Here is a 53955-nt window from a genome sequence, read left to right as displayed (position 1 = left end):
TGTCCTTCATTCCGCTGATCCCCATGCAGCGAGTCTAACGCTGCAAACGCTGCATATCGATCTAAACGATGCAAGTCAGTGGAATCGCGGCGATTCAGCAGGAACGCTGCGTTCGTGGCACGAGACAAGCTGCTCAGCACGGGGGAGGCCGCCCGCGAACTCGGCGTAGCCCGAACCACGCTGCTGCGGTGGTGGCAGGACGGCAAGGTCGAGCCGGAGTACGTGACGCCCGGCAACCACGCTCGCTGGAACCTTGCGTCACTCAAGCAGCAACTTCGCGACAACCGGCCTGGCAAGTCGAGCTGAGCGAGTCACGAGCGGAGAAGTTCGCTCGTCGTGTCCGGAGTTGCCTCGTGCTGCTGCTGGTGTTCGCGAGCTACGCGGTGATGGTCTCGTCGAAGATCCACTGCAAGTAGTCGGGGTTTCCGGCTACCAACGGAGTGGCTGTCACGTGTGGCACTTCGTAGGGGTGCTGCTGGCGAGTGAGTTGGCTGATGCGTCCAACGAGACTGGCGCGCGTGTAGAGCACTGCGCGAATCTCTGTCTTTTCGTGAACCTCGCCCTGCCAGTGGTAGGCGGTCTCGAACGGGTAGGTGTGGGCCGCGGCGCAAAGATGCTGCTGCATGAGCTGCTGGGTGAACTCGCGCATCCACTGTTTGTCCGGCGCCGTCATGACTACCTCAACGGCTTGGTCATCACTATTCATGGGCCGATGCTTTCAAGTCGTCGATGACGGTGTTGGCGTCGTCCTTCTCGCGGGCCATACTGCCCCAGCCTGTCATGATCTTGCCGTCGTAGCCGAGCCCAACCCAGCGGCCGCGCATCGTCGTTCCATGCGGGTGCAGGACGAAGTACATGGTGCCCTTCGAGCGCACGGAACCGTCGTTGGCGGCATACCAGCCTAAAAGGACCTCGTTGTCCCATAGGCGGAACTCGCCAGTCCAGTGGTAGCCGGTCTCGGCGAGCCCGTGCGTGACGGTCTGTACCTCGATGCTGTCGCCGCGTTGGGCCAGGCGAACCTCCTGCACAGCTATCGCTTCTTCGCCGTCTCGCCAGGTCTGCCAGCCCGCGTACCACTGGCCGGCGAGGTCTAGGCGCCCTGTGCTGGTTCCGGCCAGTTCTCCGACCGAGATCTTGAGCGCCTGCGCGATGGCGACGGCGACGGAGAGGACCGGTTGTTGCTCTCCCGCCTCGTAGCGGCGGATCTGGCGCACACCGATACCAGCGGCATTCGCCAGGTCAGCCTGCGACATGCCGAGGTCGGCTCGTCGCTGGCGCATCACATCAGCCATCTCCATGCCGTCATTGTCGCAGGCCCTATTAGTCCTTGACAACTGACTCACTAGACCGCAAACTAGAGGACGTATCAGTCCTCTATGAGGACTTATGAGTACAACAAGTTCAGGCTGACCAGCAACGACGCGGACAGGCAAAGGACGAGAACCCCGACGGAGGACGGCGATGAAGAACATTCCGGCGAATCTGAGTGGCTACAAGTTGATGGTGTCTGAGGCTCCGGTGATGAAGATGCGGGAGAACGAGCACGGGGAGATGGTGCCCGCGCTGAACTGGCGGGACGAGGTCCAGTTTGTGGTGTCGCTGTTCGCGAAGCGTCGCCCGAGCTCGGATGGTCGTCCAGTGGGTAAGGGGGAGGAGATCCGCGTGACGCTGGCGGCCGATCCGGGCGAGGGGTTCGAAGAGGGCACCTACGTCGAGTTGATCGACGCGACGGTGTCGCCCTGGGCAATGAAGGAGGGCTCGGACGGCGTCCGTTCGGGGCTGTCGTTCAAGGCGGCTGGACTCAAGCCTGCCGGGGAGCGCGGTCTGTCCTCCGCCGCGTAGCCGGTAACCGACCGGTGGGTGCCCGGTCGCGGAGTTCCCCCGCTTCGCAGTTCAACACCTTGGAGCGCTGCCCACGTCTGGGTGGCTGCCCGTTTCGAGTCGGGCCAGCGCACTTTTTGTTGATTGTCAATTACAGAGTGGGCCGATCCATGCCAAAAACGCGCCGTAGTTGTGGTGGCGCGCCTTGATTCCCGGCGTTGTTTTCGCCGGGGGTCTTGGGGTTCTACCACGAACGCAAGGAATTGCTGGAAATCGTGTGGAAGGGAGGGTACGCGATGCGTTGCCGAGACATTCTGTACGTGATCGAGGACGAGAAGGTGCCAGGTGGACTGTCCACGTTCGACCCGCACGGACCGCAGCGGGAGGCGTGATGACCTGCCCGAACGGACATGGTGACTGGTTCCTGGCCACGACGCGGATCGCGACCTGCCGCGTGTGCTCGTGCCAGTGGGAGGTGTAACACCTGATGGTGACCGAGATTCACAACATTATCGCCGCCGCCACGGCCGCGTATGAACGGTTCGCGGCGACGGAACCGGATCAGGAAACCCGGGTGACGGTGAGCAACGCGGTGAAATTCCTCGTCGCGGATTTAACGTCAGTCGCCCATTACGCGACCGGAAAGGACTAGGCAAATGCAGATTCAGGCGGTGAACCGGCGCGCGCGGGAGCGCTACAGCGCGTTTGTGATGTCGATGGACCTGGTACTGGAGTCGTTGGAGGGGTTGACCGGGTTGATTGAGAAGGTCGACGACAAGCACACCGGCGACGGTTGGACGGTGGCCACCCAGGAGGAGTTGAAGGGCTACCGGATGCAGGCCACCGACGCGCTGGAACGCCTGCGCACGGCGGCGAAGAAGTACGAGACCGAGCTGGTCTCACGCGAGTGGAGGGTCTGATGGCACAGCATCAGGTGGACCGGGCGCTGGACACTGTGGACGCGGCGATGCGGCAACTCAGGACCGCGATGCGCGGTATTCCGGCACGCCGGGAGGGTTTCAAGTCGCACCACGACGCCACGGCGAAGGCGGTCGCCAAGCTGACGGTCGCGCTGGAGGATTCCCGCGCCGCAATCAAGAACTAGCCGAACAAGCAAGCACACACGTCAAGCGGGGACCGGCCTCTCCATCCACTTCGGATGGACGGGGTCGGTCCCTTTTTGTTCCTGGAAAGGGATTACACGTCATGGGTACCGAATTTTCCAAGCGCGCCAAGGGTGCGGAAGTCAAGGCCGCCGCGTGGCTGGGCCGTCACCCCGGCGCGGTGTTGTCCCCGGCCGCTGTGGTGGGCTCGGGGCTGGAGCTGGGCTGGACGGCCACCGGCGGGGTGCTCGGTGGTGCGGCGGTGGGGTTGGGGGCGTGGTATCGGGCGCATCCGGACACCTTCGACCGGTTCGCCGCCCCTCGGGTGCGGGCGTTCCGGCGCCGCTGGGTGAGCTATATAGGTCCGCGCTGGCGCAATGCTCTGATCGCCTGCGATCTCTACACCACGCACCGCAAGACCGGTGAGTTGCGGGTGCCACGGTTGATGCGGGTGCAGTCGTTTTCCCCCTCGGTGGACACGCTGTATGTGAAGCTGCATCCGGGGCAGCATCTGCGCCAGTTCGAGGCCCGGTTGCCGGAGCTGACCGAGGCGTTGAAGGTGGAGCGGATCGCGTTGGAGCGGGTCAAGCCGCGGGTGATCGCGCTGATCGTGGAGCGGCGGGAGCCGTTTGATGAGGTGATCGATGCCCCGGACCTGGTGTTCGACACCGACGCGGTGGACCCCAAGGATCTCTATGTCGGGGAGACCGAGTACGGCGGCGATTTCCGGATCTCGATGCGGGGGCAGCACCTGTTCGTCGCGGGGGCGACGGGGTCGGGCAAGAACTCGATCGTGAACGCGATCCTGCGCGGTCTGGCGCCGATGATCAGGGACGGGGCGGTGCGGTTGTGGGTGTGTGACCCCAAACAACTGGAGTTCGCGGCGCTGGCCGACACGATCGCTTACCGCTACGCCGCCAGCAACCACGAGTGCGCCGCGTTGATCGAGGACTTCGTGGCCGAGATGCAGACTACCCAGCGAGGTCTGGCCGAGCAGCGTAAGCGCACGATCACGCCGTCTCCGCAGACCCCGTTGAACCTGCTGATCCTGGACGAGCTCGGGGCGCTGCTGGCGTATGGCGACAGTGGTACGGCGCGGGATATCAAGCGCAACCTGGCGCTGGTCGGGTCGCAGGGGCGGGCGACGGGTAACGCGATGATCGGGTTGGTGCAGGAACCGACCAAGGACACCGTGCCGGTGCGGGATTTGTTCACCACCCGGATTTGTCTGCGGGTGACCTCGGCCGCGCACGTGGACATGGTGCTGGGCGAGAACGCCCGGCTGCGGGGCGCGCTGGCGGATGAGATCCCGAACGATCCGGCGACGGCGGGCATCGGGTTCGTGATCCGGCAACGCTCCCGGGTGCCGATGCGTATCCGCGCCGCCTACGTCGACGACCGCGAGATCGACGAACTCGTCGGCTTCGTCCGGGATGGCTGGCGCGGGGCCGAGTTGCGGGTGGTGGCCTGATGTTGACGCTGCGGTTTCTGTGGTCCTGGACCAAAATCACCGCCCTGACCGTGCTGGCCGTGGTGATTGAGCACGCCATGATCACCGGGTTCTGGGGCTTCGCCCTCGCCGCTGGGATCACCGTGACGGTGTGGCTGGTGATCACGGTGGGTCTGTATCGGGAGTGGCGGGCGCACGGCACCGGCTATCGGCATGAAGTGTCCGAGTGGGTTACTGGTCGGCCGGACCGGAGGCGGATATGAGCCGCCGAGTCCCGCCCGGACAGCTGGGCCTGTTCGCCGACCAGCTCCCGGGTGGTCCTGCCCCGGCCTCGTCGCGGGCCTGTCCACCGGTTCGCACGGGCCGGAAACCCGCGCGTGCGCCGGTCACGCCGTCGGTGGCTCGGGACGTGCTCGCCGAAGTGCAGGACGGGTGCTTCGGGCTGCTGGATGACAGTGACCGGGTGGTGCTGTTCGAGGACACCGACCGCGTCCGGGTCGCCATCGATGAGGACACGGTGCACACGCTGATCACGGGCGGCTACGTCGAACGATCTCCGGCGCGGGAAACCGTGTCCTGCCTGCACGGCGCGATCCGGCGGCCGGTGTCGCCGCTGCGCCTGACCAAGTCCGGGCGGAGCCTGCTCAACCGCTGGTCCTCACTGAAAACCTACTGACGGAAGGAGAGTCCCGTGTCCAAGGTGGACAGCCTGAATCGGACCGGTACCCGGCTGGTTGAGGTGGTGCGGGTGCTGGTCACGGTGGTGCTGGGTGGGATCGGTGGCGCGGCCGGGTTCACCCACACCCACGACTGGGCCGTCCACCACGGACAAACCGGCTGGCTCGCGTGGGCCGACGCCATCGTGATCGAAGGCATCGCGATCGTGGCCGGGTTCGAGGTCCGCCGCGACCACCACCACGGCAAGACCCGCAAGCTCAACTTCCCGCTCGCGGTGCTCGTGACCGGGTTCGGGATTCAGATGGCCGCCCAGGTCGCGCTGGCCGAACCCACCCCGGCCGGATGGCTACTGGCCGCGATGCCCGCGCTGGGGTTCCTCGTCGTGGTCAAGCTCCTTCTGCGCCGCGCCCCCAATGTGCAGGCCGCTCCGGTCCCGGCCGAACCGGTGCCACCACCGGAACCGGCGCGTCCGGTGCCCGTTCCCGCCCCGGCGGCCCCGGAACCGATCCGCCGGCCGAATCCGGAGCCGCCCTCGCGTGCTGAGACCACGGTGGTGCTGCCCAAGCTGAAGCTTCCGGCGCCGATGGCCGACCGCATCCACACGGCCGTCACCGAAGCCCGGAACGCGGGCCGCGAGGTCACCCCGGCCGACATCCAACGCGCCGTCAAGGTTCCCGATGACCTGGCCGCCCGGATCGTGGCCGACCTGACCACGCACAACGGTCACCCGGTCACCACCTGACCGTTCCCAGCTCGCCCGCCGAACCGGGGCGGGAGCCCGGATCACACCGCGTGCTCCCGCCCCTTTCTCGTGTCCTCTCACGGAAGGAACTCGCTCCGTTGCTGACGTTGGAAGACCGCATCCGCCACCGGCTGCGCTCCCGCGACTACGCCGACTGGCGCGCCACGGTGCAGCGGGTGCACGGCTGCGCCAAACCGATCCGCTTGTCCGGCTCCCACCAACTCCACGACCGCGCTACCGGCGCCGTGCTGCACCGCTTCGGCGGCCAGATCCTGGTCCCGTGCGGCAACCGCCGCGAATCCGTTTGCCCCGCCTGCTCCGACCGCTACGCCGCCGACGCGTTCCACCTCATCCGCGCCGGACTCGTCGGCGGCACCAAGGGCATCCCGGAGTCCATCACGAGTAAGCCGCGGGCGTTCGTCACCCTGACCGCCCCCTCCTTCGGGCCCGTCCACACTCGCCAGCTCACCACACGCGGCCGTGTCCGCCCCTGTGGTTGCGGAGAACACCACCGCGAGGCCGACCCGCGCATCGGCACCCCGGTCGACCCGAACGGCTACGACTACGTGGGATCGGTGCTGTGGCAGGCCCACGCCGGGGCACTGTGGCAGCGCTTCGTCATGCGGCTGCGCCGCGAGCTGGCCAAACGGGCCGGTATCCCCGCCCGGGCGTTCGGCGAGGTGGCGCGGGTGTCCTACGGCAAGGTCGCCGAATACCAGCGGCGCGGCCTGGTGCACTTCCACGCCATCATGCGCCTCGACGGGCCGGAAGGCGCCACCGATCCCGCCCCCGCCTGGGCCTCGGCCGAACTACTCGAAGACGCGATCTACGCGGCGGCTGCTGCGGTCACCGTCAGGACACACCGGCCGGACGGGGCGCGCCTGCAACTCACCTGGGGCGCTCAGGTCGACGTCCGCCGCGTGCACCCGTCGACCCGGACGGAGGTCGAGGACGAGGACGGGCAGATCAGCGAACCCCGCCTGGCCGCCTACATCGCCAAATACGCCACCAAAGGCACCGGCAAAACCGAGGCCGCCGACACCCCGGTGCGGTCCGAACTGGACATCGCGCACCTGCGGGTCTCCGAGCATCACCGGCGGATCATCCAAACCTGCTGGGACCTCGGCGGGCACGAGCAGTACGCGGATCTGAACCTGCGGCGCTGGGCACACATGCTCGGCTTCCGGGGCCACTTCCTCACCAAATCCCGCCGCTACTCCACCACCTTCACCGTCATCCGAGGCGACCGCCGCGCCTACCGGCTCACCGAAACCCTCCACGCCCTCGGCCTCGACCCCGACTCGGTGCTCGTCGTCAACGACTGGCACTTCCACGGCGCCGGATACCGCGACGACGCCGAACGCGAACTCGCCTCCGGCATCGCAAGCCGCATCCGCGACGACCGCAAAGCCAAGTACCACAAGGAGAACCAGCCATGAACAGCAAACTGCTCACCATCGACGACCTCGCCGACTACCTCGGCATCCCCAAAGGCACCCTCTACCAATGGCGCACCAAAGGCTACGGCCCCCAGGGCCGCCGCGTCGGCAAGTACGTCCGCTACCGCCCCGAAGACGTCGACGCCTGGATCGAACAGCAAGGGGTGGCCTGATGCCGCGCCAGCCGTTGCCGATCGGGACGCACGGCAAGGTCAAGGTAAATCCCAAGGCCAGTGGCGGTTTCGTGGCGAAGGCCAAGTACCGCGACTACGACGGTGTCACGCGGATCGTGGAGCGTTCGGGGCGGACGGAGACGGCGGCGACGAACAACCTCCTGGAGGCCCTCCGCGACCGCGCCGGGGCGTCCCATGCCGGTCCGGTCACACCAGACACCAAGTTCTCTGCCGTGGCAGATCTGTGGCTGGCTGAGGTCCAGGACGCGGTGGATTCCGGCGATATGGCGCCGAATTCGCTGGACCTTTACGAGCGCCAGCTTCGGAACTACGTGCGGCCCGCGCTGGGCGAGCTGCGAGTCCGGGAGGTCAACACGCCGCGCGTTGACGCGTTGCTGCGAGCCGTGCGCAAACGGCGCGGCGCGTCGACGACGAAGACCGTGCGGAGTGTGGTCTCAGGAATCATGGGGGTGGCTGCTCGCCACGGTGCGGCAACCGTGAACCCCACGCGCGAAACCAAGCGCATCAGTGCTGGAGCCAAGCGGACTGCTCGCGCCCTGACTCCGCAGGAACGGACACAGTGGCTCGCGCAACTGGAGGCCGACGAGACCGCGCTGCGGAAGGACCTGCCAGACCTCACCCGCTTCATGCTCGCGACGGGCGTCCGTATCGGGGAAGCGCTGGCGGTGTCCTGGGACGACGTCGACCTGGACGCGCGGACGGTCGACGTTGAGTGGACCATCGTCCGGGTGCGCGGTCAGGGCCTTCGGCGGATGCCTCCGAAGACCGAAAGCGGGGAACGGACACTACCGCTGCCAGGGTTCGCGGTAGAGATGCTCCGGCGCCGCAAGGCAGCAGCTGAGCTTGATCGGGAGATCACCGTGGGCAGCGCTGTACCGGTCTTTCCCGACTCGATCGGCGGCTGGCGGGACCCGAGCAACACTCGCCGGGATCTGCGCACCGCTCGTGGCACTGAAGGCTTCGCCTGGGTGACTTCGCACGTCTTCCGGAAGACATGCGCGACCATCCTCGACGAAGCTCGCTTCACGCCGCGCCAGATCGCCGACCAGCTGGGACACGCACGGCCGTCGCTGACGCAGGACGTGTACGTCGGCCGCAAGGTTGCCAACCCGGCGGCTGCCGAGGCGTTGGACAAGGGCCTGGGTACGTAGTCAACGGCGATTGGGTTGGGATTCGGTTGGCCGTGATCTTGAAAGCAAAAACCCCAGGCCGTGTGACCTGGGGTGGTGGTGCGCCATCAGGGACTCGAACCCCGAACCCGCTGATTAAGAGTCAGCTGCTCTGCCAGTTGAGCTAATGGCGCAGGTCTTGTTCCAGGGAGTTCTCCCTGGCGACGTGGAAAAGATTAGCACGCGGTCGGAGGGCGTCTTCGCGGAGGGTCTCGAAACGCGGCGTCGCCGAATTGTGCCTGGTCGCGGTCGGTGATCGGGCACAATGAGATCACCCAGTACGGGCACACGGACATGAAACGGGCAACTTGGGGGCGGGATGTCACGGCGCATCGGGCTGTTGCTGATTCTGCTTGCGGTGCTGGCGGGATGCACCTCGGCACCCGCGGACAACCAGCCGGCGGCCCCACGGCAGAGCACGACGGTCGCGGCCAGACCGGCCTCGCTTGCGCTGACTCCGGCGCCGGGCACCAAGGACGTGGCGCCCGGCGAGCCTGTCGCGGTCGCGGTTCACGACGGCAAGGTCACCGAGGTCACGCTCACGGGCGCCGACGGCACGCAGGTTGCCGGGCAGGTGAAGCCTGATGGCTCGGGCTGGGAGTCCGCCGAGCCGCTGGGCTATGGCAAGAGTTACACCGTCACGGCGACGGCCACCGGTTCGGACGGTAAACCGGTGACGTCCTCGTCGACCTTCGCCACCATCGCCAAGCCGAAGCGCACGCTGTCGGTGTCGACGAACCTCCAGGATGGGGAGACCGTCGGCGTCGGGATGCCGCTGATCTTCACGTTCACCGGCAAGGTCACCGACCGTGCCGCGGCCGAGCGCGCCGTCCGGGTGGTGACCGAGCCCGCGACCGAAGGCGCGTTCCGCTGGTTCGACGACAAGCAGTTGGTGTGGCGCCCCAAGGAGTACTGGAAGCCGGGCACGAAGGTGTTCGTCAACGCCGCGATCTACGGCAAGAACCTCGGCGGCGGTGCGTTCGGAGCCCAGGACCGCGCGGCGAACGTCACTATCGGTGACAAGGTCGTGGCGGTCGCCGACGGTGCGAGTCACCAGATGAAGGTGTCGGTCAACGACGTCGAGGTTCGCTCGATGCCGACCTCGATGGGCAAGAGCGGCCACAACACCCCGGCGGGCAACTACACGGTGATGAGCGAACACGTCGGCTACACGATGGACTCCGGTACCTATGGCGTACCGTCCGACAGCCCGGGCGGCTACCGCACGTTCGTGCAGTACGCCGTGCGCCTGTCCTACAGCGGCATCTTCTACCACTCGGCGCCGTGGTCGGTGGGTTCGCAGGGGCACCGGAACGTCAGCCACGGCTGCCTGAACCTCTCGACGGCGGACACGAAGTGGCTGATGGACCTGTCCAAGAAGGGCGACATCGTCACGGTCGTCAACAGCGGTGGCCCGGAACTCGAACCCACCGACGGCTGGAGCGTCTGGCAACTCGACTGGCAAAGCTGGACCAGCAAGACCTGAGCGGCCAGCCGTGCCCGGCCGCGGTCGCCACCGGCACGCTCCCGACATAAAACGAGCCCCGCCTCGGCGGCCGCGACAACGACCGCAAGGCGGGGCTGGAAGGGTGAGTGACGGGACTTGAACCCGCGACATCCTGGACCACAACCAGGTGCTCTACCAGCTGAGCTACACCCACCGCGCGAGGCCATACGACCTCAGCCCCGATATCGTAGCGTGCCGCTCCGGCGGGCCCGACACGGGTTACCCGCCGTGGCGTTCCCGCACCTCAGCAGCCGCGGCGCGCGCCTGGTCGCTGGTGGGACCCGGTTGCGGCACGAACGCGGTCGCGCGGTAGTAGTCGAGTTCGCTGATGGACTCCTTGATGTCCGCCAGCGCACGGTGGGCCAGCCCCTTCTCCGGCTTGGCGTAGTAAATGCGCGGGTACCAGCGGCGGACCAGTTCCTTGACCGACGACACGTCGACCATGCGGTAGTGCAGGTGCCCGTCCAGTGCGGGCATGTCCCGTGCGATGAAGCCCCGGTCGGTGGCGATGGAGTTGCCGGCCAGCGGAGCACTGTTGGCGTCCGGCACGTGCTGGCGCACGTAGGCGAGCACCTGCGCCTCGGCCTCCTCGAGCGTGACCGTCGAGCGGCGGACCTCTTCGGTCAGTCCGGATCGAGCATGCATTTCCCGGACGACATCCGGCATGTTCGCGAGCTGCTCGTCACTGGCGTGGATCACCAGGTCTAGTCCTTCGCCGAGAATGTTGAGGTCGGCGTCGGTCACCAGTGCGGCAATTTCGATCAGTGCGTCCTTGGCGAGGTCGAGCCCCGTCATCTCGCAGTCGATCCAGACAAGACGGTCGGTCACCGGAAAACCCTAACGCGCCCGCCCGGTGCCCGGCACAGCGGAACGGGCCGCCCCGACCACGGCCCGTTCCGTCGCCCCCGGTGGGCTCAGCTGTTCTCGATCTGGCTGACGATGGTTTTCGCGTCGTTGATGGGGATCGCGAAGCCGATTCCGACGGATCCGGCCGACGTGCCCGACGGGCTGTACAGGGCCGAGTTGATGCCGATGACCTCCCCTTGCATGTCGACGAGCGCGCCACCGGAGTTGCCCTGGTTGATGGCCGCGTCGGTCTGGATCGCCGTGTAGCTGGGCGCATTGCTGGTCTGGTTGCTGGTGTGGTCGTACGGAGAGCTCTGCTCCTCGCCGGTACCGATGTCCGACAGTTTCCGGTTGAGCGCGCTGACGATGCCGGAAGTCACCGTGTTCTGCAGCCCGCCGGGGGAGCCGATCGCGACGACCTCTTCGCCGACCTTCAGCTGGCTCGAGTCGCCCAGCGTCGCCGCGGTGAGCCCGCTCGCACCCTGTGCCTGGAGCACCGCGATGTCCGCGGTGCTGTTCGCGCCGAGCACCTTCGCCTGGTACTTGGTCCCGTCCGACAACGTGATCGTCACCGAGCCCTCCGCTCCGTCGATGACGTGCGCGTTGGTGAGGATCTTGCCGTCCGAACTGAGGATCACACCCGAACCGATGGCTTCGCCTTGCCTCGTGGTCACGTTGACCTGGACAACGCTGGGGAGCACCTTGGCCGCGACGGCGCTGACATCGGTGTTCGTCGTGCCCGAGACGGTCTGCGCGGCCGCCGTGCTTGACGCGGCGGCTGACGAGTTGCCGTGCAAGCCCACGATCGCGGCTCCACCGGCACCACCGACCAGCGCCGCGGCCACGGCCGTGGCACTGACGAGCGCGGCGGCGCGGCCGCGCTTCTTAGGCGGCGGCGGTGGGGCGAGGACCGTCCCGGGCTGCTGCGTGTAGTACGGGTAGCTCTGCTGCTGTGGCGGCAGGTACCCGGTCACGCGGCCCCGCCCGAAGTCGTTCTCGCTCATGCCAGTGAGCTTCGCGCCGCATGTTGTGAGGATCCTGTGGAACAACCCAGAAATCTGCTGAGAAGAAAAAGCTGAGAAATCTCAGCGCAGCCTTCGCGGTCGCGGTCAGGTTTCCCGCCCGCTGGCGCGAGTACCGACTTCGCGGGTCGCGACGGTGAGCGGTATACGGTTTCGAGAAGTGTCCACAGTGCTCTTTCCCCCATCGTGTGGTTTCGCCGGACCGTCACGTGCGCCGAGTCGATCCACGCGGCGACACGGGAAACGAGACGAATGCCGAAGCGTGCCGCCCACCGGGCCTGCTCGAGGTCACCTGCCCGGGCGGCGGTCAACCTCTTGGCGAAACCCCATTCTACGATGATCGACGCGGTTCGGAGCCTCGTTCGCTGTGGGCTTAGCGATCGGCGGAACAGCTCCGTCGGCAACGCGTATGGAATGCTCGCGACCACCGTGAATTTCCCTCGTGGCAAAGGGAAATCTCCGATGTCTGCCTCGCTCACGCGAATCCGGTCGCCGAATCTTTGGCGAAGTGCTTTCACGAACTGTGCGTCTCGTTCCATCGCGAGAACCTGCGCGCTCGAGGCGTGATCCGTTGCGAGGCAGGGAAATGCACGCCACCGGAGCGCTCGGCACGATGTGCCGCGGGCATGCGGCGGCATCCCGCCGACGCCGGAGGCGTCAGCGTGCGTTGAGAGCTCTGAAATTGTCGGTGCCCGTCGCTATGGTCGGCACACGATCACCGACAGTGGGAGGAAACCCATGATCAGCGCAGTTCAGCAGACCCGCATCGACGTTCAGGGCGAGTTCGACCTGGCAGCCTCGGCACAGTTCCTGGAGGGCTTCACGCCTGCCGCGCGACCGGATGCCGCCGACGAGTCAGGCACTCTGCGGATGGCCTTTCCGGCAGAAGGCCGCTGGGAGCCCGTCGGCGTCCGGATACGGCAGGAGCGGCCCGGCGAGATCTTCGTCGATACCGAGGATCCCGTTGTTGTCGAGCAAGTGCGAAGAATCCTGTCCCTGGACGTCGACGGCAGGGACTTCGCCGCGGTCGGGCGTGCGGATCCGGTCGTGGGGGCCCTGCAATCCCGGTATCCGGGGCTGCGACCCGTGCTGTTCTATTCGCCGTATGAAGCGGCGTGCTGGACGATCATCGGCCACCGTATTCGCATGACCCAGGCCGCGCGGATCAAGCAGCGGATAGCTGAGGAGTACGGCCAGACGATCGACGTCGCGGGCCGGCAGCTGGCCTCGTTCCCGGCGCCTGCCGTGCTCGCCGGGCTCGAGCGATTACCCGGCCTGTCCGAACTGAAGACGGAACGTCTGCACGCGATCGCGGCCGCGGCCGAAGAGGGAGTGCTCGAGGCGGCCGTGCTGCGCTCGCTCGAAGCGGAGGACGCGATGGAGCAGCTTCGCCGACTGCGCGGAATCGGCCCGTTCTCGGCAGAGCTGATCCTCGTCCGTGGTGCCGGGCATCCGGATGTGTTCCCGCGCAACGAACAACGCCTTCATGCGGAGATGCGCATCGCCTACGACCTCCCGTCGGCCGATGCCGCCGAACTCGCGCAGGTCGCAGAGCGGTGGCGACCATTTCGAAGCTGGGTCGCACTTCTCATGCGCACGAATGCCGAGGTTCGTGCCAATTCCTGATCCGTACGTCCACCGAATCGAGGAGGTGACGCTGTAGACGGCCGGGGACGAGTTGTCGGCGGGTGCGGCGGACCAGTCGATCCGCCGCGGTCTGGGCGCGCCGGCGGTGGCTGACCGTGAAGGCCTGGCCCCGTGATGGCCTGACCCGCGACGTTGATGGCCGCTGACCGTACGCGCCTGGCCGTGGACGGGTGGCGTCGCGCCTCAGGCGAGGCGGCACCGGGGCGGGGCCGGAAACGGCCGGGGGCGTAACACAGGGCAGACGTCCAATGTGGTGAGCTGCCCGCGTGCTTCTCGTGGATACGGGCGACTTGGTGTCACCTTCGGGGCTTCTCGACGCGCAGCCGAATCCGACGTTCTGGGTGCCGGTCATCACCGGTGCCGTGGCGTTGCTGCTCGTGCTGTCCGGGGCTCCGTGGCGAATGGCGCGCAACGTCGTGACGATCGTGCACGAGGCCGGGCACGCGCTGGTGGCGGTGATGGCCGGGCGCCGGTTGCAGGGCATCCGCCTGCATTCGGACACCTCGGGCGTGACCGTGTCGCGCGGTAAGCCGGAGGGGCCGGGGATGGTGCTGACCTCACTTGCCGGGTATCCGGCCCCCGCCTTGCTCGGTCTGGCCTTCGCTGCGCTGGTGGCCGCCGACCGGATCACGGTGCTCCTCGTCCTCGCGGCGTTGCTGCTGCTCGGCGTGCTCATCATGGTGCGCAACGCCTACGGGGTGCTGTCCGTGCTGCTCACGGCGGCCGGCCTCGCCGTCCTCGCGCTCGTCGCGGGGCCGCAGGTGCAGGCGTGGTTCGTGTATCTGATCACGTGGTTCCTGCTCTTCGGCGGGATCCGGCCGGTCATCGAGCTGCAGAGCAAGCGCCGCCGTGGTGCGGCTCGCGATTCCGATGCCGACCAGCTCGCGCGGCTGACCGGCGTGCCGCCATCGCTGTGGCTGCTCATCCTCGGGGTGATCGGCATAACGTGCTTGCTGGTCGGCGCGGCCTGGTTGCTCGAGCCCGCGCTCCGGAGCTGAGCAGCTCATACGGCACACTGGTGGGAACACGATCCAGCGCGAAGGGAACGGCAGTGTCCGACGAGGTGGCCAAGGCAGTCGAGGAATGCGCACGGGCGGCCAAGCAGGCGGCGCCGTCTTTGGCCAGCGCACCGGATGAGGCCATCGACGCGGCGCTGAGCGCGATGGCGCAGCGTCTGCTCGACGCACGCGAGCAGGTGCTGGCGGCCAACCAGGCCGACGTCGCGAAAGCCCGGGAAGAAGGCATGAGCGCGGGCCTGCTCGACCGGCTCACCATCACCGAGCAGCGCCTCACCGGCATGGCCGAACAGCTGCGGCTGCTCGCCGGCGCGCCTCATCAGGAGCGCTCGATCCCGATCTCCACGCTCGACGGCGGGCTGCGGTTGGTCGAGCGGCGCCGGCCCGTGGGTGTGATCGGAGCCAACTACGAGGCGCGCCCGAACGTGACGGTCGACGTCGCTTCGCAGCTCGTCAAGTCCCGCAACGCCGGGGTGCTCCGTACGGGCTCGGCCGCGCTGGGGTCGGCGCAGCGGCTGGTGGATGTCGTGATCGCGCCCGCACTGGCCGACGCCGGGATCGACTCGGACGTGGTGCAACTGGTGCCGCGCGTCGAGCGCGAAGCGGCGAGCGCGCTGGTGCAGCTGCCCGGCCTGGTGCCGTTGGTGATCCTGCGCGGCAGCGGGGAGAGCACGCGTGCCCTGGCCACGGAGGCCGCGACGCACGGCGTCCGTACGCTCGCGCACGCCGACGGGGGCGGAGTGCTGTACGTCGACGCCGCCGCGGACGCGGACAAGGTGCGGTCGCTGGTCGTGAACAGCCTCGACCGGCTCGGCGTGTGCAACCGGCTGAACCTGCTGCTGATCCACACGGCTGCGCACGACCAGCTGTGGCCGGTGATCTCCGAGGCGCTCGCCGAGCGGCAGGTGACGCCCTCGCTGGCCCCGCACGACCACGCGATCGGCTACGAATGGGCCCTCGACTCCGAGCGTGAGGCCACCGTGACCGTGGCCAAGGTCGGCGGGCTCGAGGAAGCCGTACGCATCGCGAACGAGCAGACGTCAGGCCTGGCGGCCGGCATCGCGACCGAGGACCGCGCCGCGGCCGACGCCTTCTTCGACGGCTACACCGGGACGGGCGTGTTCTGGAACGCGCCGACCCGCCTGCTGGACGGCTTCAAGCTCCTCGCCGTGCCGGAGACGGGCATCAACCTCGACAAGGTCCCCGGTCCGCGGGGCCCGGTGACCTACACCGACCTCTACGTCCGGCAGTACGCTGTCCTTCCTGCCTGATCGGCAGGGGCGTCGGCGTCGCTACCTGGCCCCGAAGGGGCGTCGGCGGCGCCGTGCTCGGCGACCGGGGCGGGCGGACCGCTGCTCGGCCACTGTGGCGGCCGGTGTGCCGCTTGACTGCTGTGGCGGATGGGTGTGCTGGTCGGCCACCGCGACGGGTGCTGCGGTGCGCGGCCGCCGCTGCGGTGCCTGCTGAAGCGGCTGCAGCAGCGCCAGCCCGCGGCACGGCGCGATATATGGCACCTCATCTCACCATGCGAGCCACCGTCTGGGTGGCTGGAAGGATGGCGGACGAAGCTCTCGGATGGAGGATCACCGTGCCGCTGCCCTCGCAACCGTTGCGGAGACTGGGTTTTCTCACCATCGGGCTGTTCGACGAGAGCGATCCGCGCGCGGGGCACGAGTCGACGCTGAACATCATCGAGCTGGGGGAGCGGCTCGGCTTCGACAGCGCCTGGGTGCGGCACCGGCACTTCCAGCTCGGCATCTCCTCGCCGGTCGCCGTGCTCGCGGCCGCCACGCAGCGCACCACCCGCATCGAACTCGGCACCGCTGTCATGCCGCTCGGCTGGGAGAACCCGCTGCGTCTCGCCGAGGATCTGGCGACCGTCGACATCCTCTCCGGCGGACGGCTGAACCCCGGCATGAGCGTCGGCCCGCCGACGCACTGGGAACACGTCAAGGACGCCCTCTATCCCGACACCGCCGACGCGGAGGATTTCGGGTACGAGCGCGTCCGCAGGCTGCTCGGCTTCATCCGCGGCGAACCGGCCAGCGGCTTCCGCGGCACTGAAGGGATCGAGGTCTACTCCGACCGGGTGCAACCGCATTCACCAGGGCTGGCGCGGCGGCTCTGGTACGGCGGGGCCGGCCTGCGCTCGGCGCGCTGGGCGGGCGAGAACGCGATGAACTTCCTGACCAGCAGTGTCGTGAAGGCCGAGGAGTCCGAGGACTTCGCCGAGATCCAGCTGTCCCACATCCGGGCGTTTCGCGCCCAGCATCCCGAGGGCGAGCGCGCCCGCGTTTCGCAGGGACTGGTCGTGATCCCGACCGACAGCGCCTCAGCGGAGCAGCGCGCGAAATACGAAGCCTACGTCCGGGCGCGCACACCGCGGACCGCCTCGCCGCAGGGGCCCGCGCGCCTGATGTTCGCCCCGGACCTGGTCGGCCCGTCCGACCGGATCGCCGAGCAGCTCTACGCGCACGTCGCCTTCCGCGAGGTCGACGAGGTCGCGTTCGCGTTGCCGTTCACCTTCGAGCACGACGACTACCTGCAGATCCTGACCGATCTCGCGACCAAGCTCGGCCCGGCGCTGGGCTGGTCAGGCCCGGCGCAGCGCGAAGGGGCGTAGCCGCGAATAGCCGCGCACGGATGCCGAACGCCGCGCCCGCACCACGTAGTCCGGGTCTCCGGACAGTTCGGACGCCAGCTCGCGGTCGATCAGGATCGTGCCGGGGCGCGCGATGGAGGTGAGCCTGCTGGCCAGGTTGACCACCGCGCCGTACACGTCGCCGAACCGGCTCAGGATCCGGCCCGACGCCATCCCGGCCCGCACATCCGGCAGGCTGTCGTCGGCACTCGTCCGTTGCGTCAGCGCCAGCGCGATCTCCGCGCCGTCGTGCGGCGAATCGGCCACGAACAACACCTCGTCACCGATCATCTTGACGATCCGCCCGTGGTGCTCGGCCACGATCTCTGTCGCGAGCGCCTCGAACCGCTCCAGCACACCGCTCAGCTCGGCCTCGCGCAGCCTGCGGGTCAACCGCGTGTAGCCGACCATGTCGACGAATCCGACGATCTCGGTGCGTGCCTCGAGGTCCTCTTCGGGCGTGGCCAGGGCACGCCCGGCGAACGCGGTCAGATGCCGTCGCCACACGAAGTTCTGCACCCGTTCCAGCTCCGGCACCAGCAGCTCCACCAGCCGGATGATCTGCTTGTCGTCGCTGCCGAGGTCGGGGTTGTCGGTGATCAGCGTCCACAGCAGATGCACCTGCCACTCGGCCAGCCGCGACAGGTGCTGGCCCAGCGCCCTGGCGACCGCGCCCTCCAGATCGGCGGCGAGCAGCCCGGACGAGATCAGCTGGTCCGCGGTGCGCACGGCGTCGACGTCGGCGTCGGTGAACACGACGGCGTCGTCGTCGACCGTCGCGAACCCCAGCGCCCGCCACAGCCGGGTGGCCCGTTCGATCGGGACCCCGGCGCGGTCGGCGACCTCCAGGCGTGTGTACCGGCGGTCGCCGCCGAGCAGGATGCGTTCGAGTCGCTCTTGATCCACTGCGTCCTACGTCGTGTGCACGATCAGCACGTCGACCCCGGACTTGCGCGCGGCCTCCGACGGCACGGAGCCCAGAATGCGCCCGGCCAGGGTGTTCAGCCCACGGTTACCGACCACGAGCAGGTCGGCCGAGCGCTCCTGCACGACCTTGCGCAGCGATTCGACGGGCTCGCCGACCACGGCGACGGTCTCGATGTTGGTCGCGCCGACCTTGACCGCGCGGTCGCGTGCGCTCTGCAGGGTGTCCTCGGCCGGGGCCGACCCGACAACCTGGTACGCCTCGTCGCGGAGCACGTCCTGGGCCTTCTCGACGTCACCGCGGCTGGCGGGGTAGTAGGCGCAGACGATCACGAGTTGCGCACCCGAGTCCGCCGTCACCGCCGCGGCGCGGTCGACCGCGCGGAACGACGAGTCAGAACCATCCGTACCTACAACTACCGTGGTGTAAGCCGTCATCAAAGTCCCTCCGGGAGAGAGCGCGTTACGCGTGGACCCGTAGGTTACTCGTCAGTCGGTTTGGCCGCAGCCCCGTTCGGCGTACTGGTCACCGACTCGCGCTCCTCCGGCAGCGGCTCGATCGCCGGCTCGGCCTCGCCGAGTACCGAACTGGCCTCCGTGAGCACCGACTTCGCGGCCTTGACCTGCTCGGCGATGCCGGCACGCAGGCTACGCAGGGCCTCGACGCGGTCGGCGGCGGCGTTGATCCGGCGGTTGGACTCCTCGGTCGCCTCGCGGACCCGGCGGCGCGCCTCGTCGGTCGCCTCGGCGAGCCGGGCGTTGGCCTCGGTGATCGAGTCCTGCTTGCGCCGGTTGGCGTCCTCGATGGACTCGCGGCGGCGGCGGTCGATCTCCGCGTTGGCGGTCTTCTCCTCGTCGGCCACCTTCGCGCGGATCGACGCGGCCTCCTCGGTGGCCTCGCGGACGCGGCGCTCGGCCTCGGCCTTGCTGGCGGCCTCCTGCTCGGCGAGCACGCGCATCGCCTCGGTGCGCCGCGCCGCCATCGCGATCTCGAAGTCCTCCTCGACCTGGGCGCGGCGCTGCTCGGCCTCGCTGTCGAGGCGGTCGCGTTCCTCCTTGGCCTTCGTCGTGATCGACTCGGCCTCGCCACGCGCGGTCTCGAGCACCTTGCGGTGCTCGGCCTCCATCTCCTTACGGCGTGCGTCGAGTTCGGACAGCAGCTGCTCGTAGCGGGCCCGCATGGCGCTGGCGTCGGCCTCGGCCTTGGCACGGATGTGCCCGGCCTCGGCCTCGGCCCGCGCCCGCGTGTCGGCGGCCTCGTCCTGCGCGAGCCGCAGCATGCGCTGCAGCCGTTCGGACAGCCCTTCGACGGTCGTCGGCGGCTGGCCGAGGCGCTCGACCTGACCGCGCAGGTTGTCGATCTCGCCGCGCGCCTGCTCCAGCTGCCGCGCCAGGTCGCCCGCTTGCGAAATGGCGGCGTCACGGTCGGCGGCGAGCATCTTGAGATCGCCGTCCAGCCGTTCCAGGTGCTCGTCGACCTGGTGCCGGTCGTAGCCGCGCTTCGCGAGATCGAAGCCGGCGCCCAGCGGTACAAGCTCCCGTTCGTCGCCTAGGCTCATGAGCCCCAGACTACTTACGCGCCACGGAACGCGTTGATGCGGTCGATGTGCCTCTCGCGTGTCGCGGGGTCGCGGACACCCAGACCTTCCTCCGGCGCCAGGCACAGCACGCCGACTTTGCCCTGGTGAGCGTTGCGGTGGACGTCCAGTGCCGCCTGCCCCGTCTCGTCGAGCGAATAGGTCTTCGACAGCGTCGGGTGGATCAAACCTTTGGCGATCAACCGGTTCGCTTCCCACGACTCACGGTAGTTGGCGAAATGGGAGCCGATGATCCGTTTGAGGTTCATCCACAGATAACGGTTGTCGTACTGGTGGACATACCCCGAGGTCGACGCGCAGGTGACGATCGTGCCGCCCTTACGCGCGGCGTAGACCGAGGCGCCGAAGGTCTCGCGGCCGGGATGCTCGAACACGATGTCGGGATCCTCGCCACCGGTCAGCTCGCGGATCTTCGCGCCGAACCGCTGCCACTCCTTGGGATCCTGGTTGTGCTCGTCCTTCCAGAACCGGTAGCCCTCCGCGTTGCGGTCGATCACCAGTTCCGCGCCGAGCTTGCGGCAGATCTCCGCCTTCTCGGGGCTGGACACGACACACACCGGGATCGCGCCGCCGTTGAGGGCGTACTGGGTGGCGTACGAGCCGAGCCCGCCCGAGGCGCCCCAGATCAGCACCACGTCGCCCTGCTTCATGTCGGCGCCGTTGCGGGAGACCAGCTGGCGGTAGGCGGTGGAGTTGACCAGCCCGGGGCAGGCCGCCTCCTCCCACGTCAGATGCGCGGGCTTGGGCATCAGCTGGTTCGCCTTGACCAGCGCGATCTCGGCGAGCCCGCCGAAGTTCGTCTCGAAGCCCCAGATCCGCTGCTCGGAGTCGAGCATCGTGTCGTTGTGCCCGTCCGGGCCTTCCAGCTCGACGTTGAGGCAGTGCGCGACGACCTCGTCGCCCGGCTTCCAGTTGTGCACGCCCGGCCCGGTGCGCAGCACGACGCCGGCCGCGTCCGACCCGACGACGTGGTAGGGCAGGTCGTGCCGCTTGGCCAGCGGGGAGAGCTTGCCGTAGCGCTGGAGGAACTTGAACGTGGGCAGCGGCTCGAAGATCGAGGTCCACACCGTGTTGTAGTTGATGGCGCTCGCCATCACCGCGACCAGCGCTTCGCCTGGGCCGAGTTCGGGCACCGGCACCTCGTCGACGTGCAGCGATTTGCGCGGGTCCTTGTCGCGGCTGTGCTGGCCGTCGAACATCCCGGTCTCGTCGGCGTGCACGGTCACGCCGCGGTAGGACTCCGGCATGTCCAGTGCGCCGATCGCGCCGAGGTCGCCGGAGAGGATGGCTTCCCGGATCTCCTTGATGGTCCCGTGCGTCATTGATGGGGCCTTTCTGCGCGGTGTTCGAAGGCATGACATTACTGGCCGGTAACCGGTTGTGCCAGTGCTGACCCTCACCCCAGTGGGTATGTCCGTTTGACCCTGTTCGGAACGTGATTGACCGGCCGGCCAATCAAGCGCATCATGACGGTGTGGACCGTGGTGGAAGCGGTCCCGACGGAAGGTTTTCGGAGGTGGTCACAATGGCCGAAACCGCGACTCGTGCGTGGACGCGCCCGCACGACTGGGCTGAGGTCGTACTCGGGGCACTGGCGGTGCTGTCATTCCTCTGGGTGAGCACCGACAACACCGCGATGTGGACGATGATCGTGCTGGGCGCCCTGATCGCACTGGACGGTCTGCTCTCGCTGGCGATGCCGGGGCTGGTCTACGGGGAAGGCGTGCAGATCGTGCTGGGCGCGCTGCTGTTCATTTCGCCATGGGTGATGACGTACACGGGCATGACCGGCGCGTCCTGGTCCTCGTGGATCCTCGGCGGACTGACGATCGTCGTCGGCGCCGCGGCTCTTCCGGTCGCCAACGCCGTGCACCGGGGCATGGCGGGACAGCACTGAAATCGGAACCGATCGCTCAAGGCCACCTTGCGTCTAAGGTGGCCTTGAGGTTTGCGGAAAAGAGGTGGCTGTGATGGGGAAGGACGAGCTCGCGGCGAAGGAGCGGATTCTCATCGCGGCCGAGGAGTTGTTCGCCGAGTCCGGATTCGACGCCACGCCGACGTCCCGCATCGCGGAGCGCGCCAAGGTCCCCAAGGGTCTTGTGCACTACTACTTCCGGCGCAAGTCCGATCTGCTTTCGGCGTTGATCAAGCGACTTCCCGACGAGCAGCTCGACCCCGCGACGGTCGTCGTGCCCGGCGATATCGCCGAGAGCCTCCGCCGCCTGGTCTCCGAACTGGACGCAAGGCTGGCCCGCTCGCGGATGCTTTCGCATCTGCTCTGGCGCGAGGCCGACACGCATCGCGCGGTCCGGGACGCGTTGCACGAACGGTTCCAGGCGCTGGTCCGGCAGGTGCGGGCGGTGATTCTGGCGGCGGGCCAGGGCGGCGTGGCGGTGGCGGACGTCGACAGCGCCGCCGGGCTGCTCGCGCTCGCGGTGAGCTACCGGCATTCGGTCGCGCGGCATGCCGGGGACGATCCGCCCGACCTGATGGAGCGGGAGCTGAGTTTCATCGCCGACGCCCTCGCGCCGCGCCCCGCGGTGACCTAGGGGCGATATCCGGGGAGATCCCGGATCTGCCGGAGCCGGGACGGTACTAGCTTCGATCTCGTGATCCGGCGGATGTTGTTGGTGTTGCTCGCGGGTGGCGCCATGTGCCTCGTGCCGTGGATCGGCTACCTGGTGCGCACGTTGCCCGAGAGCTACGAAACCGAGCAGTGGCGCACCGCGTGGGTCGGCTTCGACGTCGCACTGGGGTGCTGTTTCGCGAGCGCGGCCTGGCTCGGATTCCGGCGCCGTCGCGCCGCGGTGCCGCTGCTGGCCGCGACAGCGGCATTGCTGTGCTGCGACGCCTGGTTCGACGTTCTGCTCGACTGGTCCTCGCCGGACCGCTGGACCAGCGTGGCCCTCGCCGTGTCCGCCGAGGTGCCGATCGCGCTGCTTCTGGTCCTGACGGCGCGGCGGTTGCTGACCGGAGACCTGCGTCCCCACGAGTTGACCCTGCACGACCTCGAAGCAGCGCCGCTGCGGAGCGGGGCGCCGGAATACGTCCGGGAGCCGAGGCCCGAGGACTTCCCTGCCGCACAACGGGCCCGCGTCGCGGACTACCTCGACGGGAAGTACGAGCGCGAACTCGAGCTTCTGTCGTGGGCGGCCGCTCACCGTGACGAGTTCGGCCCATGGGGCAAGGCACAGCGGGCGTCGGCACAGCTCAGCGAAGCGGAGTTGCGCGCGTTCGAGGCCGAGTACCTCGAGCTGCTGACCCGCTATTGCCGCCTGCGCCGCCGCCCCGGCCCCGGGGCCCGGCAAGTGCTGGTGCGCTTCTACGCCTTCCCGGCCGCGAGCTAGTGCTCGGCGGCGGGCTCGACCAGCTCGACCAGCACGCCGCCGGCGTCCTTCGGATGCACGAAGTTCACCCTGCTGTTCGCCGTGCCGCGCTTGGGCTTGTCATAGAGCAGCCGCAAACCCTTGGCGCGCAACGCTTCCGCGGCCGCCTCGATATCGGTCACGCGGTACGCGACCTGCTGAAGGCCGGGACCCTTGGTGTCGAGGAACTTGCCGATGGTGGAGTCCGGTCGCAGCGGCGCGAGCAACTGGACCGCGGGCCCGGACTCGTCGCCCGGCGCGTGCAGCATGGCCTCGCGGACGCCTTGTTCCTCGTTGACCTCGGTGTGCGTGGCCCGCATGCCGAAGGCCGATGCGTAGAAGTCGATCGCGGCATCCAGATCCGGGACCGCGATTCCGACGTGGTCGACAGTGGTCACGTACGCCTTCAGCGCGTCTTCCATACGCCGAGCATAGGGCAGCCGAAACGCCCTCACCCGTGCCACGGCTCACACCTGTACTGAGCTGCGCCGCCGGGTACCGTTATACGAGACCGCCGACGTTCGTCTTTGGAGGCTGCTTTGTCCGGTTCGGTGATTCTGGGTGCCGCTCGCACCCCCGTTGGGCGTTTGCTGGGTTCGCTGAAGGACTTTTCGGGCGCGCAGCTGGGTGGGGTGGCGATCAAGGCCGCACTCGAACGGGCCGGCGTGGCGCCGGAGGCGGTGCAGTACACGATCATGGGCCAGGTGCTGACCGCGGGCGCGGGCCAGATTCCCGCCCGGCAGGCCGCCGTCGCCGCCGGTATCCCGATGGACGTGCCGGCGCTGACCATCAACAAGGTGTGCCTGTCCGGCCTCGACGCGATCGCGCTGGCCGACCAGCTCATCCGGGCGGGCGAGTTCGACATCGTCGTCGCCGGTGGCCAGGAGTCGATGACGCAGGCGCCGCATCTGCTGCCGAAGTCGCGGTCCGGGTTCAAATACGGCGACGTCACCATGCTGGACCACATGGCCCACGACGGCCTGTTCTGCGCGTTCGACCAGGTCGCGATGGGTTCCTCGACGGAGAAGTACAACAGCCGCTACGGCCTGACGCGTGCGGCGCAGGACGAGTTCTCCGCCCGTTCGCACCAGCGCGCGGCCGCGGCGATCAAGAACGGGCTGTTCAAGGACGAACTGGCGCCGGTGAGCATTCCGCAGCGCAAGGGCGACCCGGTCGTCTTCGACACCGACGAGGGCGTGCGCGGCGACACCACGGCCGAGGGCCTGGCCAAGCTGCGGCCCGCGTTCGCCTCGGACGGCACCATCACCGCGGGCTCGGCCTCGCAGATCTCCGACGGTGCGGCCGCGGTCGTCGTCGCCAGCCGCGCCAAGGCCGAGGAGCTGGGCCTGACCCCGCTGGCGGAAATCGGCGCGCACGGCGTGGTCTCCGGTCCGGACGCGAGCCTGCACGAGCAGCCGTCGAACGCGATCAAGGCCGCGCTGGCGAAGGCGAAGCTCGACGTGAGCGCGCTGGACCTGGTGGAAATCAACGAGGCCTTCGCGGCGGTCGGCCTGGTGTCCACCGAAAAGCTCGGGCTCAACCCCGACATCGTCAACGTCAACGGCGGCGCGATCGCGCTCGGCCACCCGATCGGCGCCTCCGGTGCTCGCCTGGCGGTGCACCTGGTGCACGAGCTGCGGCGCCGCGGTGGCGGGCTCGGCGCGGCCGCGCTCTGCGGTGGCGGCGGTCAGGGCGACGCGCTGCTGCTCAAGGTGCCCGCTGCCTGATTTCGCGGCAAGGGGCACTATGGGTGCCATGCCACCCCTGGACGTCCCGGAGCTGGTCGACCGCGCGCGGGAAGGGCAGCCGCGCGCGGTCGCGAAGCTGATCTCGCTGGTCGAGGACGCGCATCCGCGCCTGCGGGAGGTCGCCGCCGCGCTCACGCCGTACACCGGCAACGCCCGGATCATCGGGCTCACCGGTCCGCCCGGCGTCGGCAAGTCGACCTCGACCTCGATGCTGCTGACCGCGCTGCGCAAGGCGGGAAAGCGGGTCGGGGTGCTCGCGATCGACCCCTCGTCGCCGTTCTCCGGCGGTGCGCTGCTCGGCGACCGGATCCGGATGTCCGAGCACGCCACCGATCCCGGCGTGTTCATTCGCTCGATGGCCACGCGCGGGCATCTCGGCGGACTGTCCTGGGCGACACCGCAGGCCGTGCGGGTGCTCGACGCCGCGGGCTTCGACGTGGTGCTCATCGAGACCGTCGGCGTTGGACAGTCCGAAGTGGACGTGGTGAAGCTCGCCGACACCACCGTCGTGCTGCTGGCGCCGGGCATGGGCGATGGCATCCAGGCCGCGAAGGCCGGGGTGCTGGAGATCGCCGACGTGTTCGTGGTCAACAAGGCCGACCGGGACGGCGCGGAAACCGTGGTCCGCGATCTGAAGCAGATGATTTCCTTCGCGCGCAGGGAGATTCGTGGCCAGAGCTGGCGCCAGCCGATCGTGCCGACGGTCGCCGCGCGCGGCGAAGGAGCCGAGGATCTGGTGCGCGCCCTCGCCGATCATCACGACTGGCTCGTGGCGTACGGCGAACTGGAGCGCCGTCGCACGGACCGGGCCGCGAGCGAGGTCGAGGCGATCGCGTTGCGGCGCCTGCGATCCGAGATCGAGGACCTGCACGGCGGCGACCGCCTGACCAAACTGGCGCGTGAGGTCGTGGACCGGGCCCTCGACCCGTACGCCGCCGCCGACAAGCTGGTCGACGAGCTATGACCGTCCGCAGGGTCGGACTCGTCGTGCACGGCGGCAAGCCACCCGCCCGGGAGGCCGCACGCGAAGTGCGGCGCTGGGCGGGCGAACACGGCATCGCCTGCGTCGACATCGACGTCTGGGACGACCATCGGCTCAACGCGCGCGAAGAAGCCGAGCGGGCGGGCAACCCCGATCTCGTGGTCACGGTCGGCGGCGACGGCACGTTCCTGCGCGGGGTGCGCATCGCCGGGGCGGTCGGCGCGCTCGTGCTCGGCGTGAACGTCGGCCGCGTCGGGTTTCTCACCGAGGTCAGCACCGACGAGCTGACCGGCGCCCTGGACGCGGTGTACCGGGGCGACATCCATGTCGACTCGCGGATGACGCTGACCATGCGCGCGTCGCGGGCGCTGGAGATTCCCGAGAACATCCAGGGAATGCTGCGGCACGGCCGTGGCCCGGTGCTGCCGCCGCCGCACGTGCGGCCCGGGATGAACGGCCAGGACAGCTGGGGTGTGCCGCTGGATGTGCTGGCGCTCAACGACATCGTGGTGGAGAAGCTGGCCCGCGACCGGCAGGCCAGCCTCGCCGTGTACGTCGGCGGCAAGCTGTTCGCGTCCTACTCCGCCGACGCGCTCATCGTGGCGTCTTCGACCGGTTCCACCGCCTACAGCTTCTCCGCCGGTGGCCCGATCCTGTCGCCGCAGCTGGACGCGCTGGTGTTCACGCCGGTGGCGGCGCACATGGTGTTCAACCGCAGCGTGGTGCTGGACTGCCGGCAGCACATCGGGATTCTCGTGCTGGAGCACTCCGGTCAGGTCGCGGTGAGCGTCGACGGGCAACTGCGCGGGGTACTCGATCCCGGCGACTGGATCAGCGTCTACGGCGGCCCGCGCAAGTCGCAGCTCGTGCGCCTCACCGAACACGATTTCCTGGGCCGGGTGAGGGATCGCTTCGGTCTGGTCGACTCGGCGGCCGCGCTCGCGGACGGTCCGGCTCCGGCCTACGCGCCCAATCAGCCCTTGCCGCCGGATCTGGCGCATCCGGGACCGGAGTAGACGTGCGCGAGGAGCTCGTCCACCGACCACTGGTCGTAGGCGTGCTCGCCGTGCTTTTCCGCGAGGACCCGGCCGCCGGGGTCGATCAGGAAATCGGCGGGTAGGCCGAGTCTGCCGTTCTCCTGTCTGGTGGCCGGTGGACGGTACTTGCCGAGCAGGGTGAGCGCCGAACCGCGCACGATGGCGCCCCACGCGCGCGGTCCCAGTGCGCGACGACCCGACTCGACGCCGAACTCGCGGTAGTAGCCCTTGCCCGGATCGGCGATCACCGCGAACGGCAGGTCGTAGGAGCGCAGTTCACCGGCGGGCGAGTGGAAGAACACCACCTCGCGGATGCCCGCGGCGGTGATCTCGTCGTGGCGCCGCACGATCGAGCGCAGGTGCAGATTGCAGATCGGGCAGCCGGCGAACCGGCGGAACTGCAGGTGTACCAGTCGTTCCGGGTCGGGAACGGGGACTTCTTCACCGGAGACGGCGGTCAGCGACCGTGGGGTGACCTGGCGCATCGAAGGCTCCTTTGTAAGGGTGCGGTGTACGCCTACGAACGTATGCGCGTATGCTGTACGCTGTCAAACGCCATGCCACGACCTCGTTCCCTGACCCCGGACCAGATCGCGATCGCGGCCCTTGCCGTCCTCGACCGGGACGGGCTGGACGCGCTGTCGATGCGCACCGTCGCCAGGGAGCTCGGCATGGGCACGATGTCGCTGTACCGCTATGTCTCCGACCGCGATCAGGTCGAGGAGCTGGTGGTCGATCTCGTACTGGCCGAAGTCGATCTCACGATGCCGCGCGGATCGGCGGGCAGACGCCTGAGCGTGCTCGCCGACCGGGTACGCGCCGCCGTGTCCGGGCACGCCGCGGTGGTGCCGCTGCTGCTGGCGCACCGGCATCGCTCGGCCAGCTCCCGGCGCTGGGGCGAGGTCATGCTCTCCGTGCTGACCCAGGCGGGAATCACCGGCAAGCAGCGGGTGATCGCGTTCCGGGCGATCATGGGTTACGTGTTCGGCGCGCTGCAGGTGGAGTACTTCAGCGCGCTGTCCGGTGCCGGCACCGCCGCGCTCGCGGCGCTGCCGCCGGAGGAGTTTCCCATCCTGTCCGAGACCGCGGCCCGTGCGCGGGACATCGCGCCGGACGAGGAGTTCCGACGGGGTTTCGACATTCTCCTGCGGGGCCTAGGACTTACCGGCCAGTGAGCGCACGAGCGCTTCCAGTGCGGGCCCGAACGCGTGCTCCGCGGGCGATCCGTATCCGACGACTATCCCTTGTGGATGATCACTGTCGGAAATCCAGTGCCTGCCAAGGCTGTCGACCGCGACCGAGTTCTTCCGGGCGGCTGCGAGGTACTCCTGCTCGTCGCCGTGCACCTGGAGCAGCAGATGCAGTCCGGCGGAGATCCCGGTGGGCGTGAAACCGTCCGGCAGCGCGGCCAGCAGACGGTCCCGGCGGTTGCGATAGGCCGTCCGGCGCTGCCGCACGTGGCGGTCGTACGCGCCCGACGAGATCAGCTCGGCGAGAGTCAGATGGCTCAGCGCCGGTGCCCGCCATCCGGTGTCCGCCAGCGCCGCGCGCACCGGCTCGACCAGGGCCCCCGGCAGCACGAGCCAGCCGATCCGCAGCGCCGGGGCCAGCGTCTTGCTGGCCGTGCCCGCGTAGACGATCCGTTCCGGCGCCAGCGCCTGCACACACCCGACGGGCTGGCGGTCGAGCCGGAACTCGCCGTCGTAGTCGTCCTCGATCACCAGCCCGCCGGCGCTCGCCCAGCGCGCCAGTTCCCGGCGGCGTTCGGGTGCGAGGGTGTGGCCGAGCGGGTACTGGTGCGCCGGGGTCACGACCACCGCCGGACTGTCTATTTCGGACACCATGATCCCGCGCTCGTCGACGGGCACCCCGGTGATGTGCAGCCTGCTCCGCGCGGCCGTGTCGCGGAACTGCGGCAGGGAGGGATCTTCGAACGCCAGCGCGAGGTCGCCGCGCTCGTGCAGCGCGCGGCTCAGCGCGGTGAGCGCGTGGTTGAACCCGCCGCAGACGACGATGCGTTCGGGATCGGCGACCACGCCCCGGCTGCGGGCGAGGTAGCGCGCCAGCGCCTCCCGCAGCGCCGCCGGACCGCGTTCGTCGCCGTAGTCGAACGAACTCGCGGGAGTCTCCGCGACCACCTTGCGGGTGGCGGAAACCCAGGCGGCGCGCGGGAACGACGACAGATCGGGCCGCCCGGGGTAGAAGTCCCAGCGGACGGCGGGCACCCACGGTGCCGCCCGGGGCCCGGCGACGTCGCGGGCGGGCGGCCGCGTGGCGCTGTCCGCCGCGACGCGCGTCGGGGCGCCCTGCGTGGTGCGCAGGTAGCCCTCGGCGGTGAGGTCGGCGTAGACGCGGGTGACCGTGCCGCGCGCGATGCCGAGGTCGATGGCCAGCGCGCGGGTGGACGGCACCGCCGTGCCCGCCGGCAGCCGCCCGTCGCGGATGGCGCGGCGCAGCGCGTCGGCCAGGCCGCGCCTGCCGGACGCCGGACTCCAGTCGAGGTGCACGTCCCACCCGGCACTGGACCACGATTCCGCCATGTGACTGGACCATACACGTGTGCCAGTTGTCGCTAGCGTGAATGTCATGAGCACTCGAATCTCGCCCGGCAGAATCCTGTCGGACCAGCGCACGCACCTCATCGAGCTCTACGAGTCGGTCCAGAAGGCCGCCGCGGACGCCGGTCTCGACCCGCTTCTGCTGGAACTGCTCAAGAGCCGCGTCTCCCAGATCAACGGCTGCGCGTTCTGCCTCGACATGCACGCGCGCGAGGCGCGGGAACTCGGCGAGACCGAGCGGCGGATCTACCTGCTGCCCGCGTGGCGCGAGGCCCCGGACTACACCGAGCAGGAGCGCGCGGCGCTGGCGCTGGCCGAGGCGATGACCCGTATCGGCCAGACCCAGGACGTGCCCGACGACGTGTACGAGGAGGCCACCCGCGCGTTCACCGAGCAGCAGTACGCGGCACTCGTCTGGGCCGTGACCATCATGAACTCGTTCAACCGCCTCAACGTCACCGCACGCACCCCGGTGCCGGAGCCGGCGCGATGAGCGAGCGGATCCAGCTCTCCGCCGGGCTGCCCGAGGCCTACCGGCATCTGGCCGCGGCGGCCAGGACCGCGGAGAAGGCCGCGGCCGCCGCGGGGCTCGACCAGCGGCTGATCGAACTGGTCAAGCTGCGCACCTCGCAGCTGAATGGCTGCGCCTACTGTGTGGACCTGCATTCACACGACGCGCGCGAACTGGGGGAGACCGAGCGGCGGCTGTACCTGCTGCCCGCCTGGCGGGAGACCGATCTCTACAGCGAGCAGGAGCGGGCCGCGCTGGAACTGACCGAGGCCATGGCGAAACTGTCGCAGACGCAGGACGTCCCGGACGAGGTCTACCGGCAGGCGACGAAGGTGTTCACCGAGGAGCAGTACGTCGCCGTCGCGTGGGCCGCGACCACCATGAACGCGCTCAACCGGCTCGGCGTGACCAGCCGCAAGCCACTGGAGGCACGATGACCGCCGCGAAGCTGCGCGCACTCCACGTTCCCGGTGAACCGCTGCTGCTACCCAATATCTGGGACGCGGACACGGCGCGAGTCGTGGAAGAGGCCGGTTTTCCTGTGGTGGCAACGAGTTCCGTCGCGGTCGCGGCATCGCTCGGATTCGGCGACGGTGAGAAGGCGCCCGTCGAGGAAATGTTCGCCGCCGCTGCCAGGATCGCCGGGGCGGTCTCGGTACCGGTCACGGTCGACGCCGAGTCCGGTTACGGCCTGGCGCCGCGCGAGTTCACCGACCGCCTGCTCGCGACGGGCGCGGTGGGCTGCAACCTGGAGGACACCGACCACGCCGTGGGCACGCCCCGTCCGGTCGCCGAACAGGCCGAGCGCCTCGCCGCCGTGCGCCAGGCGGCTGGCGCGGACCTGGTGATCAACGCGCGCATCGACGTCTTCCTGCGGAAGGACGATCAGCGGGCTGTGCTGCCGGAGGGGATCGAGCGGGCGCGCGCGTATCTGGAGGCGGGCGCGGACTGCGTCTACCCGATCGGCATCCGCTCGGCCGACGTGCTCGGGGAGTTCGTTGAGGCCGTGCGCCCGGCGGCGGTCAACGGCAACCGCATCGACGGTGCGGACCTCGCCTCGCTGGGGGTGGCGCGGGTTTCGCTCGGCGGCGGTCTGTGGGCCGCGGCGCGGGGCTGGCTCGCGCGGTATCTCAAGCAGCTGTGAGAGCGAGGGAGGGTGCCGGCACGGCACCCTCCCTCGCCGGGGTTCAGCAGGACTGCTTGTAGAAGTACTGCGAATTCGCGTCCATGTTCGCCTTGGTGATGGAGTGCAACGGGGCGCTCATCGTCTTCGTCACCGGCTTGTTCTCCAGCGCCGCGGCGGCCTGATCCACGCCCTGCCGCCCGATCATCGCCGGGTCCTGCGCGATCAGCGCCTGGTACTCGCCCTTGCGCAGGCCGTCCACTTCGGACGGGCTGGCGTCGAAGCCGATCAAGTTCACCTGCCCGACCTTGCCCGCGTTGCGCAGACCCGTCGCCGCGCCCTCACCAGTGTTGAGGTTCGTGGCGAAAATGCCGATCAAGTCCGGTGTGGACGCCAGCGCCGCGGTGACCTTCGCCGCCGCCTGCTCCGGCTCGTTCTGCGTGAACTGCACGCCGATCGACTTGAGGTTCGGGTACTTGGCCAGCTCGTCGGTGAAGCCCTTCGCGCGCGCCTCGGTGGTGGAGGTGCCCGCGATCGTGTCGAGCACCAGCACCGAACCGGACTTGCCGCCCACCAGGTCCGCGAGCGTCTTGGCGGCGAGCTGGCCGCCCTCGGTGTTGTTGGACGAGATCGAGGAGACCGCCACGCTCGAGTCCTTCAGGGCGGTGTCCACCTGGACGATCTTGGTGCCCCGGTTGGCGACCTGCTGGATCGGCGCGAGCATCGCGGTGTCGTCGGTCGGCGCGATCAGCAGCGCCCCGGGCGGATTCGACCCCAGTGCGTTGACCTTCTCCGTCTGCAGCGCCGCGTCGAACTTCTGCGGCGCCGACGTGGTGAGCGTGTACCCCAGCTTCTTCGCCTCCGCCTCGGCGCCGCACTGCATCGAGATGTAGAACGGCTCGGCCTGCTGGCCGGGGATCAGCACGAGGCTCTTGTTGTTCTGCACCGAATCGCCGCCGGATCCGCCGACCTGACCGGAACCACACGCCGCCAGCAGCACCGCCGCCGCGGCCAGCGTGCCGGCGGTGAGCACCTTGTTCATCAGCTCAACTCCCTACTTCGTCGTAGTCATCGCGAGTTGCGCCGCCTGCGACGGCGCTGGTCGAACCACACGGCCGCGATCAGCACACCGCCGACCGCGATCATCTGCCAGAAGTCCGGTATCTGGGTGATGTTGAACCCCTTCTTCAACACGGCCGGGATGAACACCCCGATGACCGTGCCCAGCACCGAACCGACCCCGCCGAACAGGCTGGTCCCGCCCATCACCGTCGCCGCGATCGCGTTGAGGTTGTCGTTGGTGTGCGCCGTGATGGTGGTCGACGCGTAGTACGCCAGCGACATGAAACCCGCGATCCCGGCGAGGAAACCGGTGAGCAGGTACACCTTCAGCAGGTGCCCGGTGACACCGATGCCGGAACGGCGGGCGGCCTCGGCGTTCGAACCGACCGCGTAGGTGTAGCGGCCGAACTTGGTGGTGTGCAACAGCCAGGCACCGATCAACGTGATCACCACGGCGACGATCACCAGGTTGGGGATCCCGCCGAGCGAGGTGCCGTAGCCCAGCGTCTTGTTCAGCACCGTCGGCACGCTGCGCACGTCGGAGCCGTTGTTGAGCAGGTACGCCGCACCGAGCGCCGCGCCCATCGTGCCGAGGGTGACGATCAACGGCGGGATCTTGGCCACCGCGATGAGGAATCCGTTGATCAGGCCCCAGATCGTGCCCGCGAGCACGGCCGCGACCAGCCCGATCGTGATCACACCCCAGCCCGCGCCCGAGGCATTGCCACCGGAAAGCGCTTCCATCGTCTTGCCGCAGACCATGCCCGAGAAGATCAGCACCGAGCCGACGGACAGGTCGATCCCGGAGGTGATGATCACGAACGTCATCCCGACCGAGAGCACCAACAGCACCGAGGTTTCGATGAGCAGCGTCTGGAACGTGAACAGCGTCGCGAACTGGGCCGGCCGCAGCAGCGTGAACACGACGATCAGCGCGACGAGCACGAGCGCGATCCAGAACGTGTTCGCGCCGACCAGCCGCTGCCAGAGCGAACGCTTGCCGAACTGTCCATCCACAGTGGACTGGATTTCCGGTGCGGTGGTGCTCATGCCGCCTCCTCGTGTGTCAGCGCGCCGGTCATGGCCGCGACGAGGTCCTCCAGGCTCGTGTCGGCGGCGGTGAACCGGGCGACCCTGGTGCCCAGCCGCAGCACCTCGATCCGGTCGGACACCGAGAGCACCTCGGGCATGTTGTGACTGATCAGCACCACCGCGATGCCCTGGTCACGCACCCGGCGGATCACCTCCAGCACGCGTTCGCGCTGCACCACGCCGAGTGCCGCGGTGGGCTCGTCCATGAACACGACCTTGCTCGCCCACACCACCGACCGCGCGACCGCGACGCTCTGCCGCTGGCCACCCGAGAGCGAGCCGATGGGCACGTCCGTGCTCTGCAGCGTCACGCCGAGTCGCTTGAACTCCTCGACCGCGCGCCGCCGCATCTCGGCCTTGTCCAGCATCCCGAGCCTGCCGAGAATGCCGTGCCGGTGGATTTCCCTGCCGAGGAACAGGTTCGCGGCCGGATCGAGTTCCGGCGCGACCGCGAGATCCTGGTACACGGTCTCGATGCCCAGCCGCCGCGCGGTGGTCGGCGAGTCGAGGTGGACCTCCCTGCCGTCCAACAGGATCCGCCCCGAAGTCGGCTGCTCGGCGCCGGAAAGGCACTTGATCAAAGTGGACTTGCCGGCGCCGTTGTCCCCGATCAACGAGGTGACCTCGCCGGCCCTTGCCTGGAACGAGGCGCCACGCAGCGCCTCGACCGAACCGTAGTGCTTCACGATGTTCTGGGCGTCCAGCAGGACGGCATCGCTCATGTCGTGCTCCCCGGGGCGGGTGGGCGGCAGCGGATGATGGTCAGCTCGCCCGACACCTCGCTCTGCCCGGCGCCGTAGGGCACCACCACGGTGTCGCCCTTGGCCAGAGCCAGATTTCCACCGTGCTCGGTGCTCAGCGTGCCCGCACCGTCGAGCACGACGAACACCGTGAACGACGGGTCGAGCGCGAGCGAGGGTTTCGGGTGCAGCCGGTCGGCGCGGAAGAACTCCGCCGCACCGGGCACGAGAAGATCCACAATGGACTCCTCCGCGCCGCCGGTACGCCTGATGACGGACTCCGGGTCGCGCGCGGACGTGTCGAGCGCGCCCAGCGCGGCGTCGAACCCGATGCCGAGGTGCCCCTTCTCCGGGCTTTCCAGGAAGTCACGCCATTCGATGGTCAGCGAGAAGTCCGTGGGCTGCTGCAGCTCCACGACGAACACACCCTCGCCGATCGCGTGCGGGAGGCCGGCCGGGATGTAGACGTTGTCGCCCGGCTTGACCGGCACGCTGTTGAGCGCGCCGAGCATCGCCGCGGTGTCCTGCTCACGCACCCACTCGCCGACCGTGCCCGGATCGACGCTTTCCCGGAACCCGGGGTAGACGCGCGGGTCGTCGCCGCTGGTGCCGACCACGATCCATGCCTCGGTCTTGCCGAAGTGCGAGTCGAAATGGCGCTGGGCGAAGGAGTTCGACGGATGGAAGTGCACCGGCAGCCGCTGCCCGGCGTCGAGGAGCTTGACCAGCAGCGCGGTCGAGTTCGCGTACGCGGCGACGTGCTTGGCGCCGAGCCAGGACTCGGGCTCGGCGTTGACCGCTTCGCGCAGCCAGCGTCCGTCGGGCAGTTTCGTGAGCCCGTTCTCCGGCTGGCCGAACAGCGTGGTGGTGGACGCGACCCAGTCTTCGGGGCCGAATTCCTTGTCCTGGCCGGCACCGCGCAACGCCGCGATGGAGGCCCCGCCGCGGTAGAACTGGGGCGGCTGGTTGGCCGGGAGCTTGATCGGCGCGGTCACGGGGCGACCTCACCGGAGCCGCGGGGTACGAGGTGCACGGGCAGCACTACCTTTCTCGGCGGGGTGTCCTCGCCGTGGATCCTGGCGAACAGCAGCTCGGCCGCCGCCTTCCCGAGCCGGCTCACGTCGTGGCCGATCACGGTGACGGGCGGGTCGAGCAGATCGGCGAGTTCGAAATCGTCGAAGCTCACCAGCGCGGGACGCGGGGCGACGTGGGTCAGCGCGCGCAGCAGGTGCACCGCGACCCGGTTGTTTCCCGCGATGACGGCGGTGGCGCGGTCCGGGCCGGTCAGCAGGCGATCCACCGCGTCACGCACGTTCGCCGGGGTCGGTGTGCGCAGGACCGCGAGGTGCTCGTCGTAGCGCAGGCCCGCGCGCACGCAACCCTCGCGGAAACCCCGCAACCGCTCCGCGGCCGTGAAGATGTCGGGCCGGTCGCCGAGAAAGGCGATCCGGCGATGCCCGTACCGGGCCAGATGCGCGACGGCCTCGATGGTGCCGCCGAGGTTGTCGACCAGCACGGTGTCGGCCACGATGTCGCCCGCCGGCCGGTCGAGGAACACCACCGGCGTCCCGGCACGCATCTCCGGCACGAGGTAGTGGTGCTGCACGCCCGCGGGCACGACCAGCAGCCCGTCCACCCGGCGCGAGCAGAACTCCAGCGCCAGCTCGCGTTCGCGGTCGGAGTTCTCCTCCGAGGAGGCGGTGAGCACGTGCCTGCCGAACGACGTCGCGATCTTCTCCACGGCGCGGTTCAGCTCGGAGTAGAAGGGGTTGCCGACGTCCTCGACGATCAGCCCGATCGTGCCCGTGCCGGAGCCCCGGCGCAGGTTGAACGCGCCGAGGTTGCGGCGGAAGCCCAGCTGATCGATGGCCGCGACCACCCGCCGCGCGGTGTCCGGATGCACGCCCGGCTCGTCGTTGACCACGCGGGAGACGGTTTTGATGCTGACCCCCGCCAGCCGGGCGACATCGCTCATCGTCGCACGCCGGGCCGCGCCCGGTCCCGACGTGCCGTCCGACAACGTTGTCATAGTGACCGGATTTCACACTGAAGCGCCGCGGATGTCAATGGTCTGGACGAGCAAATGGAGTATCCGCTGTCCAGAACAAGACAGAATCCGACGCGAGCGTTGACCGGAAAGTCAGGCGCTAACCACAGTGATTCGCTGCGACAAGGTTGTCAGGAGGCGGTGCCGGATGCGGCTTCGAAGATTCAGCAGGGGGCTGGCGCTTGCCGCCGGCCTCGTGGTTACGTCAGTGGTCATGCCGGTCGTACCCGCGGACGCGGCGCCCGCGCAGGATCCGGCGAAGTGGGTCAACCCCTTCGTCGGAACCCGCCCCGGCGGGCAGGATCAGGGCACGGGCGGCGGGGCGGGCAACACGTTCCCCGGCGCGGTCGTGCCCTTCGGCATGGTGCAGTGGAGCCCGGACACCGTGACCGAGCAGCACGGCGGGTACTTCTACGACAGCACGGCCCTCAAGGGTTTCAGCCTGACGCACCTGTCGGGCGCGGGCTGCGACACCTACGAGGACATCCCCTTCATCCCGTACGCCGGTGAGGTCACCACCTCGCCCGCGACCGATCCCGGCCGCTACACGATGCCGTTCTCGCACGCCAACGAGCAGGCGAGCGCGGGCAAGTACGCGGTCAAGCTCGACAGCGGTGTGAACGTCGAGCTGAGCGCGACCCAGCGCACCGGCTCCGGCCGGTTCACCTATCCGCAGAACAGCCCCTCGACCCTGTTGATCAACACCTCCGGCTCGATCATGGGCACGGACGACGCGCAGATCACCATCGGCAGGGACACGGTCAGCGGATGGGCGTCCAGCGGCCGGTTCTGCGGCACCGATTCCCATTACCGCGTGTACTTCTACGCCAAGTTCGACACCCCGTTCGCCGCCATCGGAACCTGGCGCAATGCAACGGTCACCCCGAACAAGGCCACCGAGAACGGTGGTGCGCGGGCCAAGGTCGCGCCGCAGCTCGACGTCGCACGCTCGGAGTCGAAGAAACCCGCTGACACCACGGTCAGCGGTCCCGGTGGCGGCGGCTACGTCACGTTCGCGCCGGGCGCCCAGGTCAACGTCCGGGTTGGACTGTCCTTTGTGTCCGCCGATGGCGCGCAGGCGAACCTGAAGGCGGAGAACGACCGGCGTTCGTTCGACGAGGTGGCGGCCTCGGCGCGCCAGGCGTGGAACGACCGGCTGAACCAGGTGCGGGTCACCGGCGGCTCGGACGCCGACAAGACGACCTTCTACACCGCGCTGTATCACTCGCTGATCCAGCCGAACGTGTTCTCCGACGCCGACGGCTCCTACACCGGCTTCGACGGGCGCGTGCACAAGGCCGACCGTGGCCACGCGATGTACACCAACTTCTCCGGCTGGGACATCTACCGTTCGGAGATCCAGTTGCTGGCCTTGCTGGCGCCGCAGGAGACCTCGGACATCGCGCGCTCGATGATCGCCTACGCGGCGCAGGGCGGCGCATGGGACCGCTGGACGGTGGCCAACGACTACACGGGTGTGATGAACGGCGACCCGTACCACATCATCGTCTCCAGCGCGTATGCCTTCGGGGCCAAGGACTTCGACGCGAACAACGCGTTGCTGTCGATGGTGCGCGGCGCGACCCGGCCGACCACACAGGGCTACACCGAACGGCCGGGCCTTGCCGACTACCTGAAGCTGGGCTACGTGCCCGGCGCCGGTGCCGACACACTCGAATACACCAGCGCCGACTTCTCCATCGCCCAGCTCGCCGCGCGGCTCGGCGACACTTCGATGTACCAGAACTTCATGAAACGCGCCCAGAACTGGCAGAACCTGTACAACCCGGCGACCGGTTACCTGCAGCCGCGTCAGGCCGACGGGACGTTCTCCAGCCCGTACAACCCCGGCAGCTCCTCCGGCTGGGTCGAGGGCAACGGTGCGCAGTACACCTGGATGGTGCCCTACGACGTGGCCGGGCTGATCACCGCGCTGGGCGGCAACCAGGCGGTCCGGTCCAGATTGGACGAGTTCTTCACCGAGCTGAACGCCGGAACCCAGGACCCGCACGCGTTCCTCGGCAACGAGCCCAACGCGAACTCGCCGTGGCTCTACGACTTCGCCGGTGCGCCGGACAAGACGCAGGCGATCGTGCGGCGGGCGATGACCGAGCTGTACAACCCCAATCCCGAGGGCCTGGTCGGCAACGACGACCTCGGCCAGATGTCGTCGTGGTACGTGTGGTCGGCGCTGGGCATGTACCCGGAGATCCCCGGCCGCGCGGAGCTGGTGCTCGGCTCGCCGCTGTTCTCGAAGGTCGAGCTGACCACGGGCGCGGGCAAGAAGATCACCATCACCGGCAACGGAACCGGCCAGTACGTGACCGGATTGAAGCTCGACGGCGTCACCACGACCAAGACCTGGCTGCCCGAGTCCTTCGTCACGAACGGCGGCACGCTCGACTTCACTCTCTCCGCCACACCGGACACGTCGTGGGGCAGTGCGCCCTCGGACGCGCCGCCCTCCTTCCGCGAGGGCGAAACGCCGGCCGTGTCCTTCGTGGATCCGGCGCGCGTGGTGGTGCCGGACGGGTCGTCGGCGACCGCGGCGATCGGCGCGCAGGACCTGTCCGGCACCGCCCGTACCTGGCACTGGACCGCCGCGCCGCCGGCGGGGATCACGGTCACCCCATCCTCCGGTGACCTCGCGGTGCCCGCCGGCGGCAGGGCTCAGGCGGAGGTCACCGTGAGCGTGGCCGACGGCACGGCCGAGGGCTCGTATCAGGTTCCGGTCACGTTGAGCGCGAACGGGCAGTCCTCGCTGTCCGGCACGCTCGGCGTGCTCGTCGCGCAGCCCGGCAGCTGGCTCGCGACCGTGAACAACGCCGGGATCTCGCCCGACGCGAAACCGTCCGCCGCGAACTTCGACGGCGTCGGCTTCAGCTACTCCTCGGACGCGCTGGCCGCGGCGGGGGCCAAGGCGGGCAGCACGGTGACCGTGAACGGACTGTCCTATGTGTGGCCCGCCTACCCCGCGGGCGCACCGGACAACGTGGTCGCGCAGGGGCAGAAGGTGACGGCGTCGGGCAGCGGCCGGCTGGCGTTCCTCGGCGCCGCCGGCAACGGCAACGCCTCCGGCACGCTCACGATCACCTACACCGACGGCAGCACGAGTACTGCGACACTCGGGTTCTCGGACTGGACGCTCGGCGCCGGCGCGCAGCAGCCCGCGTTCGGCAACGAGGTGGCGTTCACCACGCCCTACCGCAACAGCGTCGGGGGCGATCCACAACAGATCGGCACGTATGTGTTCGCCAGCGCACCGATCGCGCTCGATGCGGGCAAGACGGTGGAAAGCGTGACACTCCCGGCGAACGTTCAAGGTGGACAGCTGCACGTGTTCGCACTGGCAGTAGGCGTCTGATCACGGGATTTCGGGGGTTGTGAAATTTTTCACGACCCCCGATGTTCCCGTGTGCATCGTCACGGCGCACACTGGTGTCATAGGCATCCGACGGCGTGGTCGTACCGCTGTCGGGTTTTTTGTGCGCTCCCAAGGAGGAACAGTCGTGTCCAGCAAGGCCGCTACCGTGTTTCGCGTGGCCGCAGTCGCCGAGGCTTTTTCCTGGGCGGGTTTGCTGATCGGGATGATCCTGAAGTACGGATTCGACGCCTCCAACGAGGGCGGCGTGCCGGTGCTGGGCATGGTGCACGGCATCATCTTCGTCTGTTATGTGCTCGTGAGCCTCGCGGTGTTCAAGCCGCTGGGCTGGCGCCCGAAGACCCTCGTGCTGGCGCTGCTGGCCAGCGTCCCGCCGCTGTTCACCTGGTGGTTCGAGACCTGGGCGCTGCGCACCGGCAAGCTCGACGGCCCGCAGCGGCTGACCCACGGCGGCACCGGCCTGTTCGTGCAGGAGCCCGTCTCCGCCTGAGGCTTCACCGGAGTGCCGGGCGGGAGTCCGCACGGCGCCTCACTCCACGAAGTCGCCGGTGGCCTTGCGGATCTTGGTGAGCAGATCGGTGAGCGTGCCGGTTTGCGCCGGAGTGAGCCCCACGAGGCCGAAGTCGATCGCGGTGACGGCCTTCGTCGCCACCGCGTGCCGAGCCCGCCCCTCGTCGGTGATCTCCACCAGCGTGGTGCGCCGGTCGGTCGGATGCGGCACCCGTTTGACGAGGCCGTCCCGCTCCAGCCGGTCCACGATGTTGGTGACGCTGGTCGGGTGCAGTTGCAGGCGCTCGCCCATCACCCGCATCGGCAGGGCGGAGCGCCGCGCGAACGTCAGCAGCACGAGCGCCTCGTACCGGGCGAAAGTCAGCCCGTGCGGCTTGAGCGCGCCGTCGACGGCGGACTGGATGATCTGCTGAACCCGCATCAGCCCGGTGACCGCGGCCATCGTGCCGGCGGGCCCGATCCGCTCCTCCCAGAGCTGGGCCGCGCGGGCGATCGGGTCGAACGGCAATGGGCGGTTCATGAAAAGGGAAGCTACCAGCGCGTACCGGCGGGATAGGGCAGGGTGGTGCCCAAAAGCCGAGCGAAGTGCCGCACACCGAAGGGAAAGCCGATGATCGTCGCCTTCAGCGTCAGCCCGTCCGGTGGGGACCCGGAGGGCGGGGTGAGTGAGGCCGTCGCGCGAGCCGTGAAGGTCGTGCGGGACTCGGGCCTGCCCAACTCCACCAACGCGATGTTCACCAACGTCGAGGGCGAGTGGGACGAGGTCATGGATGTGCTGAAGCGGGCCGTCGAAGCCGCAGGTGAGGGCGCTGCCCGCGTGTCGCTCGTGCTCAAGGCCGACATCCGGCCCGGCTACACCAACCAGCTGACCGAAAAAGTCGAGCGGGTGGAAGCCCACCTGCGGTGAAACGCCCGGCCGCACGTGCCAGGATGGAGCCGTGACACACCCACGCGGATCAGCAGCGAACCAAGCAGCCGTCTCCGCCGCGCTGTCCGGCGCGGTCGACCTGTCCGCGCTGAAGGCACGCGCGGAAGCGGCGAGCCAGCAGCAACAGCAGCCGGCCTCCGGGCAGGCCGCCGGCGCACCGCCGTCGTCCGGTGGCGCGGTCATCGACGTCACCGAGGCCACCTTCCAGACCGAGATCGTCGAGCGGTCCATGCGCCAGCTCGTGATCGTCGACCTGTGGGCCGACTGGTGCGGGCCGTGCAAGCAGCTCAGCCCCGTGCTGGAGCGCCTCGCCGCGGCTTCGGGCGGCGCCTGGGTGCTCGCCAAGATCGATGTGGACGCCAACCCGCGCATCGCGCAGCTGTTCGGCGCCCAGTCCATCCCCACGGTCGTCGCGATCGCCGGTGGCCAGCCGGTCGACGCCTTCGCGGGCGCGCTGCCCGAGCCGGAGATCAAGAAGTGGCTCGGCGCCCTGCTCGACGCGCTCAAGGACAAGCTGCCCAGCATCAACGGCGCGCAGGCGGGCGAGCCCGCCGAGGAGCCCGAAGACCCGCGCTTCATCGAGGCCGAGGAGGCCTTCGAACGCGGCGACTTCGCCGCCGCCGAGGCCGCCTACCAGCGGATTCTCGACGCCGAACCGGCCAACGAGCTGGCCAAGGCAGCCCTGGTGCAGGTGCGGTTCGCGGCTCGTGCCGGGCAGACCGACCCGTCTTCGGTGGCCAAGGCCGACGCGTCGCCGGACGATCTGGACGCCCAGTTCGCCGCCGCCGACTTCGAGGTCTCGGACAACCGCGTCGAGGACGGTTTCGCCAGGTTGATCAACCTGGTGCGGCGCACCGCGGGCGAGGACCGCAACCGGGTCCGCACGCATCTGGTCGGGCTGTTCGAGCTGTTCGACCCGGCCGACGAGCGCGTCGCGAAGGCCCGGCGGGACCTGGCCTCCGCGCTGTTCTGAGTCCGGCTCAGGGGTAGCGGGTGCTGCAGGGTGAGGAGCCCTGCAGGTAACCCGTGCGCATCGCCTCGACCCGGTTGAACCCGGCGTCCACGCGCTTGCCGTTGACGTCGGCCGCGACCAGGCTGTCCGGACGCAGCAGGTCCGAGATGGCCTCGTCGAGATCGCCGGAGGACAGCCGCAGCTTCGTGCTTCCCAGCTTCGAGGTGGCCGCCGCCCACGCGCCGACGAGGCAGGCGGTGCGCAGGCCCGCGTTCGCGTTGTCCGTGGACGCCCCGACGCTCTTCTGGATGCCCAGCGCGTACCGGGACGCCACCTCGGCGAAGGACGCGAAGTCCCCGTGGCCGCCGCGGGACTGGCCCGCGAACTCGCCGTCCTGGTCCACCGGCCTGCCGAGGTCCGCGAGCGCGGTCACGTCGACGCTGACCGTGTTGTCCGAGGGACAGTACGACGCGGGCGCGGTGGCCGGGCCGCCCGCGCAGGTGCCGCCCTCCGCGACGATCTTCGGGCCGGCCACGCCCGCGCCGCCGAACGCCTTGTCCAGGCTGTCCTGCAGGTAGCCCAGCGCCGTGGCGTCGATGGGGATGTCGCCCTGGTTCTTGTCGCCGGAGTCGAACGAGCGCTCGGTGAGCCGGGGCCCGATGTTGTCCAGGTTCAGGCCCGCGCACTGCTCGGGGCCCTTCTCGAAGCCGAGCTGGAACGCGAAGATGCGGTCGAACGCCGTGCCGTGCGCGCCGCGGTCGGTCGCCGAGACGCCCGCGACGTCGCGCACCAGGAACAGCGACGACAGCGCCGCGTTCAGACCATCCGAAGTGGACACCGAGAAGTACTTGCTGTGGCCCTCGACGACCCAGCGGTAGTAGGTGCCCGCGAAGCAGTCGGCCTGCTGTTCCTTGACGATCGTCGGCGTGCCGCGGGTGATCCCGGCCTTGTCCAGCAGGCGGTACTGCACGGCGTGGCCGACCTCGTGCGCCAGCACCGTGACCACCGACAGCTGCCCGAACTGGTTGATCATGTTGGGCAGCAGCACGCCGCGGTCCCACAGGATCGAGTCGTCCTGGCCGCAGTAGAAGGCGTTGATGTTCTTCTTGGTGTTGCCGCAGCCGCTTTCCTGGTTGGGGCCGTTGGACTCGTACGAAAGCAGCGATTTGACCGGTTCGAACTTGACGCCGAACACGTCCGGCAGCTCCGTGGTCCAGTAGGACTCGACGTCGGCGATCGTCGCTGTGGCGAGCTTGTCGGCGGCGTCGTCGGAGCCGTTGCGCACCTGAAGGTCCGGAGTGGGGGCGTTGGGCTTCATGCCGCTCTGGAAATGTGTGATCGGAAGCCCGGCCACGGTGCCGCTGGGCGAGCCCTCGCTGCCCCCGCAGGCGCTCAGCCCTAAGGCCACGACCCCGATCATCGCGACGGTGACCAGCCGCCGTACCCCAGAGCGCATCCGCACCGTCCCCCGATCACGTTTTGACACGGGCACCTTACCGATATGGTCGCTGGTTATGAGAGCAATCCGCCGGTTCACCGTCCGCGCGAGCCTGCCGGAACCGCTCGCGGGTCTGCGAGCGCTGGCCACCAACCTGCGCTGGACGTGGCATCCGCCGACCCGCGACCTGTTCGCGTCGATGGACGACGAACTGTTCCGCCGTGTCCGGGACCCGTTGCGGATGCTGCTCGCCGTGTCACCGGCCCGGCTGGCGGAACTCGCCGCCGACGAGGACTTCCTGGCCAGGGCGCGGGCGGTGACGGAGGATCTGGATCGCTACCTCACCGAGGACCGCTGGTACCAGGAGCACGAGGCGGCGGCCGACGCGCCGGATGCCATCGCGTACTTCTCGATGGAGTTCGGCGTGCACGAGGCGCTGCCGAACTACTCCGGCGGCCTCGGCGTGCTCGCCGGTGATCACCTGAAGGCGGCCTCCGACCTGGGCGTGCCGGTGATCGGCGTCGGCCCGTTGTACCGATCGGGCTACTTCCGGCAGGGGCTTTCGCTGGACGGCTGGCAGCTGGAGCACTATCCGGTGATCGATCCGAGTGCGCTGCCGCTGGAGCTGCTGACGGGCGAGGACTCCGAACCGGTGCTGGTCAGCGTCGCGATGCCGGGCGGGCGCGAACTGCACGCGCAGGTGTGGCTGGCCAGGGTCGGCCGGGTGCCGTTGCTGCTGCTCGACGCCGACATCGAGGCCAACGACGACGATCTGCGGGGCGTCACCGACCGGCTCTACGGCGGCGATGCCGATCATCGCATCCGGCAGGAGATCCTGGCCGGCATCGGCGGGATGCGGGCGGTGCGGCGGTACTGCGAGCTGACCGGCCATCCGCAGCCCGAGGTGTTCCACACCAACGAGGGGCATGCGGGTTTCCTCGGTCTCGAACGGGCGCGCGAGATCATCGCCGAAGCCGGTCTCGGGTTCGACGAGGCGCTCTACGCCGTGCGCGCGGGCACCGTGTTCACCACGCACACGCCCGTTCCGGCGGGTATCGACCGGTTCCCCGGTGATCTGGTCCAGCACTATTTCGGCGACGGCAGGCTGCTGCCGGGGCTGGAGTTGCGGCGGATCCTCGCGCTCGGCGCGGAGGACAACCCCGGCATGTTCAACATGGCGCACATGGGTCTGCGGCTCGCGCAGCGGGCCAACGGCGTTTCGGCGCTGCACGGCCGCGTGTCGCGGCGCATGTTCGCGCGGCTGTGGGACGGCTTCGACGAGGACGAGGTGCCGATCACGTCGGTCACCAACGGTGTGCACGGCCCGACGTGGGTCGCGCGCGAGCTGACCGCGGCGCTCGGTGGCAAGCACAAGGAGTGGGGCCACAAAGGACAGTTGCCGAGCGGGCAGGGCGTCACCGACGAGGAACTGTGGGCGGTGCGCCGGGATCTGCGGCAGAAACTGGTCGCCGAGGTGCGGCGGCGGGTGCGCGACGCCTGGCTGCAGCGCGGGGCCTCGGGGCTGGAACTGGGCTGGATCAACACCGTCTTCGACCCCGATGTGCTGACCGTCGGCTTCGCCCGCCGGGTGCCGACGTACAAGCGGCTGACGTTGATGCTGCGCGATCCGGAGCGGTTGCGGGCATTGTTGCTGGACCAGGACCGGCCGATCCAGATCGTGGTGGCGGGCAAGTCGCATCCGGCCGATGAGGGCGGCAAGGCGCTCATCCAGCAGATGGTGCGCTTCGTGGACGATCCGGCGGTCCGGCAGCGGATGGTGTTCCTGCCCGACTACGACATGGCGATGGCGCGGTATCTCTACCGCGGCTGCGACGTGTGGCTCAACAACCCGACGCGGCCGCTGGAGGCGTGCGGCACGTCGGGCATGAAGTCGGCGCTCAACGGTGGCCTCAACGTGTCCATTCGGGACGGTTGGTGGGACGAGTGCTACGACGGCAGTAACGGGTGGGCCATCCCTACCGCGGACGGCATCCGCGACCCGCTGCGGCGGGACGAGCTGGAAGCGGCCGCGCTGTACGACTTGCTGGGCCAGCAGGTGGCGCCGCTGTTCTACGATCGCGATGCCAACAACGTGCCGCGGGACTGGATGCAGATGGTGTGGCACACGCTGGACACGCTGGGGCCGCGCGTGCAAGCCTCGCGAATGGTGCGGGAATACGTGGAAAACTGCTACCACCCCGCGGCGATCACCGTCGCGGCCGCCTCCCGCGACTCGTACGCGGGCGCACGCTCACTGGCCGCGTACCGTACGCGCGTCGACATGCTGTGGAACAAGGTCAAGATCTTCGACAGCGAGCTGACCGTCGAAGGCCTGGACAGTCTGGTCGTGGGTAGCGAGGCACATGTCCGGGCCAGGATCGATCTGGCCGGCCTTGATCCGTCCGAAGTGGACGTGCAAGCGGTGGTGGGCAGGGTAGGCGACACGGACGATCTGCATGACCCGATCACCGTGCCCATGATCTCCACCGGCATCGGCGCCTTCGAAGCAACGCTGCGCCTGCCACACGCGGGAACCCTGGGCTACACGGTGAGAGTCCTGCCGAAGCACGACCTGCTGGCAACACCGGCAGAGCTGGGCAGAATCAAGCTGGCGTAGGAAGGCCGTGGGACCCTCAGGGCACAGCCGGTGTGGGGCCTTCCCGCACGGGCAGGCCCGCCGCCGCCCAGGCGCGGAAGCCGCCGTCGAGGTCCGTCGCGCGGGGGAGGCCCAGGCGTTGCAGGTCCGCGGCGGCCAGGCTCGACGCGTAACCCTCGTTGCACACCACGATCACCGCGAGGTCCGGCCGCACCTGGGGCAGCCGGTGCGCTCCGGACGGGTCCAGGCGCCACTCCAGGTGAATCCGCTCGATCGGCACCGAGCCCGGAATCTCGCCCTCGGCAGCGCGATTGGTTTCCGGGCGGATGTCCACGATCAGCGCGCCCTCGTCCTGCAGGGCACGTGCGCCGGCCGGGTCGACGCGCTCCAGCGTGGATCGCGCCGTGGCCAGCATGTCTTCGACGGTCACCGATCGAGTATGACCGGCAACGCGGGGATCTCGCTGGGTACGTCGGCCAGCGTCTCGTAGTGGCGCGTCGGCACGAGCGGCGGCGAGTAGGCGTGCACGCTGGCCGCCACCGTCACGCCCGTCACCTGGTGCGCCCGCCCCGCGCCGAAGCCGAGGCCATCGCCCGCGACGTGGTTCCGGTTGCGCACCGGCCCGCCCGGATACCGGTAGTCCTCCGCCAGCTCACCCTGCAGCACGGTGAAGGAACCCGCCGCACCGCCGTGGTCGTGGGGCTTGGTGCGCTGGCCGGGCAGCCACGACAGCAGCCACAACTCGACGCCGTCGGTCAGCGCGAGCCGGGCCCACCAGCGCTGATCGGCGTCGAAGTGCAGCAACTCGCGCAGCGGCGCGGCCAGGTCGCGGGCCACGCGCGAAGTCAGCTCCGCCAGCTCCCGGGGAGTCCACAGTAGACGGTCGGGGTGCAGCAGGTCCGGCAGCGCGGAGCCGGAAAGGCGGGGGTGGATCTCGAAATCGACAACGGTCTGGGTCAACTCACTGCTCCTGGGGAAGGTCGGCTACGGGCTCACGAGGAGCGCGTACACCGGCCCGACGCCACGAGGAGCAGGTCGACCGCGCGATCCCGCCAGAACCGGGCGAGCAGCGGCGAGGTGATCACGCGACGAATACTGCCAGCGCTTCCGGCCACTCCGCGTGACGTCCCACCAAGTGGTACGGGGGCGCCGCCACACCGGCCGCTCGGAGCGGACACAATGGGGCCGTGACCGAGCCGAACAACCTTGACGACCTCGTGGTGCGCATGTCGGACGTGGCGGTCCGCCGCGGCCGCAACGAGCTTCTCGCCGGTCTCGACTGGGCCGTCGAACTGGACGAACGCTGGGTGGTGCTCGGCCCGAACGGCGCGGGCAAGACCACGCTGCTGCGCATGGCCGCCGCCGAACTGCATCCCACCAGCGGCACCGTGGATCTGCTCGGTGAGCGGATCGGCAAGGTCAGCGTGTTCGAGCTCCGCCCGCGCATCGGCTTCACCTCGGCGGCCTTCGCCGCGCGCGTGCCCGGCGAGGAACTGGTGCGCGACATCGTGGTGAGCGCGGGCTACGCCGTCGTCGGCCGCTGGCGTGAGAGCTACGACACGATGGACACCGACCGTGCCGTGGAACTGCTCGGTGCGATGGGTATCACACATCTGGCCGACCGCACCTTTGGCACGCTGTCCGAGGGTGAGCGCAAGCGCACCCTGATCGCCCGTGCGCTGATGACGGACCCGGAGCTGCTGTTGCTCGACGAACCGGCGGCCGGCCTCGATCTCGGCGGCCGGGAGGACCTGGTCGCCCGCCTCTCGGCGCTGGCCATGGATCCGGACGCGCCCGCGATGGTGCTGGTGACCCACCACGTCGAGGAGATCCCGCCCGGCTTCACCCACGCTCTGCTGTTGCGCGAGGGCCGTGCGGTCGTCGCCGGCTTGATCGAGGATGTGCTGACGGCGGAGAACCTGTCCAAGACGTTCGACCAGGACCTGATTCTGGAACGCTCGGGTGATCGTTTCTTCGCGCGTCGCCGGTAGGGTCGTTCCTACCGGCCGGTAACCTGATCAGTTAAGGAGGACTGACCGTGGGCGAGTTCGTACGGCTCGAGGTGGACGGCGGGATCGGCACGATCCGGTTGGAGCGGCCGCCTGTCAATGCCATCAATGGCCAGCTGCAGGCCGAGCTGGGTGAGGTGGCCAGGGAGGCCAGCGACCGGGCCGACGTGCGCGTGGTCATCCTCTACGGCGGCGAGAAGACCTTCTGCGGCGGTGCCGACGTCAAGGAGATGGCCGACCGCAGCTACGTCGAGGCGAGGGCCTTCGGCACCGCGCTGCAGAACACCGTCAGCACGGTCGCCGTGATCCCGAAGCCCGTCATCGCCGCGATCACCGGCTACGCGCTCGGCGGCGGGCTGGAGCTGGCGATGGCGGCGGACCGCCGCATCGCGGGCGACAACGTCAAGGTCGGCCAGCCCGAGATCCTGCTCGGCATCATCCCAGGCGCCGGCGGCACGCAGCGCCTCGCGCGGCTCGTCGGCCCCGCCAAGGCCAAGGACCTGGTGTTCACCGGCCGCTTCGTCAAGGCCGATGAGGCGCTCAGCCTCGGCATCGTGGACGAGCTGGTCGCGCCGGACGAGGTGTACAACGCGGCGCTGAAGTACGCGCAGCAGTTCGCGAACGGCCCCGCCGTGGCACTGGCCAACGCGAAGGCCGCGATCGACGGCGGTCTCGACGGTGACCTCGCGAGCGGGCTCAAGCTGGAGACGCACCTGTTCACCGCGCTGTGGGCCACGGAGGACCAGACGACGGGCATGCGTTCCTTCGTCGAGAACGGGCCGGGCAAGGCCACCTTCGAAGGGAAGTAAGCATGTCGGTGACCGACCCCGCCCCCAACCCGCACGCCACCGCCGAAGAGGTCGAGGCGGCCTACGGCGACCCCAAGCTGGCCAACGTGCTCTACCACGACTGGGAGGCCGGCACCTACGACGAGAAGTGGTCCATCTCCTACGACGAGCGCTGCATCGCCTACGCCACCGACGTGTTCAACGCGGTCGCGGGCGAGCAGGGCCAGCCGTACCCGACGGCGATGGAACTCGGCTCCGGCACGGGGTTCTTCCTGCTCAACCTGATGCAGGGCGGCGTGATCAAGAAGGGGTCGGTCACCGATCTGTCGCCGGGCATGGTCCAGGTGGCGCTGCGCAACGCGGAGAACCTGGGCCTGGACGTGGACGGACGGGTCGCCGACGCGGAGCGCATCCCGTACCCGGACAACAGTTTCGACCTCGTGGTCGGCCACGCGGTGCTGCACCACATCCCGGACGTGCCCGCCGCGATGCGCGAGGTGCTGCGGGTGCTCAAGCCGGGCGGCCGGTTCGTGTTCGCGGGCGAGCCGACCAAGGTCGGCGATTTCTACGCCCGCAAGCTCGGCCAGTTCACGTGGTGGCTCACCACGAACGTGACGAAGTTCGGCCCGCTGTCGGCCTGGCGCCGCCCGCAGGAGGAGCTGGACGAGTCCTCCCGCGCGGCCGCGCTGGAGGCCGTGGTCGACATCCACACGTTCGACCCTGCCGAGCTCGAGCGCATGGCGCTGGGCGCCGGCGCGATCGACGTCAAGGCCGTGACCGACGAGTTCGCCGCGGCGCTCACCGGCTGGCCCATCCGCACCTTCGAGGCGGCGGTGCCACAGCAGAAGCTCACGCTGCGCTGGCGACTGTTCGCCTACCGGCTGTGGCTGCGACTGTCCGCTTTGGACAAGAAGGTGCTGTCCAAGGTGCTGCCGCGCGAGCTGTTCTACAACGTGATGATCACCGGCATCAAGCCGTCCGCGCCCGTCGAGCTGTAGTTGCCTTACGCGTTCTCGCTCTCGGACGTCGCTTTCCTGCGATCGGCCGAGGGCGAGCGTGCGCTCGCCGAGTGCGAGGCGCTCCCGCTGGCCGGCAAGACGCGCATCGCGGACGTCGCCGCGCTGCGGCAGCGCTTCGGCGACCGCTCCGCCGCGATCCTGGAAACGGTTCTGCTGCGGCGAAAGGCGGTATCCAAACTGGACTCGGCTGGGCGCTGGCTGTTCACCGCCGACGCCCTGCAACAGGCCAGTGCGTCCGCCGTGGCCCGGCATCGCGCGAGCCGCCTCGCGGGCCGCATTGTGCACGACGTGACGTGTTCCGTCGGCGCCGATCTGTCCGAGCTGGCGAAGGTGGCGTCGTGCCTGGGATCTGATGTGGACGAGGTGCGGCTGGCGATGGCCCGGCACAACTGCCCGGGCGTGCCCCTGGCGCGGGCCGACGCGCTGCGCCCGGTGAGCCGGGACACGGTGATCGTCGCCGATCCCGCTCGGCGCGACTCGGCCGGACGGCGTACCTGGCGGGCGCGGGACTTCGTGCCGCCGCTGGACGAACTGGCCGACACCTACGCCGGTCGCGACCTCGTGGTGAAATATGCCCCCGGTTTCGACTTCTCGCTCGCGCCGTGGGCGAAGGAGGTCGAGCTCGTCTCGCTGGACGGCCAGGTGCGCGAATCGTGCCTGTGGTCGGCCGGCCTCGCGACCGCGACACGGCGGGCGACCGTGCTCCGCGATGGTACACAGTGGACTATCACCGATCAGGAGCCGGACGACATCGGCGCCGCCGCGCCGGGCGAGTGGATCGTCGACCCGGACGGTGCGGTGGTGCGCGCCGGTCTGGTCAAGCATTACGGCGCGCGGCACGGGCTGTGGCAGCTCGACGAGCGCATCGCCTACCTCACCGGCGACCGCCCGCCGCGGGGAGTCCGGGCGTTCCGCGTGCTCGACCACGGCCCCTACAGCGAGAAGGCACTGCGTGCGCTCCTGCGCGAGCACGAGGTCGGCCGTCTGGAGATCCTGATCCGCGGCCTCGACCTCGACCCGGACGCGCTGCGGCGGCGGATGAAGCTCCGCGGCTCCCGGGAGGCGACCGTGGTGCTGACCCGGATCGGGCGCGCGCCGACGGCCTTCCTGTGCCGGGCCGAACGTCTGACCGATTGAGCGATTTTTGAATCGAATGTTTTACCCACCTTGATGAACCACCGCGTGGGCAGCCGGGCGGCGGCGATCATTTCTGGTAATTGTTCGCCGGAAGGCCGTCGCAGCGGGGGAGGCTGTTGTGGATCTGACCGCGATGCGCACCTTTCTGACGGTGTACCGGTGCGGGTCGTCACGTGAGGCAGCGCGATTTCTCGGCTTGTCGCCGCTGGCGGTCGGTGCGCAACTCGGGGCGATGGAATCCGAACTCGGCCGCCGGTTGTTCGATCATTCTTCCGGCGGCGCCGCACCCACCGACCTCGCCGACGAGTTCGCCAGGGAAATCGCGGTCCACGTCGACGCACTGGCCGCCATCGCCGGTCGTGATCCGTGCGCGAGGCCGGTGCGCCTGGCCGGTCCCGCGGAGCTGACCACCGTGCGCGTGCTGCCCGCGCTGGGCGAGCAACTGCGGCGCGGGCTGAAGGTGCGGGTCGAGTTCGCGACCGATGACGAGGCACACACGGGGCTGGCAGGGGGCCGGTTCGACGTCGTCGTCTCCACCAGCCGTCCGTGCCTGCGCGGCCTCGCGGCCGTCCCGCTCGCCGAGGAGGAGCTGGTGCTCATCGGTGCGAAGCCGTGGACGACGCGGCTGCACGGGGACCGGAGCCAGGCGTTGCAGGGTGTGCCGCTCGTCGCCGACGCGGACGAGCTTTCCGCCATCCGGCGGTACTGGCGTGCGGTGTTCGGCGGCCCGCCCGCGAACGGCGCCGCCGTGGTCGTCCCCGACCTGCGCGGAGTGCTCGCGGCGGTCGTCGCCGGCGCCGGGGTGGGCGTGCTGCCGCGCTACCTGTGCGAGGCGGCACTGGCCGACGGCTCGGTCACGCAGCTGGTGCGACCGGAGCGGCCGCCGACGGAGACGGTCTGCCTCGCTGCCCGCGCGGGCACGCTCGAGCTGCCGCATCTCGCCCCGGTGCGCGCCTGCCTGCTGGCCGGGGCGCGCCATTGGTGATCAGCCGATGATCGTGGACGACACCGCCTTGTCGGTGTTGATCAGCGGCTGCCCGTCGCGCGTGATCATGCCGAGGTGGTGGGTCTCGCGGTAGCGCGTGCCGTTCTTGGTGAAGTCCACCGTCACCTCGACGACGGCGTCGCCGACCAGGTGCGGAGCGCCGGTCACGACGATGTTGCTGATCTGGCCCCACCAGCTCTGGTAGCTGCCCTTACCCTGCGCCTGTAGTGCCGGCCCGAGCCGGGCCCAGCCCGCGTCGAGCTGCCCCGGTACGAGCGCGTAGTACTCGCTCACGGCCTGCGAGTAGGAGGGCGCGGCCGCCGTGCTGGGCGGTGGCGCTGGGGACGACGAATCGGTGGTCGTGGTCACCGGGGACGGAGGTTCCGTCGTGGCCGGCGCTGGCGAGGGGGTGCCGGTGACGGCGAGGGACTGGGTGCCGCGGTTCGAGGTGAGCAGGAGCACGGCCGCGACGATCGCGGCGACGAGCACGACCGCGCCCGCTCCGGCGTAGAGGAGCGGGCGCCGCCGTCTGTGTCTCGCGGGATCGGCCAGTCTCGCCAGCTCGACGGCCAGTTCGGCCATCGTCGGGCGCTCCTCGGGTTTGAACCGCATCATGCGCAGCAGCACGTCGGTCAGTGGCCCGGCGTGCTCGGGCGGGCTGAACCGCCCGGCCGCGGCGGCGTAGAGCAGGGCCATCTGGTTTTCGGTGTCGCCGTAGGGGAAGCGTCCCTCGACGATCGCGTAGAGCGTGGCGCCGAGGGAGTACACGTCCGAGGCCGCGCTCGGTTTCTCGCCGCGCGCCGCCTCCGGCGCCAGGAACGCGGGCGTACCGGCGAACCCGCCGCTGCCGGTGAGCGTGCCGTCGTCGGCGGCGCGGGAGATGCCGAAGTCGGTGATCTTCGCCGTCCCGTCCTCGCCGAGCAGGATGTTGCCGGGTTTGACGTCGCGGTGCACGATCCCGGCGGCGTGCGCGGCGGCCAGCGCGGCCGCGGCGTGTGAGCCGATGCGCGCCACCTCCCGCGGTGGCAGCCTGCCGCGCGCCTGCAGGACTTCGGCGAGGCTCTGCGACGGGAGATACTCCATGATCAGCACCGGCATGCCGTCGTCGTCGGGCACGTCGAAGACCGTGATCGCGTTGTGGTGCTGGAGCCGCGCGGCCAGGCGCGCCTCGCGGGCGGAACGTTTGCGGGCCTGTTCGGCGTCGCGCTCGCTGAGATTGGGCGCGAGCAGAAGTTGTTTCGCGGCAACGGTTCGGCCAAGCAGCTCGTCGTCGGCGAGCCAGACCACCCCCATCGCGCCACCGCCGATGCGGCGGCGAAGTCGGTAGCGGCCGGCGATCAGATGCCCCTCGTCGTTCCTCGTCCCGGTCACCCGGTCAGGCTACGGGGTCGGCGGGTGAACGATCACGAACCTCCCACCGTGTCCCGGAGATGGTCGCGGAACAGCGACGTGAAGCCGTCGAGCAGCCGCCGCAGGCCGAAGTCGAACAGCTCGTCGAGATCGAAGTCGATGGCGTGGGCGGTCAGCCGGCGCAGCGCCGGGAGGTCCTCGGTGAGCAGGGGGCGCAGCGTCGCCTCCTGGCTGTCGGTCCACTCGTCGGCCGTCATGCCGGTGTCCTGCTCGGCGCGCCGCTCGGCTTCGAGCCCGACGGCCGATCCGCGTACGAAGCCCATGAGGGTGAGGTAGGCGTAGAGCATCATCTTCGGGGGCAGGCCCTCCATGGCGCGCAGGGCCCACTCGGTGTGGTGCATCGCGCGCGGCAGCGCCTGGGGGCGGCTGAGGGAGATGGCTTCGCCCAGCCACGGGTGCCGATGGCAGGCACGCCATTGCAGGTGGGCGAGCAGCCTCAGCCGGGCGTGCCAGCCGGGCGGGGCGTCGGGCGGGAGCGGTTCCTCGGTGAGCGCGACGTCGGCCATGAGGACCACCAGCTCCTCCTTGCCGGGCACGTGGCGGTAGAGCGACATGGTCGCCGCGCCCAGCTCGGCCGCGACCCGGCGCATCGAGACCGCGGCGAGCCCGTCCGCGTCGGCGATCGCGATCCCCGCCGCCACGATGCGCTCGCGCGAGAGGTCGGTGTTGGTGGCGGGCCGGGTCGTTCGGGGGTGAGGGTCGAGGGCGGCCGGGATGTTCTTGTCGGGGGGTTCGTGGG

61 protein-coding genes and 2 tRNA genes (1 of these 63 only partly in view) are annotated in these 53955 nt (G+C 69.3%); 37 read left to right on the top strand and 26 right to left on the bottom strand.

Translation table 11 applies throughout. The features are described from left to right. Positions 1–25: the start of a hypothetical protein gene (locus HFP15_RS32465; protein WP_168520610.1), read on the bottom strand. It extends 275 nt beyond the left edge of the window; 25 of the gene's 300 nt are visible here — the first part of the coding sequence; the start codon lies at positions 23–25; the stop codon falls past the left edge of the window. An 89-nt stretch (positions 26–114) separates the two neighbouring features. Between HFP15_RS32465 and HFP15_RS32460 the strand changes: the two genes are divergently transcribed. Then, the gene (locus HFP15_RS32460) at positions 115–306 is read left to right on the top strand and encodes a MerR family transcriptional regulator (protein WP_168520609.1); all 192 of its coding nucleotides are present in this window, start codon (positions 115–117) and stop codon (positions 304–306) included. Positions 307–376: 70 nt separating this feature from the next. Here HFP15_RS32460 and cutA read toward each other — a convergent pair whose 3' ends face one another. Further along, positions 377–706 (bottom strand): divalent-cation tolerance protein CutA, encoded by a 330-nt coding sequence (cutA, locus tag HFP15_RS32455; protein ID WP_168520608.1) that lies wholly within the window; start codon positions 704–706, stop codon positions 377–379. Beyond that, positions 699–1298, bottom strand: coding sequence for a helix-turn-helix transcriptional regulator (locus tag HFP15_RS32450; protein ID WP_168520607.1), 600 nt, complete (start codon positions 1296–1298; stop codon positions 699–701). The genes cutA and HFP15_RS32450 overlap by 8 nt, the downstream gene beginning before the upstream one ends. A gap of 163 nt (positions 1299–1461) precedes the next feature. Here HFP15_RS32450 and HFP15_RS32445 point away from each other — a divergent pair, with 163 nt between their 5' ends. The 11 genes from HFP15_RS32445 to HFP15_RS32395 all read left to right on the top strand — a co-directional run bounded on the left by HFP15_RS32445 (position 1462) and on the right by HFP15_RS32395 (position 8578). After that, positions 1462–1842 carry a hypothetical protein gene (locus tag HFP15_RS32445; protein ID WP_168520606.1) on the top strand — a complete coding sequence of 127 codons (381 nt, stop codon included), beginning with the start codon at positions 1462–1464 and terminating at the stop codon, positions 1840–1842. Between the two features lie 466 nt (positions 1843–2308). Then, positions 2309–2473, top strand: coding sequence for a hypothetical protein (locus tag HFP15_RS32440; RefSeq protein WP_168520605.1), 165 nt, complete (start codon positions 2309–2311; stop codon positions 2471–2473). 4 nt (positions 2474–2477) lie between these two features. Beyond that, complete coding sequence (locus HFP15_RS32435) at positions 2478–2741, top strand: hypothetical protein (protein WP_168520604.1); 264 nt, start codon at positions 2478–2480, stop codon at positions 2739–2741. Beyond that, a complete protein-coding gene (locus HFP15_RS32430; RefSeq protein WP_168520603.1) occupies positions 2741–2926 on the top strand; it encodes a hypothetical protein in 186 nt (61 codons plus the stop codon). Before HFP15_RS32435 ends, HFP15_RS32430 begins: the two co-directional genes overlap by 1 nt. A gap of 101 nt (positions 2927–3027) precedes the next feature. Further along, positions 3028–4395, top strand: a complete 1368-nt coding sequence (locus HFP15_RS32425; RefSeq protein ID WP_168520602.1) for an FtsK/SpoIIIE domain-containing protein — start codon at positions 3028–3030, stop codon at positions 4393–4395. Further along, on the top strand, positions 4395–4637 hold the full coding sequence (locus HFP15_RS32420) for a hypothetical protein (RefSeq protein WP_168520601.1): 243 nt from the start codon (positions 4395–4397) through the stop codon (positions 4635–4637). Before HFP15_RS32425 ends, HFP15_RS32420 begins: the two co-directional genes overlap by 1 nt. Then, positions 4634–5050, top strand: coding sequence for a hypothetical protein (locus tag HFP15_RS32415; RefSeq protein ID WP_168520600.1), 417 nt, complete (start codon positions 4634–4636; stop codon positions 5048–5050). Before HFP15_RS32420 ends, HFP15_RS32415 begins: the two co-directional genes overlap by 4 nt. A 15-nt stretch (positions 5051–5065) precedes the next feature. Next, complete coding sequence (locus HFP15_RS32410) at positions 5066–5794, top strand: DUF2637 domain-containing protein (RefSeq protein WP_168520599.1); 729 nt, start codon at positions 5066–5068, stop codon at positions 5792–5794. Positions 5795–5892: 98 nt separating this feature from the next. Further along, on the top strand, positions 5893–7233 hold the full coding sequence (locus HFP15_RS32405) for a replication initiator (protein WP_168520598.1): 1341 nt from the start codon (positions 5893–5895) through the stop codon (positions 7231–7233). Then, positions 7230–7406 carry a helix-turn-helix transcriptional regulator gene (locus HFP15_RS32400; protein ID WP_168520597.1) on the top strand — a complete coding sequence of 59 codons (177 nt, stop codon included), beginning with the start codon at positions 7230–7232 and terminating at the stop codon, positions 7404–7406. The genes HFP15_RS32405 and HFP15_RS32400 overlap by 4 nt, the downstream gene beginning before the upstream one ends. Next, positions 7406–8578: a tyrosine-type recombinase/integrase gene (locus HFP15_RS32395; RefSeq protein ID WP_168520596.1), complete on the top strand. Its 1173-nt coding sequence runs from the start codon at positions 7406–7408 to the stop codon at positions 8576–8578. Before HFP15_RS32400 ends, HFP15_RS32395 begins: the two co-directional genes overlap by 1 nt. 76 nt (positions 8579–8654) lie before the next feature. Here the strand turns inward: HFP15_RS32395 and HFP15_RS32390 are convergent. After that, positions 8655–8730, bottom strand: a tRNA-Lys gene (locus HFP15_RS32390). A 185-nt stretch (positions 8731–8915) separates the two neighbouring features. Between HFP15_RS32390 and HFP15_RS32385 the strand changes: the two genes are divergently transcribed. Next, a complete protein-coding gene (locus HFP15_RS32385) occupies positions 8916–10082 on the top strand; it encodes a L,D-transpeptidase (protein WP_168520595.1) in 1167 nt (388 codons plus the stop codon). A 102-nt stretch (positions 10083–10184) separates the two neighbouring features. On the opposite strand, the gene HFP15_RS32380 is transcribed toward HFP15_RS32385, so the two are convergent. The 4 genes from HFP15_RS32380 to HFP15_RS44205 form a co-directional block, all read right to left on the bottom strand. Then, positions 10185–10257 (bottom strand) — tRNA-His (locus HFP15_RS32380). A gap of 65 nt (positions 10258–10322) precedes the next feature. Beyond that, the gene (gene orn, locus HFP15_RS32375; RefSeq protein ID WP_168520594.1) at positions 10323–10931 is read right to left on the bottom strand and encodes an oligoribonuclease; all 609 of its coding nucleotides are present in this window, start codon (positions 10929–10931) and stop codon (positions 10323–10325) included. An 86-nt stretch (positions 10932–11017) separates the two neighbouring features. Next, the gene (locus HFP15_RS32370; protein WP_168520593.1) at positions 11018–11953 is read right to left on the bottom strand and encodes a S1C family serine protease; all 936 of its coding nucleotides are present in this window, start codon (positions 11951–11953) and stop codon (positions 11018–11020) included. Beyond that, positions 11950–12609 (bottom strand): rRNA adenine N-6-methyltransferase family protein, encoded by a 660-nt coding sequence (locus tag HFP15_RS44205; protein WP_376768912.1) that lies wholly within the window; start codon positions 12607–12609, stop codon positions 11950–11952. Before HFP15_RS44205 ends, HFP15_RS32370 begins: the two co-directional genes overlap by 4 nt. Positions 12610–12709: 100 nt before the next feature. Between HFP15_RS44205 and HFP15_RS32360 the strand changes: the two genes are divergently transcribed. From HFP15_RS32360 to HFP15_RS32345, 4 genes are all read left to right on the top strand, one after another. After that, positions 12710–13597 (top strand): DNA-3-methyladenine glycosylase family protein, encoded by an 888-nt coding sequence (locus HFP15_RS32360; protein WP_168520632.1) that lies wholly within the window; start codon positions 12710–12712, stop codon positions 13595–13597. A gap of 314 nt (positions 13598–13911) precedes the next feature. Beyond that, on the top strand, positions 13912–14616 hold the full coding sequence (locus tag HFP15_RS32355) for a M50 family metallopeptidase (protein WP_376768913.1): 705 nt from the start codon (positions 13912–13914) through the stop codon (positions 14614–14616). A 53-nt stretch (positions 14617–14669) separates the two neighbouring features. Further along, positions 14670–15905 (top strand): aldehyde dehydrogenase family protein, encoded by a 1236-nt coding sequence (locus HFP15_RS32350; RefSeq protein WP_168520591.1) that lies wholly within the window; start codon positions 14670–14672, stop codon positions 15903–15905. Between the two features lie 317 nt (positions 15906–16222). Continuing rightward, positions 16223–17257, top strand: coding sequence for an LLM class flavin-dependent oxidoreductase (locus HFP15_RS32345; RefSeq protein ID WP_168520590.1), 1035 nt, complete (start codon positions 16223–16225; stop codon positions 17255–17257). Here the strand turns inward: HFP15_RS32345 and HFP15_RS32340 are convergent. The 4 genes from HFP15_RS32340 to ccrA are packed head-to-tail and all read right to left on the bottom strand — an operon-like array spanning position 17228 to position 21119. Beyond that, positions 17228–18181: an adenylate/guanylate cyclase domain-containing protein gene (locus HFP15_RS32340; protein ID WP_168520589.1), complete on the bottom strand. Its 954-nt coding sequence runs from the start codon at positions 18179–18181 to the stop codon at positions 17228–17230. The two genes, HFP15_RS32345 and HFP15_RS32340, sit on opposite strands and share 30 nt — an antisense overlap. 6 nt (positions 18182–18187) lie before the next feature. Beyond that, positions 18188–18637 carry a universal stress protein gene (locus HFP15_RS32335; RefSeq protein ID WP_168520588.1) on the bottom strand — a complete coding sequence of 150 codons (450 nt, stop codon included), beginning with the start codon at positions 18635–18637 and terminating at the stop codon, positions 18188–18190. Positions 18638–18681: 44 nt separating this feature from the next. Beyond that, on the bottom strand, positions 18682–19758 hold the full coding sequence (locus tag HFP15_RS32330; RefSeq protein ID WP_168520587.1) for a coiled-coil domain-containing protein: 1077 nt from the start codon (positions 19756–19758) through the stop codon (positions 18682–18684). A gap of 14 nt (positions 19759–19772) precedes the next feature. Further along, positions 19773–21119, bottom strand: coding sequence for a crotonyl-CoA carboxylase/reductase (gene ccrA, locus HFP15_RS32325; protein WP_168520586.1), 1347 nt, complete (start codon positions 21117–21119; stop codon positions 19773–19775). A gap of 203 nt (positions 21120–21322) precedes the next feature. On the opposite strand from ccrA, the gene HFP15_RS32320 reads away from it, so the two are divergent. From HFP15_RS32320 to HFP15_RS32310, 3 genes are all read left to right on the top strand, one after another. Continuing rightward, positions 21323–21694 (top strand): SPW repeat protein, encoded by a 372-nt coding sequence (locus tag HFP15_RS32320; protein ID WP_168520585.1) that lies wholly within the window; start codon positions 21323–21325, stop codon positions 21692–21694. A 73-nt stretch (positions 21695–21767) separates the two neighbouring features. Then, positions 21768–22346, top strand: coding sequence for a TetR/AcrR family transcriptional regulator (locus HFP15_RS32315; RefSeq protein ID WP_168520584.1), 579 nt, complete (start codon positions 21768–21770; stop codon positions 22344–22346). Positions 22347–22406: 60 nt separating this feature from the next. Then, positions 22407–23144: a hypothetical protein gene (locus HFP15_RS32310; RefSeq protein ID WP_312871864.1), complete on the top strand. Its 738-nt coding sequence runs from the start codon at positions 22407–22409 to the stop codon at positions 23142–23144. Here HFP15_RS32310 and mce read toward each other — a convergent pair. After that, a complete protein-coding gene (gene mce / locus HFP15_RS32305; RefSeq protein ID WP_168520583.1) occupies positions 23141–23584 on the bottom strand; it encodes a methylmalonyl-CoA epimerase in 444 nt (147 codons plus the stop codon). The two genes, HFP15_RS32310 and mce, sit on opposite strands and share 4 nt — an antisense overlap. 117 nt (positions 23585–23701) lie before the next feature. Here mce and HFP15_RS32300 point away from each other — a divergent pair, with 117 nt between their 5' ends. Genes HFP15_RS32300 through HFP15_RS32290 form a run of 3 tightly spaced genes read left to right on the top strand, consistent with a single transcriptional unit; the run spans position 23702 to position 26908 of the window. Further along, a complete protein-coding gene (locus HFP15_RS32300; protein WP_168520582.1) occupies positions 23702–24889 on the top strand; it encodes an acetyl-CoA C-acetyltransferase in 1188 nt (395 codons plus the stop codon). Positions 24890–24917: 28 nt separating this feature from the next. Then, positions 24918–25874: a methylmalonyl Co-A mutase-associated GTPase MeaB gene (meaB, locus tag HFP15_RS32295; RefSeq protein WP_168520581.1), complete on the top strand. Its 957-nt coding sequence runs from the start codon at positions 24918–24920 to the stop codon at positions 25872–25874. Continuing rightward, positions 25871–26908, top strand: coding sequence for an NAD(+)/NADH kinase (locus HFP15_RS32290; RefSeq protein WP_168520580.1), 1038 nt, complete (start codon positions 25871–25873; stop codon positions 26906–26908). The genes meaB and HFP15_RS32290 overlap by 4 nt, the downstream gene beginning before the upstream one ends. Here HFP15_RS32290 and HFP15_RS32285 read toward each other — a convergent pair. Then, a complete protein-coding gene (locus tag HFP15_RS32285) occupies positions 26866–27414 on the bottom strand; it encodes a peroxiredoxin-like family protein (protein ID WP_168520579.1) in 549 nt (182 codons plus the stop codon). The genes HFP15_RS32290 and HFP15_RS32285 overlap by 43 nt on opposite strands. 72 nt (positions 27415–27486) lie before the next feature. Between HFP15_RS32285 and HFP15_RS32280 the strand changes: the two genes are divergently transcribed. After that, the gene (locus HFP15_RS32280; protein WP_168520578.1) at positions 27487–28104 is read left to right on the top strand and encodes a TetR/AcrR family transcriptional regulator; all 618 of its coding nucleotides are present in this window, start codon (positions 27487–27489) and stop codon (positions 28102–28104) included. On the opposite strand, the gene pdxR is transcribed toward HFP15_RS32280, so the two are convergent. After that, on the bottom strand, positions 28084–29469 hold the full coding sequence (gene pdxR, locus HFP15_RS32275) for a MocR-like pyridoxine biosynthesis transcription factor PdxR (protein WP_168520577.1): 1386 nt from the start codon (positions 29467–29469) through the stop codon (positions 28084–28086). The two genes, HFP15_RS32280 and pdxR, sit on opposite strands and share 21 nt — an antisense overlap. 46 nt (positions 29470–29515) lie before the next feature. Between pdxR and HFP15_RS32270 the strand changes: the two genes are divergently transcribed. From HFP15_RS32270 to HFP15_RS32260, 3 genes are read left to right on the top strand one after another with little or no spacing between them, the layout of a single operon-like run. Further along, positions 29516–29980 (top strand): carboxymuconolactone decarboxylase family protein, encoded by a 465-nt coding sequence (locus HFP15_RS32270; RefSeq protein WP_168520576.1) that lies wholly within the window; start codon positions 29516–29518, stop codon positions 29978–29980. Next, positions 29977–30435 carry a carboxymuconolactone decarboxylase family protein gene (locus HFP15_RS32265; protein WP_168520575.1) on the top strand — a complete coding sequence of 153 codons (459 nt, stop codon included), beginning with the start codon at positions 29977–29979 and terminating at the stop codon, positions 30433–30435. The genes HFP15_RS32270 and HFP15_RS32265 overlap by 4 nt, the downstream gene beginning before the upstream one ends. Further along, entirely contained in the window at positions 30432–31142 is a 711-nt protein-coding gene (locus HFP15_RS32260; protein WP_168520574.1) for an isocitrate lyase/PEP mutase family protein, read from the top strand. The genes HFP15_RS32265 and HFP15_RS32260 overlap by 4 nt, the downstream gene beginning before the upstream one ends. A gap of 43 nt (positions 31143–31185) precedes the next feature. Here the strand turns inward: HFP15_RS32260 and HFP15_RS32255 are convergent, their stop codons facing one another. Genes HFP15_RS32255 through HFP15_RS32235 form a run of 5 tightly spaced genes read right to left on the bottom strand, consistent with a single transcriptional unit; the run spans position 31186 to position 35990 of the window. Then, entirely contained in the window at positions 31186–32163 is a 978-nt protein-coding gene (locus HFP15_RS32255; protein ID WP_168520573.1) for an ABC transporter substrate-binding protein, read from the bottom strand. A 26-nt stretch (positions 32164–32189) separates the two neighbouring features. Continuing rightward, positions 32190–33233: an ABC transporter permease gene (locus HFP15_RS32250; protein ID WP_168520572.1), complete on the bottom strand. Its 1044-nt coding sequence runs from the start codon at positions 33231–33233 to the stop codon at positions 32190–32192. Beyond that, positions 33230–33997, bottom strand: coding sequence for an ATP-binding cassette domain-containing protein (locus HFP15_RS32245; protein WP_168520571.1), 768 nt, complete (start codon positions 33995–33997; stop codon positions 33230–33232). Before HFP15_RS32245 ends, HFP15_RS32250 begins: the two co-directional genes overlap by 4 nt. Further along, positions 33994–35010, bottom strand: coding sequence for a class I mannose-6-phosphate isomerase (locus HFP15_RS32240; protein WP_168520570.1), 1017 nt, complete (start codon positions 35008–35010; stop codon positions 33994–33996). The genes HFP15_RS32245 and HFP15_RS32240 overlap by 4 nt, the downstream gene beginning before the upstream one ends. Next, on the bottom strand, positions 35007–35990 hold the full coding sequence (locus tag HFP15_RS32235) for a LacI family DNA-binding transcriptional regulator (protein WP_168520626.1): 984 nt from the start codon (positions 35988–35990) through the stop codon (positions 35007–35009). The genes HFP15_RS32240 and HFP15_RS32235 overlap by 4 nt, the downstream gene beginning before the upstream one ends. 286 nt (positions 35991–36276) lie before the next feature. Here HFP15_RS32235 and HFP15_RS32230 point away from each other — a divergent pair, with 286 nt between their 5' ends. Both HFP15_RS32230 and HFP15_RS32225 read left to right on the top strand, forming a co-directional pair. After that, on the top strand, positions 36277–39426 hold the full coding sequence (locus tag HFP15_RS32230; RefSeq protein WP_246272228.1) for a GH92 family glycosyl hydrolase: 3150 nt from the start codon (positions 36277–36279) through the stop codon (positions 39424–39426). A 145-nt stretch (positions 39427–39571) separates the two neighbouring features. Further along, positions 39572–39934 carry a DUF3817 domain-containing protein gene (locus tag HFP15_RS32225; RefSeq protein ID WP_168520568.1) on the top strand — a complete coding sequence of 121 codons (363 nt, stop codon included), beginning with the start codon at positions 39572–39574 and terminating at the stop codon, positions 39932–39934. Positions 39935–39973: 39 nt separating this feature from the next. Here HFP15_RS32225 and HFP15_RS32220 read toward each other — a convergent pair whose 3' ends face one another. Then, positions 39974–40474 (bottom strand): MarR family winged helix-turn-helix transcriptional regulator, encoded by a 501-nt coding sequence (locus HFP15_RS32220; protein WP_168520567.1) that lies wholly within the window; start codon positions 40472–40474, stop codon positions 39974–39976. Between the two features lie 90 nt (positions 40475–40564). Here HFP15_RS32220 and HFP15_RS32215 point away from each other — a divergent pair, with 90 nt between their 5' ends. Both HFP15_RS32215 and HFP15_RS32210 read left to right on the top strand, forming a co-directional pair. Beyond that, positions 40565–40861 (top strand): thiamine-binding protein, encoded by a 297-nt coding sequence (locus HFP15_RS32215; protein WP_168520566.1) that lies wholly within the window; start codon positions 40565–40567, stop codon positions 40859–40861. Between the two features lie 31 nt (positions 40862–40892). Then, the gene (locus HFP15_RS32210) at positions 40893–41855 is read left to right on the top strand and encodes a tetratricopeptide repeat protein (protein ID WP_168520565.1); all 963 of its coding nucleotides are present in this window, start codon (positions 40893–40895) and stop codon (positions 41853–41855) included. Positions 41856–41862: 7 nt separating this feature from the next. Here HFP15_RS32210 and HFP15_RS32205 read toward each other — a convergent pair whose 3' ends face one another. Then, positions 41863–43290, bottom strand: coding sequence for a neutral zinc metallopeptidase (locus HFP15_RS32205; protein ID WP_168520564.1), 1428 nt, complete (start codon positions 43288–43290; stop codon positions 41863–41865). Between the two features lie 58 nt (positions 43291–43348). On the opposite strand from HFP15_RS32205, the gene glgP reads away from it, so the two are divergent. After that, the gene (gene glgP, locus HFP15_RS32200) at positions 43349–45889 is read left to right on the top strand and encodes an alpha-glucan family phosphorylase (protein ID WP_168520563.1); all 2541 of its coding nucleotides are present in this window, start codon (positions 43349–43351) and stop codon (positions 45887–45889) included. A 16-nt stretch (positions 45890–45905) separates the two neighbouring features. On the opposite strand, the gene HFP15_RS32195 is transcribed toward glgP, so the two are convergent. Both HFP15_RS32195 and HFP15_RS32190 read right to left on the bottom strand, forming a co-directional pair. After that, the gene (locus HFP15_RS32195; protein ID WP_168520624.1) at positions 45906–46283 is read right to left on the bottom strand and encodes a rhodanese-like domain-containing protein; all 378 of its coding nucleotides are present in this window, start codon (positions 46281–46283) and stop codon (positions 45906–45908) included. Between the two features lie 11 nt (positions 46284–46294). Then, positions 46295–46828 (bottom strand): cysteine dioxygenase, encoded by a 534-nt coding sequence (locus HFP15_RS32190; protein WP_168520562.1) that lies wholly within the window; start codon positions 46826–46828, stop codon positions 46295–46297. Positions 46829–47094: 266 nt separating this feature from the next. Here HFP15_RS32190 and HFP15_RS32185 point away from each other — a divergent pair, with 266 nt between their 5' ends. The 5 genes from HFP15_RS32185 (at position 47095) to HFP15_RS32165 (ending at position 51806) form a co-directional block, all read left to right on the top strand. Continuing rightward, complete coding sequence (locus HFP15_RS32185; RefSeq protein WP_168520622.1) at positions 47095–47859, top strand: ABC transporter ATP-binding protein; 765 nt, start codon at positions 47095–47097, stop codon at positions 47857–47859. Positions 47860–47906: 47 nt separating this feature from the next. Then, positions 47907–48686, top strand: coding sequence for an enoyl-CoA hydratase/isomerase family protein (locus HFP15_RS32180; protein ID WP_168520561.1), 780 nt, complete (start codon positions 47907–47909; stop codon positions 48684–48686). A gap of 2 nt (positions 48687–48688) precedes the next feature. Beyond that, positions 48689–49663, top strand: a complete 975-nt coding sequence (locus HFP15_RS32175) for a class I SAM-dependent methyltransferase (protein WP_168520560.1) — start codon at positions 48689–48691, stop codon at positions 49661–49663. After that, complete coding sequence (locus HFP15_RS32170; protein ID WP_168520559.1) at positions 49664–50821, top strand: THUMP-like domain-containing protein; 1158 nt, start codon at positions 49664–49666, stop codon at positions 50819–50821. It begins immediately after the preceding gene. Between the two features lie 118 nt (positions 50822–50939). Next, on the top strand, positions 50940–51806 hold the full coding sequence (locus HFP15_RS32165; RefSeq protein WP_168520558.1) for a LysR family transcriptional regulator: 867 nt from the start codon (positions 50940–50942) through the stop codon (positions 51804–51806). Here the strand turns inward: HFP15_RS32165 and HFP15_RS32160 are convergent, their stop codons facing one another. Then, on the bottom strand, positions 51807–53177 hold the full coding sequence (locus HFP15_RS32160) for a serine/threonine-protein kinase (protein WP_312871862.1): 1371 nt from the start codon (positions 53175–53177) through the stop codon (positions 51807–51809). Positions 53178–53209: 32 nt separating this feature from the next. Beyond that, a partial coding sequence (locus HFP15_RS32155) for a TetR/AcrR family transcriptional regulator (RefSeq protein WP_168520557.1) occupies positions 53210–53955 on the bottom strand: 746 nt, incomplete at its 5' end.

Source organism: Amycolatopsis acididurans, assembly GCF_012328925.1.
Taxonomy (GTDB): domain Bacteria; phylum Actinomycetota; class Actinomycetes; order Mycobacteriales; family Pseudonocardiaceae; genus Amycolatopsis_E; species Amycolatopsis_E acididurans.
Note: the sequence above shows the minus strand (reverse complement) of the source record. Positions and strands in the feature narration are given on the sequence as shown.

Bases quoted from the DNA above. Each gene is read 5' to 3' on its own strand.
- cutA (WP_168520608.1), bottom strand. From the start codon at position 706: ATGAATAGTGATGACCAAGCCGTTGAGGTAGTCATGACGGCGCCGGAC.
- HFP15_RS32450 (WP_168520607.1), bottom strand. From the start codon at position 1,298: ATGGAGATGGCTGATGTGATGCGCCAGCGACGAGCCGACCTCGGCATG.
- HFP15_RS32445 (WP_168520606.1), top strand. From the start codon at position 1,462: ATGAAGAACATTCCGGCGAATCTGAGTGGCTACAAGTTGATGGTGTCT.
- HFP15_RS32440 (WP_168520605.1), top strand. From the start codon at position 2,309: ATGGTGACCGAGATTCACAACATTATCGCCGCCGCCACGGCCGCGTAT.
- HFP15_RS32435 (WP_168520604.1), top strand. From the start codon at position 2,478: ATGCAGATTCAGGCGGTGAACCGGCGCGCGCGGGAGCGCTACAGCGCG.
- HFP15_RS32430 (WP_168520603.1), top strand. From the start codon at position 2,741: ATGGCACAGCATCAGGTGGACCGGGCGCTGGACACTGTGGACGCGGCG.
- HFP15_RS32425 (WP_168520602.1), top strand. From the start codon at position 3,028: ATGGGTACCGAATTTTCCAAGCGCGCCAAGGGTGCGGAAGTCAAGGCC.
- HFP15_RS32420 (WP_168520601.1), top strand. From the start codon at position 4,395: ATGTTGACGCTGCGGTTTCTGTGGTCCTGGACCAAAATCACCGCCCTG.
- HFP15_RS32415 (WP_168520600.1), top strand. From the start codon at position 4,634: ATGAGCCGCCGAGTCCCGCCCGGACAGCTGGGCCTGTTCGCCGACCAG.
- HFP15_RS32400 (WP_168520597.1), top strand. From the start codon at position 7,230: ATGAACAGCAAACTGCTCACCATCGACGACCTCGCCGACTACCTCGGC.
- HFP15_RS32395 (WP_168520596.1), top strand. From the start codon at position 7,406: ATGCCGCGCCAGCCGTTGCCGATCGGGACGCACGGCAAGGTCAAGGTA.
- HFP15_RS32385 (WP_168520595.1), top strand. From the start codon at position 8,916: ATGTCACGGCGCATCGGGCTGTTGCTGATTCTGCTTGCGGTGCTGGCG.
- HFP15_RS32370 (WP_168520593.1), bottom strand. From the start codon at position 11,953: ATGAGCGAGAACGACTTCGGGCGGGGCCGCGTGACCGGGTACCTGCCG.
- HFP15_RS44205 (WP_376768912.1), bottom strand. From the start codon at position 12,609: ATGCCGCCGCATGCCCGCGGCACATCGTGCCGAGCGCTCCGGTGGCGT.
- HFP15_RS32360 (WP_168520632.1), top strand. From the start codon at position 12,710: ATGATCAGCGCAGTTCAGCAGACCCGCATCGACGTTCAGGGCGAGTTC.
- HFP15_RS32335 (WP_168520588.1), bottom strand. From the start codon at position 18,637: ATGACGGCTTACACCACGGTAGTTGTAGGTACGGATGGTTCTGACTCG.
- HFP15_RS32330 (WP_168520587.1), bottom strand. From the start codon at position 19,758: ATGAGCCTAGGCGACGAACGGGAGCTTGTACCGCTGGGCGCCGGCTTC.
- ccrA (WP_168520586.1), bottom strand. From the start codon at position 21,119: ATGACGCACGGGACCATCAAGGAGATCCGGGAAGCCATCCTCTCCGGC.
- HFP15_RS32320 (WP_168520585.1), top strand. From the start codon at position 21,323: ATGGCCGAAACCGCGACTCGTGCGTGGACGCGCCCGCACGACTGGGCT.
- HFP15_RS32315 (WP_168520584.1), top strand. From the start codon at position 21,768: ATGGGGAAGGACGAGCTCGCGGCGAAGGAGCGGATTCTCATCGCGGCC.
- mce (WP_168520583.1), bottom strand. From the start codon at position 23,584: ATGGAAGACGCGCTGAAGGCGTACGTGACCACTGTCGACCACGTCGGA.
- meaB (WP_168520581.1), top strand. From the start codon at position 24,918: ATGCCACCCCTGGACGTCCCGGAGCTGGTCGACCGCGCGCGGGAAGGG.
- HFP15_RS32290 (WP_168520580.1), top strand. From the start codon at position 25,871: ATGACCGTCCGCAGGGTCGGACTCGTCGTGCACGGCGGCAAGCCACCC.
- HFP15_RS32285 (WP_168520579.1), bottom strand. From the start codon at position 27,414: ATGCGCCAGGTCACCCCACGGTCGCTGACCGCCGTCTCCGGTGAAGAA.
- HFP15_RS32280 (WP_168520578.1), top strand. From the start codon at position 27,487: ATGCCACGACCTCGTTCCCTGACCCCGGACCAGATCGCGATCGCGGCC.
- pdxR (WP_168520577.1), bottom strand. From the start codon at position 29,469: ATGGCGGAATCGTGGTCCAGTGCCGGGTGGGACGTGCACCTCGACTGG.
- HFP15_RS32270 (WP_168520576.1), top strand. From the start codon at position 29,516: ATGAGCACTCGAATCTCGCCCGGCAGAATCCTGTCGGACCAGCGCACG.
- HFP15_RS32265 (WP_168520575.1), top strand. From the start codon at position 29,977: ATGAGCGAGCGGATCCAGCTCTCCGCCGGGCTGCCCGAGGCCTACCGG.
- HFP15_RS32260 (WP_168520574.1), top strand. From the start codon at position 30,432: ATGACCGCCGCGAAGCTGCGCGCACTCCACGTTCCCGGTGAACCGCTG.
- HFP15_RS32255 (WP_168520573.1), bottom strand. From the start codon at position 32,163: ATGAACAAGGTGCTCACCGCCGGCACGCTGGCCGCGGCGGCGGTGCTG.
- HFP15_RS32250 (WP_168520572.1), bottom strand. From the start codon at position 33,233: ATGAGCACCACCGCACCGGAAATCCAGTCCACTGTGGATGGACAGTTC.
- HFP15_RS32245 (WP_168520571.1), bottom strand. From the start codon at position 33,997: ATGAGCGATGCCGTCCTGCTGGACGCCCAGAACATCGTGAAGCACTAC.
- HFP15_RS32235 (WP_168520626.1), bottom strand. From the start codon at position 35,990: ATGAGCGATGTCGCCCGGCTGGCGGGGGTCAGCATCAAAACCGTCTCC.
- HFP15_RS32230 (WP_246272228.1), top strand. From the start codon at position 36,277: ATGCCGGTCGTACCCGCGGACGCGGCGCCCGCGCAGGATCCGGCGAAG.
- HFP15_RS32220 (WP_168520567.1), bottom strand. From the start codon at position 40,474: ATGAACCGCCCATTGCCGTTCGACCCGATCGCCCGCGCGGCCCAGCTC.
- HFP15_RS32215 (WP_168520566.1), top strand. From the start codon at position 40,565: ATGATCGTCGCCTTCAGCGTCAGCCCGTCCGGTGGGGACCCGGAGGGC.
- HFP15_RS32205 (WP_168520564.1), bottom strand. From the start codon at position 43,290: ATGCGCTCTGGGGTACGGCGGCTGGTCACCGTCGCGATGATCGGGGTC.
- glgP (WP_168520563.1), top strand. From the start codon at position 43,349: ATGAGAGCAATCCGCCGGTTCACCGTCCGCGCGAGCCTGCCGGAACCG.
- HFP15_RS32195 (WP_168520624.1), bottom strand. From the start codon at position 46,283: ATGCTGGCCACGGCGCGATCCACGCTGGAGCGCGTCGACCCGGCCGGC.
- HFP15_RS32185 (WP_168520622.1), top strand. From the start codon at position 47,095: ATGTCGGACGTGGCGGTCCGCCGCGGCCGCAACGAGCTTCTCGCCGGT.
- HFP15_RS32175 (WP_168520560.1), top strand. From the start codon at position 48,689: ATGTCGGTGACCGACCCCGCCCCCAACCCGCACGCCACCGCCGAAGAG.